Origin of the sequence: Streptomyces sp. NPDC091412, from assembly GCF_044756885.1 — a bacterium.
Classification (GTDB): domain Bacteria; phylum Actinomycetota; class Actinomycetes; order Streptomycetales; family Streptomycetaceae; genus Streptomyces.
Genome location: NZ_JBIVTV010000023.1, coordinates 1 through 57,671, shown reverse-complemented (window position 1 = coordinate 57,671; position 57,671 = coordinate 1). Strand labels below are relative to the sequence as shown.

The 57,671-nt window shown below is 72.8% G+C and carries 41 protein-coding genes; 27 read left to right on the top strand and 14 right to left on the bottom strand.

Going from position 1 to position 57,671, the window contains the following annotated elements:
* Window positions 1–36: 36 nt before the first annotated feature.
* Entirely contained in the window at window positions 37–717 is a 681-nt protein-coding gene (locus ACIQMV_RS34305; RefSeq protein ID WP_402597094.1) for an MOSC domain-containing protein, read from the bottom strand.
* A gap of 81 nt (window positions 718–798) precedes the next feature.
* On the opposite strand from ACIQMV_RS34305, the gene ACIQMV_RS34300 reads away from it, so the two are divergent.
* Window positions 799–1,707: a LysR family transcriptional regulator gene (locus ACIQMV_RS34300; protein ID WP_402597093.1), complete on the top strand. Its 909-nt coding sequence runs from the start codon at window positions 799–801 to the stop codon at window positions 1,705–1,707.
* 94 nt (window positions 1,708–1,801) lie between these two features.
* Here the strand turns inward: ACIQMV_RS34300 and ACIQMV_RS34295 are convergent, their stop codons facing one another.
* A complete protein-coding gene (locus ACIQMV_RS34295; protein WP_141359287.1) occupies window positions 1,802–2,131 on the bottom strand; it encodes a WhiB family transcriptional regulator in 330 nt (109 codons plus the stop codon).
* Window positions 2,132–2,512: 381 nt separating this feature from the next.
* Between ACIQMV_RS34295 and ACIQMV_RS34290 the strand changes: the two genes are divergently transcribed.
* From ACIQMV_RS34290 to ACIQMV_RS34275, 4 genes are all read left to right on the top strand, one after another.
* The gene (locus ACIQMV_RS34290; RefSeq protein ID WP_003948568.1) at window positions 2,513–3,124 is read left to right on the top strand and encodes a response regulator transcription factor; all 612 of its coding nucleotides are present in this window, start codon (window positions 2,513–2,515) and stop codon (window positions 3,122–3,124) included.
* Window positions 3,125–3,639: 515 nt separating this feature from the next.
* Window positions 3,640–4,227, top strand: coding sequence for a sigma-70 family RNA polymerase sigma factor (locus tag ACIQMV_RS34285; protein ID WP_100569800.1), 588 nt, complete (start codon window positions 3,640–3,642; stop codon window positions 4,225–4,227).
* 163 nt (window positions 4,228–4,390) lie between these two features.
* Window positions 4,391–5,899, top strand: coding sequence for an IMP dehydrogenase (guaB, locus tag ACIQMV_RS34280; protein ID WP_141359285.1), 1,509 nt, complete (start codon window positions 4,391–4,393; stop codon window positions 5,897–5,899).
* Between the two features lie 129 nt (window positions 5,900–6,028).
* A complete protein-coding gene (locus ACIQMV_RS34275) occupies window positions 6,029–7,153 on the top strand; it encodes a GuaB3 family IMP dehydrogenase-related protein (protein ID WP_141359283.1) in 1,125 nt (374 codons plus the stop codon).
* Window positions 7,154–7,382: 229 nt separating this feature from the next.
* Here the strand turns inward: ACIQMV_RS34275 and ACIQMV_RS34270 are convergent, their stop codons facing one another.
* Entirely contained in the window at window positions 7,383–8,591 is a 1,209-nt protein-coding gene (locus ACIQMV_RS34270) for a nucleotide sugar dehydrogenase (protein WP_141359281.1), read from the bottom strand.
* Between the two features lie 297 nt (window positions 8,592–8,888).
* On the opposite strand from ACIQMV_RS34270, the gene ACIQMV_RS34265 reads away from it, so the two are divergent.
* The 8 genes from ACIQMV_RS34265 (at window position 8,889) to ACIQMV_RS34230 (ending at window position 25,212) form a co-directional block, all read left to right on the top strand.
* On the top strand, window positions 8,889–10,595 hold the full coding sequence (locus ACIQMV_RS34265; protein WP_402597092.1) for a glycerol-3-phosphate dehydrogenase/oxidase: 1,707 nt from the start codon (window positions 8,889–8,891) through the stop codon (window positions 10,593–10,595).
* Between the two features lie 256 nt (window positions 10,596–10,851).
* Window positions 10,852–12,981, top strand: coding sequence for a serine/threonine-protein kinase (locus ACIQMV_RS34260; RefSeq protein WP_402597091.1), 2,130 nt, complete (start codon window positions 10,852–10,854; stop codon window positions 12,979–12,981).
* Window positions 12,982–13,157: 176 nt separating this feature from the next.
* The gene (locus tag ACIQMV_RS34255) at window positions 13,158–15,911 is read left to right on the top strand and encodes a protein kinase (protein ID WP_402597090.1); all 2,754 of its coding nucleotides are present in this window, start codon (window positions 13,158–13,160) and stop codon (window positions 15,909–15,911) included.
* Window positions 15,912–16,071: 160 nt separating this feature from the next.
* Complete coding sequence (locus ACIQMV_RS34250; protein ID WP_141366343.1) at window positions 16,072–17,694, top strand: serine/threonine-protein kinase; 1,623 nt, start codon at window positions 16,072–16,074, stop codon at window positions 17,692–17,694.
* A gap of 74 nt (window positions 17,695–17,768) precedes the next feature.
* Complete coding sequence (locus ACIQMV_RS34245) at window positions 17,769–19,427, top strand: protein kinase (RefSeq protein WP_402597089.1); 1,659 nt, start codon at window positions 17,769–17,771, stop codon at window positions 19,425–19,427.
* Between the two features lie 69 nt (window positions 19,428–19,496).
* The gene (locus tag ACIQMV_RS34240) at window positions 19,497–21,425 is read left to right on the top strand and encodes a protein kinase (RefSeq protein ID WP_402597088.1); all 1,929 of its coding nucleotides are present in this window, start codon (window positions 19,497–19,499) and stop codon (window positions 21,423–21,425) included.
* Between the two features lie 124 nt (window positions 21,426–21,549).
* Window positions 21,550–23,163, top strand: coding sequence for a succinic semialdehyde dehydrogenase (locus ACIQMV_RS34235; RefSeq protein ID WP_402597087.1), 1,614 nt, complete (start codon window positions 21,550–21,552; stop codon window positions 23,161–23,163).
* A 255-nt stretch (window positions 23,164–23,418) separates the two neighbouring features.
* Window positions 23,419–25,212, top strand: coding sequence for a GMC family oxidoreductase N-terminal domain-containing protein (locus tag ACIQMV_RS34230; protein ID WP_402597086.1), 1,794 nt, complete (start codon window positions 23,419–23,421; stop codon window positions 25,210–25,212).
* A gap of 792 nt (window positions 25,213–26,004) precedes the next feature.
* Here ACIQMV_RS34230 and ACIQMV_RS34225 read toward each other — a convergent pair.
* On the bottom strand, window positions 26,005–26,316 hold the full coding sequence (locus ACIQMV_RS34225; RefSeq protein WP_402597085.1) for a chorismate mutase: 312 nt from the start codon (window positions 26,314–26,316) through the stop codon (window positions 26,005–26,007).
* A gap of 365 nt (window positions 26,317–26,681) precedes the next feature.
* On the opposite strand from ACIQMV_RS34225, the gene guaA reads away from it, so the two are divergent.
* Window positions 26,682–28,262 carry a glutamine-hydrolyzing GMP synthase gene (gene guaA / locus ACIQMV_RS34220; RefSeq protein ID WP_141359265.1) on the top strand — a complete coding sequence of 527 codons (1,581 nt, stop codon included), beginning with the start codon at window positions 26,682–26,684 and terminating at the stop codon, window positions 28,260–28,262.
* A gap of 7 nt (window positions 28,263–28,269) precedes the next feature.
* Here the strand turns inward: guaA and ACIQMV_RS34215 are convergent, their stop codons facing one another.
* Window positions 28,270–28,743 (bottom strand): pyridoxamine 5'-phosphate oxidase family protein, encoded by a 474-nt coding sequence (locus ACIQMV_RS34215; RefSeq protein WP_402597084.1) that lies wholly within the window; start codon window positions 28,741–28,743, stop codon window positions 28,270–28,272.
* 185 nt (window positions 28,744–28,928) lie between these two features.
* On the opposite strand from ACIQMV_RS34215, the gene ACIQMV_RS34210 reads away from it, so the two are divergent.
* The 3 genes from ACIQMV_RS34210 to ACIQMV_RS34200 all read left to right on the top strand — a co-directional run bounded on the left by ACIQMV_RS34210 (window position 28,929) and on the right by ACIQMV_RS34200 (window position 31,979).
* A complete protein-coding gene (locus ACIQMV_RS34210) occupies window positions 28,929–29,729 on the top strand; it encodes a class II aldolase/adducin family protein (protein ID WP_141359260.1) in 801 nt (266 codons plus the stop codon).
* A gap of 193 nt (window positions 29,730–29,922) precedes the next feature.
* Entirely contained in the window at window positions 29,923–31,194 is a 1,272-nt protein-coding gene (locus ACIQMV_RS34205) for a hypothetical protein (protein ID WP_402597083.1), read from the top strand.
* Window positions 31,195–31,451: 257 nt separating this feature from the next.
* Window positions 31,452–31,979 carry a DoxX family membrane protein gene (locus ACIQMV_RS34200; protein ID WP_402597082.1) on the top strand — a complete coding sequence of 176 codons (528 nt, stop codon included), beginning with the start codon at window positions 31,452–31,454 and terminating at the stop codon, window positions 31,977–31,979.
* A gap of 25 nt (window positions 31,980–32,004) precedes the next feature.
* Here ACIQMV_RS34200 and ACIQMV_RS34195 read toward each other — a convergent pair whose 3' ends face one another.
* Together ACIQMV_RS34195 and ACIQMV_RS34190 are read right to left on the bottom strand one after the other, a co-directional pair.
* On the bottom strand, window positions 32,005–32,247 hold the full coding sequence (locus ACIQMV_RS34195; protein ID WP_402597081.1) for a hypothetical protein: 243 nt from the start codon (window positions 32,245–32,247) through the stop codon (window positions 32,005–32,007).
* On the bottom strand, window positions 32,234–33,826 hold the full coding sequence (locus ACIQMV_RS34190; RefSeq protein ID WP_402597080.1) for a PspC domain-containing protein: 1,593 nt from the start codon (window positions 33,824–33,826) through the stop codon (window positions 32,234–32,236). Before ACIQMV_RS34190 ends, ACIQMV_RS34195 begins: the two co-directional genes overlap by 14 nt.
* Before the next feature lie 223 nt (window positions 33,827–34,049).
* Between ACIQMV_RS34190 and ACIQMV_RS34185 the strand changes: the two genes are divergently transcribed.
* Together ACIQMV_RS34185 and ACIQMV_RS34180 are read left to right on the top strand one after the other, a co-directional pair.
* Window positions 34,050–35,339 (top strand): PspC domain-containing protein, encoded by a 1,290-nt coding sequence (locus ACIQMV_RS34185; protein WP_402597079.1) that lies wholly within the window; start codon window positions 34,050–34,052, stop codon window positions 35,337–35,339.
* Window positions 35,339–36,058, top strand: coding sequence for a response regulator transcription factor (locus tag ACIQMV_RS34180; protein ID WP_141359248.1), 720 nt, complete (start codon window positions 35,339–35,341; stop codon window positions 36,056–36,058). The genes ACIQMV_RS34185 and ACIQMV_RS34180 overlap by 1 nt, the downstream gene beginning before the upstream one ends.
* 99 nt (window positions 36,059–36,157) lie before the next feature.
* Here the strand turns inward: ACIQMV_RS34180 and ACIQMV_RS34175 are convergent, their stop codons facing one another.
* Window positions 36,158–37,219 (bottom strand): NlpC/P60 family protein, encoded by a 1,062-nt coding sequence (locus ACIQMV_RS34175; protein ID WP_402597123.1) that lies wholly within the window; start codon window positions 37,217–37,219, stop codon window positions 36,158–36,160.
* 528 nt (window positions 37,220–37,747) lie between these two features.
* On the opposite strand from ACIQMV_RS34175, the gene ACIQMV_RS34170 reads away from it, so the two are divergent.
* Complete coding sequence (locus tag ACIQMV_RS34170) at window positions 37,748–38,101, top strand: hypothetical protein (protein ID WP_225077931.1); 354 nt, start codon at window positions 37,748–37,750, stop codon at window positions 38,099–38,101.
* 3 nt (window positions 38,102–38,104) lie between these two features.
* Here ACIQMV_RS34170 and ACIQMV_RS34165 read toward each other — a convergent pair whose 3' ends face one another.
* A complete protein-coding gene (locus tag ACIQMV_RS34165; protein WP_402597078.1) occupies window positions 38,105–39,070 on the bottom strand; it encodes a tellurite resistance/C4-dicarboxylate transporter family protein in 966 nt (321 codons plus the stop codon).
* 100 nt (window positions 39,071–39,170) lie between these two features.
* Window positions 39,171–40,361 carry a C40 family peptidase gene (locus ACIQMV_RS34160; protein ID WP_402597077.1) on the bottom strand — a complete coding sequence of 397 codons (1,191 nt, stop codon included), beginning with the start codon at window positions 40,359–40,361 and terminating at the stop codon, window positions 39,171–39,173.
* Between the two features lie 260 nt (window positions 40,362–40,621).
* Between ACIQMV_RS34160 and pcrA the strand changes: the two genes are divergently transcribed.
* On the top strand, window positions 40,622–43,102 hold the full coding sequence (gene pcrA / locus ACIQMV_RS34155) for a DNA helicase PcrA (RefSeq protein ID WP_402597076.1): 2,481 nt from the start codon (window positions 40,622–40,624) through the stop codon (window positions 43,100–43,102).
* 9 nt (window positions 43,103–43,111) lie between these two features.
* Here pcrA and ACIQMV_RS34150 read toward each other — a convergent pair whose 3' ends face one another.
* Both ACIQMV_RS34150 and ACIQMV_RS34145 read right to left on the bottom strand, forming a co-directional pair.
* Window positions 43,112–44,563 carry a M23 family metallopeptidase gene (locus ACIQMV_RS34150; RefSeq protein ID WP_402597075.1) on the bottom strand — a complete coding sequence of 484 codons (1,452 nt, stop codon included), beginning with the start codon at window positions 44,561–44,563 and terminating at the stop codon, window positions 43,112–43,114.
* A 191-nt stretch (window positions 44,564–44,754) separates the two neighbouring features.
* Window positions 44,755–45,621: an esterase/lipase family protein gene (locus ACIQMV_RS34145; RefSeq protein ID WP_402597074.1), complete on the bottom strand. Its 867-nt coding sequence runs from the start codon at window positions 45,619–45,621 to the stop codon at window positions 44,755–44,757.
* A gap of 491 nt (window positions 45,622–46,112) precedes the next feature.
* Between ACIQMV_RS34145 and ACIQMV_RS34140 the strand changes: the two genes are divergently transcribed.
* A complete protein-coding gene (locus ACIQMV_RS34140; protein ID WP_141359236.1) occupies window positions 46,113–46,529 on the top strand; it encodes a cobalamin B12-binding domain-containing protein in 417 nt (138 codons plus the stop codon).
* Window positions 46,530–46,633: 104 nt separating this feature from the next.
* On the opposite strand, the gene ACIQMV_RS34135 is transcribed toward ACIQMV_RS34140, so the two are convergent.
* Together ACIQMV_RS34135 and ACIQMV_RS34130 are read right to left on the bottom strand one after the other, a co-directional pair.
* The gene (locus tag ACIQMV_RS34135) at window positions 46,634–48,262 is read right to left on the bottom strand and encodes a DUF5691 domain-containing protein (protein ID WP_402597073.1); all 1,629 of its coding nucleotides are present in this window, start codon (window positions 48,260–48,262) and stop codon (window positions 46,634–46,636) included.
* Between the two features lie 254 nt (window positions 48,263–48,516).
* Complete coding sequence (locus ACIQMV_RS34130; protein WP_402597072.1) at window positions 48,517–49,872, bottom strand: SWIM zinc finger family protein; 1,356 nt, start codon at window positions 49,870–49,872, stop codon at window positions 48,517–48,519.
* Window positions 49,873–50,005: 133 nt separating this feature from the next.
* Between ACIQMV_RS34130 and ACIQMV_RS34125 the strand changes: the two genes are divergently transcribed.
* From ACIQMV_RS34125 to sucC, 5 genes are all read left to right on the top strand, one after another.
* Window positions 50,006–51,157 carry an AAA family ATPase gene (locus tag ACIQMV_RS34125; RefSeq protein ID WP_141359230.1) on the top strand — a complete coding sequence of 384 codons (1,152 nt, stop codon included), beginning with the start codon at window positions 50,006–50,008 and terminating at the stop codon, window positions 51,155–51,157.
* 160 nt (window positions 51,158–51,317) lie between these two features.
* Entirely contained in the window at window positions 51,318–53,708 is a 2,391-nt protein-coding gene (locus ACIQMV_RS34120; protein WP_402597122.1) for a DUF5682 family protein, read from the top strand.
* Window positions 53,705–54,889 carry a VWA domain-containing protein gene (locus ACIQMV_RS34115; protein ID WP_402597071.1) on the top strand — a complete coding sequence of 395 codons (1,185 nt, stop codon included), beginning with the start codon at window positions 53,705–53,707 and terminating at the stop codon, window positions 54,887–54,889. The genes ACIQMV_RS34120 and ACIQMV_RS34115 overlap by 4 nt, the downstream gene beginning before the upstream one ends.
* Before the next feature lie 378 nt (window positions 54,890–55,267).
* Complete coding sequence (locus ACIQMV_RS34110) at window positions 55,268–56,224, top strand: hypothetical protein (protein ID WP_402597070.1); 957 nt, start codon at window positions 55,268–55,270, stop codon at window positions 56,222–56,224.
* 455 nt (window positions 56,225–56,679) lie between these two features.
* Window positions 56,680–57,671: ADP-forming succinate--CoA ligase subunit beta (gene sucC / locus ACIQMV_RS34105; protein ID WP_401775497.1), on the top strand; the 992-nt coding region annotated here is incomplete at its 3' end.

The following is a 57,671-nucleotide window of genomic DNA, read 5'->3' as shown; positions in this document are numbered from 1 at the left end:
TGTCCGTCCAGGTGCCGGCGGGGCGATGACGGCCGGTCAGCCCGCGTATTCGCGCGCGTACTTCCGGGCCGCCGCCAGCGTCTCCGGGCGCAGCGCCGTACCCGCCGCGAGCAGTCGGGGCAGTAGCGGACGCTCGGTCGTCATGGCCCGGAACTCCAGGCCCACGGTCACGTCGTGGTCCGGACGGTGCACGATCTCGACGGGGTCGCCCGCCCGGATCTCACCGGCTTCGAGCACCCGCAGATACGCGCCCGGCGCCGCCCTGCGCGTGAACCGCTTCACCCACCCCTTCTCACCCAGATGGCCCTGGAAGGTGCGACAGGGAATCCGTCCGCTGGTGATCTCCAGGAGCACCGAAGGACCGAACGGCGAGCCGATGCGCCAGCGCTCGCCGATCCGCGCGCCGGTGATGTCCAGGCCCAGCGTGGTGAGGTTCTCGCCGAAGGCGCCGTTGGCCAGCGTCCGGCCCAGCTCGCGCTCCCATGCGTCGAGGTCCTCGCGCGCCACCGCGTACACCGCCTGGTCGTCGCCGCCGTGGTGCCGCGTGTCGCACACCGCGTCCCCGGCCAGCCCGCTCGCGCCGACCCCCTTCGGCCCGGGCGCCGCCACCTGGACCGGCCCCTCCACCGGCCGCTTGCCGATGCCGGTCACGCCTTCCGGCTGGTCGGTGTACGGCACGGCCTCCGGGCGGCCCAGGTTCACTGACAGTAGCTTCATGCGGGCACGGTAGGCGAGGGATGGTCAAAGTGTCGACGCGATAATCCGCCGCTCGCCCAAGTTTCACTTATGCTCGGTGGTGTGATCGAGGCTCGTCATCTCCGTGTGCTGCGCGCCGTGGCAACCACCGGCTCCTTCTCCGCGGCGGGGCGCGAACTGGGCTGCACCCAGCCCGCCGTCAGCCAGCAGATGAAGGCCCTCGAGGCGACCGTCGGCACCCCGCTGCTGATCCGGGCCGGCCGCGAGATGCGCCTGACCCAGGCCGGCGAGGCGCTCGTCCGGCATGCCACGGGCATCCTCGCCGGGCTCACCGCGGCCGAGGAGGAGATCGCCGCCATCGCCGGGCTGCGGGCCGGGCGGGTGCGGCTCGTCTCCTTCCCCAGCGGAAGCTCCACGCTCGTGCCCACCGCGCTCGCCGCGCTGCGCGCCGCGCACCCCGGCACCCGCGTGTCCCTGGAGGAGGCCGAGCCGCCGAGGTCCGTCGAACTGCTGCGCCAGGGCGACTGCGACGTGGCGCTCGCCTTCCGCTACGAGGGGGCCGCGGGCGCGGGGGAGGGCGCCGGGGAGTGGGAGGACCTGGTCGTACGGCCGCTGCTGACCGACCGGCTCGTGGGGCTGGTGCCCGAGCGGCACCGGCTGGCCCGCGCGGGATCCGTCGCCATCGGCGAACTCGCGGGCGAACCGTGGATCGCGGGCTGCCCGCGCTGCCGCGGCCAGCTGGTCCAGGTGTGCGAGGGCGCCGGCTTCACGCCCCGTATCGACTTCGCGACCGACGACTACCCGGCGGTGGTCGGCCTGGTGGGCGCGGGACTGGGGGTCGCGGTCCTGCCCCAGCTCGCGGTCGAGTCGGTACGGCCGAGGGGCGCGCGCACCGTGGAGCTGGAACCGGCGGTGCGGCGGGAGATCGTCGCCCTCACCCTGCCCGACCTGGCACAGGTACCGGCGGTGGCGGCGACGCTGGAGGAACTGGTGCGGGCCGGGGCCCGCTGACACAAGCCGGCACAAGGGGATCGGGTGTCGCGAGGGCACGCGTGGCGCGTGCCCTGCGGCGGCTCAATGCGACCGGATGAGAAGAAACGTTCCTTCAGTTGTCCGAGGCGGGGTCCCCGCTGGTCGACGACGCCGACACCAGCCGGTTCCGTGCCCGCCCCATGAGCTCTTCGCGCTCGTCCTCGGTCAGGCCTCCCCACACTCCGTACGGCTCGCGCACCGCCAGGGCGTGTGCCGCGCACTCCGCACGGACCGGGCACCTCATGCAGACCTCCTTGGCCGAGTTCTCTCGAGCACTCCGAGCCGCCCCGCGCTCACCCTCGGGATGGAAGAAGAGCGAGCTGTCGACCCCGCGGCAGGCAGCCAGCAACTGCCAGTCCCACAGGTCCGCGTTCGGTCCGGGAAGGCGGGAGAAATCTGCCATTACGTGACCCCTTGTAGCCGTTCGTGGCGGATACGGTGCCAACGACCGTACATCTCCGATCTAAGGAGATGAAAATATGACTCATTGCGAATCTAGCTCCAGACACCTAGAAACGGGAAGAAAAGGGGCCAAATGGGGCATAGCTTGTGATGAAAAGTTGAGGGTCTGACGTTCATGTCTGCTCTGTGTCCGTTCCCTCACGTAGAGTGCCGAAGACGGCGTACAGCCCCGTAACTCTTTCGAGTGACCGTCGTTGAGAGTGCGGAGGCGGTTGAGAACACAAGCGCTCGGGCGGGCGTCCGAGACGGTCGACCGCACAGGTGACGATTCCGTACCAGCCTGGAGGCTCAAGGTGACGCGCATCAGCTGCGGAGGACGGCCATGACATCCGTCCTCGTCTGCGACGACTCCCCGCTTGCTCGAGAGGCGCTGCGCCGCGCGGTCGCGACCGTGCCCGGCGTCGAGCGCGTGACGACGGCGGCCAACGGCGAGGAGGTCCTCCGCCGCTGGGGCGCCGACCGCTCGGACCTCATTCTCATGGACGTGCGCATGCCCGGACTGGGAGGCGTCGAGACCGTCCGGCGCCTGCTCTCCGCGGACCCCGGCGCGCGCATCATCATGCTCACCGTCGCCGAGGACCTCGACGGCGTGGCGCTCGCCGTGGCCGCCGGGGCGCGCGGGTACCTGCACAAGGACGCCTCCCGCGCGGAGCTGCGGGCCACGGTGACTCAGGCCCTCGCCGACCCCACCTGGAGGCTGGCGCCGCGTCGGCTGCGCTCGGCCGAGATGGGCGCCGCGCCCACGCTCACCGCGCGGGAGATCCAGGTCCTGGAGGGCATGAGTCACGGCCGCTCGAACGCGGAGATCGGCCGCGAGCTGTTCCTTTCCGAGGACACGGTCAAGACCCACGCCCGCCGGCTGTTCAAGAAGCTCGGCGCCTCGGACCGCGCGCACGCGGTGGCCCTCGGATTCCGCTGGGGCCTGGTCCGCTAGGACCCGGTCGGATCCCGGTCGGATCCCGGTCGGATCCCGGTCGGATCCCGGTCGGATCCCGGTCGGATCCCGGTCGGATCGCCCCGACCCGACGTACCGGCACGCGACGCCACCCCCACGCACGGCAACGAGCGTGGGGGGCGTCCGGTCTGCCGGTCGTGCGGCCGTGCCGCTCGTACGTCTCCACAAGGGCTCCGCGCCCCGGGCTCCCCGGTCCCGGGCGGTCGGGAGGCGGCCGGCGGCCGTCGCGGCCCGGTGAGAGCGTGGGCCCGGACCGCGGATGACGTGCCATACCGCACCGCGGACGCCGGTGGCAAAGCGCCCCGCCGGGTGCCTGCTGCTCGTTTCGCCGCGGATGACGCATCCTTGAGGGTGTGGAGTTCCTCGGGGACGAGTTGGTCGAGCGGAAGGGGAGGGCGCAGGGGATGAGCTTTGCCGCACCTGCTCATAACGCTTCGGTGCACAACCACGAAGGCGGTGCCACGGAACGGACGACGTCAAGGCACCATGGACCGATGCGCGACGACCAGGCGGCACTTGCCCAAGGGGCGATCGGTGCGCTCGTCCACCGCGCCGTCGACGGCGACGAGCAGGCCACGCACGATCTGCTCGCCCGTGTGCATCCGCTGGCGCTGCGCTACTGCCGTACCCGGCTGTCCCGGCTCCCGGGCGACGCCCGGCACTTCGTCGAGGACCTGGCCCAGGAGGTCTGCGTCGCGGTCCTGCTGGCCCTGCCGCGCTACAAGGACACCGGGCGCCCCTTCGAGGCCTTCGTCTTCGCCATCGCCGCCCACAAGGTCGCCGACCTCCAGCGCGCCGCCATGCGGCACCCGGGCTCGACGGCCGTGCCCTCGGACGAGATGCCCGAGCGTCCGGACGACTCCCTCGGCCCCGAGGAGCGCGCCCTGCTCAGCAGCGACGCCGAGTGGGCCAAGAAGCTGCTGGCCAGCCTTCCGGAGAACCAGCGCGAGCTGCTGCTGCTGCGCATCGCGGTGGGGTTGACCGCGGAGGAAACGGGACAGATGTTGGGAATGTCACCAGGCGCGGTCCGGGTGGCCCAGCACCGGGCGCTCAGCCGGCTGCGCGCCCTGGCCGAACAGTAGGCGGCGGTCCCGCCCCGCACGCACGGCTCCGGATGAACACGCACCCGGGCGGTTCCGTACGAACATACGAAGAGCGGAGCCTCCCAGAACCGTGGAATGAGAGAGCCGCGCTTCCCGTTAGCATGGACATCCGCACCGATCAAGGCCATTTGGGGAAGGTGTCATGACTGCCAACGTCGACGGAGTGCCCGAGAAATTCGCGACACTCGGGCTGACCTACGACGACGTGCTGCTGCTGCCGGGCGCGTCGGACATGGCGCCCGACGAGATCGACACCGCCTCGTACGTCTCCAGGAACGTGCGGGTCAACATCCCGCTGCTGTCCGCCGCCATGGACAAGGTGACCGAATCGCGCATGGCGATCGCGATGGCCCGCCAGGGCGGCGTCGGCGTGCTGCACCGCAACCTGTCCATCGAGGACCAGGCCAACCAGGTCGACCTCGTCAAGCGCTCCGAGTCCGGCATGGTGGCCAACCCCATCACCATCCACCCGGAGGCCACGCTCGGCGAGGCCGACGCGCTGTGCGCCAAGTTCCGCATCAGCGGCGTCCCCGTCACCGACCCCGCCGGGAAGCTGCTCGGCATCGTCACCAACCGCGACATGGCCTTCGAGCCGGACCGCTCGCGCCGGGTCAGCGAGGTCATGACGCCGATGCCGCTGGTCACCGGCAAGGTGGGCATCTCCCGCGCGGACGCCATGCAGCTGTTGCGCCGGCACAAGATCGAGAAGCTGCCGCTGGTCGACGACGCGGGCATCATCAAGGGCCTGATCACGGTCAAGGACTTCGTCAAGGCGGAGCAGTACCCCAACGCGGCCAAGGACACCAAGGGACGGCTGCTCGTCGGCGCGGCGGTCGGCGTGGCCGGTGACTCCTTCGAACGCGCCCAGGCCCTGATCGAGGCGGGCGTCGACTTCATCGTCGTGGACACCGCGCACGGGCACTCCCGGCTGGTCGGCGACATGATCTCCAAGATCAAGTCGAACTCGTCCGGCGTCGACGTCATCGGCGGCAACATCGCCACCCGCGACGGCGCCCAGTCCCTCGTCGACGCGGGCGCCGACGGCATCAAGGTCGGTGTGGGCCCGGGCTCCATCTGCACCACCCGCGTGGTCGCCGGCATCGGCGTCCCGCAGGTCACCGCCATCTACGAGGCCTCGCTGGCGGCCAAGGAGGCCGGCATCCCGGTCATCGGCGACGGCGGCCTCCAGTACTCCGGCGACATCGCCAAGGCCCTGGTCGCGGGCGCCGACACGGTGATGCTGGGCTCGCTGCTGGCCGGCTGCGAGGAGTCCCCTGGCGAGCTGCTGTTCATCAACGGCAAGCAGTTCAAGTCGTACCGCGGCATGGGCTCGCTGGGCGCCATGCAGTCCCGCGGCGACCGCAAGTCCTTCTCCAAGGACCGCTACTTCCAGGAGGGCGTCGCCTCCGACGAGCAGCTGATCCCCGAGGGCATCGAGGGCCAGGTGCCCTACCGCGGCCCGCTGTCCTCCGTCGTCCACCAGCTGGTCGGCGGCCTGCGCCAGTCGATGTTCTACGTCGGTGGCAGGACCGTCCCCGAGCTCCAGGCGAACGGCCGGTTCGTGCGGATCACCTCGGCGGGTCTGAAGGAGTCCCACCCGCACGACATCCAGATGACGGTCGAGGCTCCGAACTACAGCAGCAAGAAGTAGCGGCGAGCAGTGACGCACGCGCACGCGTGAGGCGTGCGCAGGGCGGCCCCGGAGCATCCGGGGCCGCCCTTGTCGTGGGTGTCGGCGATACTGGAAGACGCTGCAACGCATCAGGGAAAGGCCACAGACGTGACTGAGATCGAGATCGGGCGCGGCAAGCGCGGCCGCCGGGCGTACGCCTTCGACGACATCGCCGTCGTCCCCAGCCGCCGTACGCGGGACCCGAAGGAGGTCTCCATCGCCTGGCAGATCGACGCCTACCGCTTCGAGCTGCCCTTCCTGGCCGCCCCCATGGACTCGGTCGTCTCCCCGGCCACGGCCATCCACATCGGCGAGCTGGGCGGCCTGGGCGTACTCAACCTCGAGGGCCTGTGGACGCGGTACGAGGACCCGCAGCCGCTGCTCGACGAGATCGCCGAGCTGCCCGCCGAGGCCGCGACCCGCCGCCTTCAGGAGATCTACGCCGCTCCCATCAAGGAGGAGCTGATCGGCGCGCGGATCAAGCAGGTGCGCGACTCGGGCGTGGTCACCGCCGCCGCCCTCTCCCCGCAGCGCACCGCCCAGTTCTCCAAGGCCGTCGTCGACGCGGGCGTGGACATCTTCGTCATCCGCGGCACGACGGTCTCGGCGGAGCACGTGTCGTCCTCGCACGAGCCGCTGAACCTCAAGCAGTTCATCTACGAGCTCGACGTCCCGGTGATCGTCGGCGGCTGCGCCACCTACACCGCGGCCCTGCACCTGATGCGCACCGGCGCGGCCGGTGTCCTGGTCGGCTTCGGCGGCGGCGCCGCGCACACCACGCGCAACGTGCTCGGCATCCAGGTCCCGATGGCCACCGCGGTCGCCGACGTGGCCGCCGCCCGCCGCGACTACATGGACGAGTCCGGCGGCCGGTACGTGCACGTGATCGCGGACGGCGGCGTCGGCTGGTCCGGCGACCTGCCCAAGGCGATCGCCTGCGGCGCCGACTCCGTGATGATGGGCTCCCCGCTGGCCCGCGCCACCGACGCGCCCGGCAAGGGCCACCACTGGGGCATGGAGGCCGTCAACGAGGAGCTGCCGCGCGGCAAGAAGGTCGACCTGGGCACGGTGGGCACGATCGAGGAGGTTCTCACGGGCCCCTCGCACACCCCCGACGGCTCCATGAACTTCTTCGGCGCCCTGCGCCGCGCCATGGCCACGACCGGCTACAGCGAGCTGAAGGAGTTCCAGCGGGTCGAGGTGACGGTGGGGGACTCGCAGCACAAGCGGTAGCCCCACCGCGTCCACGGCCCACGCCAGGGGCCCGGTCACCCGCTCACGCGGGCCCGGGCCCCTTCGCACGTGCCGGGCGTCCGCGCACGTGCCGAGTGTCCGCGCAGGTGGGGGCGCGTATTGCGAGACGGGGGCGCACGGTTTCCCTCGGGGCGAATACGCGGGTAAGGGACCGCTTCCGGCTTCGGCTACCAGCCGCAGAGGCCCGAAGCGGCCGCGCGTGCCCCTTTCACAACCGATGCGCCGCCCCCGTGGGCGCGGCCCCCCGCGTGTCCAGCAGCAGCTGCGCCTTCACCGACAGGCCCTGGAGGTCGTACGTGCGGTGCTGCTGGAGCAGGATCGTCAGGTCGGCGTCGGCCACCGCCTCGTACAGGCCGTCCGCGCGGGGCACGGGCCGGTCACGGACGCTCCACGCGGGCACGTACGGGTCGTGGTAGCTGACCGAGGCGCCGAGGCCCGTCAGCCGGACGGCGATCTCCTCGGCCGGCGTGCCCTGGAGGTCGGCGAGGTCGGCCTTGTACGTGACGCCGAGCAGCAGGACCCGGGCGCCCCGCGCCGACTTGCCGTGCTCGTTCAGCAGGGCGGCGGCGCGCTGGACGACGTAGCGCGGCATGCGGCCGTTGACCTGCTCGGCGAGTTCCACCATGCGCAGCCCGCAGCCCGCGTGGCCGGCCAGGTCCTGCGGGAGGCCGTGGCCGCCGACGCCGGGGCCGGGGCGGAAGGCCTGGAAGCCGTACGGCTTGGTCTCCGCGCAGCGCAGGACGTCCCACAGGTCGACGCCCAGGTCGTGGCAGAGCACGGCCATCTCGTTGACCAGGGCGATGTTGACGTGCCGGTAGTTGGTCTCCAGGAGCTGGACCGTCTCCGCCTCCCTCAACCCTCGTGCGCGCACCACCTTGTCGGTCAACCGCCCGTAGAAGGCCGCGGCCGACTCGGTGCAGGCCGGGGTGAGGCCGCCGATCACCTTGGGCGTGTTGGCCGGGGTGATCCCGCGGTTGCCGGGGTCGACGCGGCTGGGCGAGTAGGCGAGGTGGAAGTCGCGGCCCGCCCGCAGCCCCGAGCCCTTCTCCAGCAGCGGGAGCAGGAACTCCTCCGTCGTCCCGGGGTGCGCGGGCGACTCCAGGATCACGGTGGTGTGCGGGCGCAGCTGCCCGGCGAGCGCGCGGGCGCCGGCCTCCACCTGGCTCAGGTCGATCCCGCCGTCCGCGCCCCGCGGGGTCGGCGCGCAGATCACCGCCGTGCGCACCCGGCCCAGTTCGGCCGGGTTGCTGGCGGGCCGGAAGCCCTCCGCGAGCATCCGGCGCAGTTCGGCGGGGCTGAGGGAGCCCGACTCGTTCCCGGTGCGGTACCCGAGGGTGGGGATGCCGGCGGAGACGGCGGCCTGGGCCAGGGGCAGTCCGAGCGGGCCGAGTCCGATGACGGCGAGATCTGCGGGCATGGCGTGGGCGGTCCTTCCCGGTAACCGAGGTGTGGCGGGCACGCAAGTCCTGTGGGCAAGACGAGCGAGCGCAATGTCAGACTAGGAGTAAATATGACCGTTATGTGGGATTGGCCAGCGTGTTTCTCGGTGGGCCCGCGGAGTTGTCCACAGGCTGGGGGTGACTGGTGGCTGAAGGCGGGCAACCCGGTCAGAATTTGGGCATGGGCAGGAGGCGGGGGGACACGCTAGAGGCATGGGGGAGAACGGGCTTCGCCCGACGGGTGCGGCCGGCGCGACCGACAGCGGGAGGCAGCGGTGAGGACAGCGACACTGGGGCCGGCGCAGCGCGCCGAGGCACTGGCGGGCATGGCCGAGCGGGAGCTGGACATCCTGGTCGTGGGCGGAGGCGTGGTCGGCGCCGGCACCGCTCTGGACGCCGTCACCCGCGGCCTGGCCACCGGCATAGTGGAGGCGCGTGACTGGGCGTCGGGCACGTCGAGCCGCTCCAGCAAGCTGATACACGGCGGACTGCGCTATCTGGAGATGCTCGACTTCGCGCTGGTCCGGGAGGCGCTGAAGGAGCGCGGTCTGCTGCTCGAACGCCTCGCCCCCCACCTGGTCCGCCCGGTGCCGTTCCTCTACCCGCTCCAGCACCAGGGCTGGGAGCGCCTGTACGCCGGGTCCGGCGTCGCCCTGTACGACGCCATGTCGATGGCCCGCGGCCACGGCCGGGGACTCCCGCTGCACCGTCACCTGACCCGCCGTCACGCCCTGCGGGTGGCTCCCTGTCTGCGCAAGGACGCCCTGGTCGGCGCCCTTCAGTACTACGACGCCCAGATGGACGACGCCCGCTTCGTCGCCACCCTGGTGCGCACGGCGGTGTCGTACGGCGCGAAGGCCGCCAACCGCGCCCGGGTCACCGGATTCCTGCGCGAGGGCGAGCGGGTCGTCGGCGCGCGGGTACGGGACGTGGAGGGCGGCGGAGAGTACGAGATCCGCGCCAAGCAGATCGTCAACGCCACCGGGGTGTGGACCGACGACACCCAGGCGATGGTGGGGGAGCGCGGTCAGTTCCACGTCCGGGCCTCCAAGGGCATCCACCTCGTCGTGCCCAAGGACCGCATCAACTCCACCACCGGGCTGATCCTGCGCACCGAGAAGTCCGTGCTCTTCGTGATCCCCTGGGGCCGGCACTGGATCGTGGGCACCACCGACACCGACTGGGACCTCGACAAGGCGCATCCGGCCGCCTCCAGCGCCGACATCGACTACCTCCTGGAGCACGTCAACTCGGTGCTCGCGGTGCCGCTCGGCCGCGACGACGTGCAGGGCGTCTACGCGGGTCTGAGGCCGCTGCTGGCCGGTGAGTCCGACGCCACCAGCAAGTTGTCGCGCGAGCACACCGTGGTCCATCCGGTGCCCGGCCTCGTCGTGATCGCGGGCGGCAAGTACACGACCTACCGGGTGATGGCCAAGGACGCCGTCGACGAGGCGGTGCGCGGCCTCGACATGCGCGTCGCCGACTGCGTCACCGAGGAGATCCCGCTGCTCGGCGCCGAGGGCTACCCGGCCCTGTGGAACGCGCGGGCGCGCATAGCCGCCGAGACCGGCCTCCATGTGGTGCGCGTGGAGCACCTGTTGAGGAGGTTCGGGTCGGCGGCCCGGGAGGTGCTCGCCCTCGTCGCCGAGGACCCGACGCTGGGCGCTCCCCTCAAGGCCGCCGACGACTATCTGCGCGCCGAGATCGTCTACGCCGCCTCCCACGAGGGCGCCCGGCACCTGGACGACGTACTGACCCGGCGTACGCGCATATCCATCGAGACCTTCGACCGGGGCACGCGCAGCGCCCGGGAGGCCGCCGAGCTGATGGCGCCGGTGCTGGGCTGGGACAAGGACCAGATCGAACGCGAGGTCGAGCACTACGACAAGCGGGTGGAGGCCGAGAGGGAGTCGCAGCGCCAGCCCGACGACCTGACCGCCGACGCGGCCCGGCTGGGAGCACCGGACATCGTGCCGTTGTGAACCGGCCGGGGCCCGGCCCGCCGTCCCGCGCGAGACGCACGACACGTGCCGCGAGGATCCGGCGCAGATTATGGCCGGAATGGTCCGAAGGGTCGGCACCCATGGCTGCCCTGTTGTCACGGCCCGTCATGCCCATGCGTGGCACGGCCCGTTCGGCTCCGCCGCCGGGGTGTTTTCAGGGGGCCCCTGGGCGTCGCGTGCTTGTCGGGTGAGAGACAATGGAGGCTCTGTCAGGGCGGGTTGCATGAGGGGACGCATGTCGGACGCGGAGCGGGCGGGCACACCCCGTCAGGACACTCGTCAGGACTCTCTGCAGGACAGGAGTGAGCGTCTTCTCGCCGGGCGCTACCGGCTGGGGAAGGTACTCGGCCGCGGCGGCATGGGCACGGTGTGGCGGGCCGAGGACGAGACCCTGGGCCGGACCGTGGCCGTCAAGGAGCTGCGGTTCCCGTCGAACATCGACGAGGACGAGAAGCGGCGGCTGATCACGCGTACGCTGCGCGAGGCCAAGGCGATCGCGCGCATCCGCGACACCAGCGCGGTGACCGTCTTCGACGTGGTCGACGAGGACGACCGTCCGTGGATCGTCATGGAGCTCGTCGAGGGCAAGTCCCTCGCCGAAGCCATCCGGGAGGACGGGCTGCTGGAGCCGCGGCGGGCGGCCGAGGTCGGGCTCGCGGTCCTCGACGTGCTGCGCTCCGCGCACGGCCAGGGCATCCTGCACCGTGACGTGAAACCGTCCAACGTGCTCATCGCCGACGACGGCCGGGTCGTCCTCACCGACTTCGGCATCGCGCAGGTCGAGGGCGACCCGTCCATCACCTCCACCGGCATGCTCGTCGGCGCCCCCTCCTACATCTCCCCGGAGCGGGCCCGCGGGCACAAGCCCGGACCGGCGGCCGACCTGTGGTCGCTCGGCGGCCTGCTCTACGCGGCGGTGGAGGGCACCCCGCCGTACGACAAGGGCTCGGCGATCGCCACCCTGACCGCGGTGATGACCGAACCGCTGGAGGAGCCCAGGAACGCCGGCCCGCTCAGGGACGTCATCCACGGCCTGCTCAACAAGGACCCGGTCGAGCGGCTCGACGACGCGGGCGCCCGGGCCATGCTCAACGCCGTCGTCAACGCGCCCGAGCAGAAGGACGCCGAGCCGGAGCCGCCCGCGGACGCGACCAAGGTCGTCCCGCTGCCCCCGCAGCCGGACGGGCGTTCCCGCAAAGGCGGTTCGGGACGTTCCGGTCCGGGTTCCGGGAGCAAGCGGGGCGAGGAGGCGGGCGATCGGCTGCGCGGGGCGCTGCGCTCGGTGCGCAAGGGCGCCGTGGCGCCGGGGCCGAACCCCTCGGCGGCAGCCGGGGCCGGTTCCGGCTCGGCATCCGCCGGCACGGGTCCGGCGGGCTCCGGCTCCGCGGCCGGAGCCGGAGCCGGTGCGGAGCCTGCGGCCGGGACGAAGGCCGCGTCCGCCTCGGGCAGTGGCGCCGGTGGTGCGCAGGCGGGGCGGTCCGGTTCGGGGTGGCCCGTGATGGCACCGCCGGACCTGGACCTGCCGCCGCGCCCGGCGCCCAGGGCGTCGCTCACCGACGTGGTGCCGCGGCGGACGCTGGTGATCGTCGCGGTGGTCGTGGTGCTCGCGGTGATCGGCACCGTGCTCGCCTTGACGCTCGGCGGTGACGACAAGGGCGGCGACGACAAGAACGCGGCCGGCCGCACGGTCGCCACCGCCGGTTCGTCCGCGGGCACCTCCACCAAGAAGGACCCGAGCGACGAGGCCGCCACGGGCGGGGACCGGTCCGGCTCCGAGACGGAGGCCGACGGCTCCGGCGGCACACCGGCCACGGACACCGACGCCGGGAAGTCGGGCGAGGGCTCCGGTGCGGGTTCCGATTCCGGTTCTGGTTCCGGTTCCGATGCGGGTTCCGGTTCCGGCGGGGACAGGTCCGGGGACGACGACGGTGCCGCCGTGGCGTCGACGTACAAGGGTGCTCAGGGCTTCTCCATCGGGCTGCCCGAGGGCTGGAAGTACGCGAGCACCGACTCCGCGGGGGTCCGCTTCACCGGCCCCGACGGGCAGCGGCTGCTCGTCGCCTGGACGACCACGCCCAAGGGCGACCCGGTGACCGACTGGACCAACCAGGAGAAGTACATGGTGCGCTCCCAGTACAAGCGGGTGCGCATAGAGAAGGTGGAGTACCGCGGCTGGAACACCGCCGACTGGGAGTTCACCTACGCCGACGGCGGGACCAAGTACCGCACCATAGACCGCGGGTTCGTGGTGAACGACCACCTCGGCCACGCGCTGATGTACAGCGCGAAGGCCGCGACGTGGGACAGCGACCTGCGCAAGAGCACCTGGAAGACGCTGACGGGGACCTTCCAGCCCAAGAAGTAGGGAGCGGATCGGTCCCGCCGTCCGTCGCCGGGGTTCACGGTTCGGCGTGCGAGATCCGGCATCCCGACTTTGCGGGTTGCCTCCGGCACGTATCGTGAGTGGTTGCGGACCGTAAGCATCGGGAACGGGACGCGTGGCGAACGGAATTGACCGACCGTGCGGCCGGGGGAGGCAATGTGGACGACTATGCGGGCCGGGTTCTCGCCGACCGCTACCGCCTGCCGCTGCCTCCGTCCGACGAGTACGAACTGACCGAGACCCGGGCCTTCGACACCTACAGCGGGCAGGAAGTCCTGCTCCGGCAGGTGCCGTTGCCGGAGGTGGTCGAGGCCGAGGTGCTCGACGCCGACGGGCTGCCCGACGGCTTCACCGCGCGCGACGGAGCCTCCCGGCGGGGGCCGGCCCGTACCGGGCGTACGGCGGGCGAGGCCCGTGGCGCCCGTGGGGCGACGCGGCGGCCCACCGATCCGGCGGTGCGGCGGGCGGTCGAGGCCGCGCAGGCCGCGGCGCGGATCCCCGACCATCCTCGGCTCGACCAGGTCTTCGACGTGTTCGCGGAGGGCGGCTCGCTGTGGGTCGTCAGTGAACTGGTGGCCGCGCGGCCGCTGGCCGCACTGCTCGCCGAGAAGCCGCTGACGCCGTACCGGGCGGCCGAGGTCGCCTCCGACATCCTCACGGCGCTGCGCGTGCTGCACGCCCACGGCTGGGTGCACCGCAACATCACCGCCCGCACGGTCCTCGTCTGCGACGACGGCCGCGTGATGCTGACGGGCCTCGCGGTCGGCGCGGCGGAGGAGGCCCTGTGCGGGTACGACCCGGTCCCGGTCCAGGACACCGGGGACACCGGGGACGAGAACGATCCTGACGGCGTGTCCGGCACCCCGGGCGGTTCCACGGACCTCGGCGCCTCGGCCGGTGCGGCCGGCTTCGGCGGATCCACCGAGGTCACGGGCGGCTTCGGCGGTTCCGGGGGCGGCCCGGGCGGTTTCGGGGGCGGCGCCGGCACTCCGTCGGCGGATCCCGAGGCCGCGCGGCGGGCCGCGATCGAGGCGCGAACGGCCGGGCCGCTGCCGCTGCCGGGCCCGGACGCGGGGCCCGGTGCGCCGGGCGCGCCCGCGCTGCGGACGCCTCGGACCGGCGGGGACATCAGGGCGGCGCGGGCCGGGGCGATCGCCGACTACCGCGCCGGCGCGCGGGCGGCAGCCCGGGTGCAGGAGGCACAGCAGAGCGCACGCGCCGAACTTCCCGGCGCCCGCACACCCGTCGAGGGCGAGCCCCGGGCCGCCGGAACCGCCACCCCTCCGGGCCAGATCGCCGACCCCTACGGTGTCCGGGCCCCCGCCCGGAACGGCACCGCCCCGCACCCCGGAGCGAGCAGGGCGCTCCCACCCGCGTCCCCCGACCGGCCCTCCGACGAGCCCGGCCCACACCCGGCCCGCACCACAGGACTGGGAGCCACGCCCGCTCTCGGACCCGGAACCACCCCCGGCCCGGCATCGGACCACGGCGTCGCCGGCCCGGGCCACGGCGGCCCGGTCGCCGGTCACGGCACTTCGGGCGGCGGGTACGTGGTGCCCGCACAAGGCCGGGCCGAGCCCGGCGCGGGCGCGGCGGATGATGCCGGGCGCGTACCGGCCCGTTGGGGCGATCCGGCCGCCGGCGGTCCCGTGCGGCGGGGGCCCGCCACCGCGCTGGCCGCCGAGCGGGCGCGGCAGGCGCGGATGGCCGTGGTCGGTCCGGTGACCGAGCGGTGGGCGCCGGAGCAGGCCGGGCCCGTGCACGAGAACTGGCAGCTGGCCGCGCCCATCGGCCCGGCGACCGACCTGTGGGCACTGGGGGCACTGCTCTTCAGAGCCGTGCAGGGCCACGCGCCCTACCCGGAGGAGTCGACCGCCGAGCTGGTGCAGATGGTGTGCGCCGAGCCGCCCGCGTACGCGGAGGAGTGCGGACCGCTGCGCCCGGTCGTGGAGTCGCTGCTGCGTCAGGACCCCACCGAGCGACTCGACTTCGAGGAGCTGCGCGGCTGGCTGCGCTCGCTGGTGCGCTCCGCGCCCGAGCCGGAGGCCGGCGCGCACGTCATCGCCGCCCCGCCCGCCGATCCCAGCAGGCTGCCCGTCGTACGGCGCCGCGGCGAGCTGGTGCGCAGGCGGCGCGCCGGGCTGCCCGCCCCGCACGGACGGCACAAGCGGCACACGGGTTCGCCGCGGCGCCTGGGCCGCACGCTGCTCCTGCTCATCCTGCTTCTGATGGCCGCCGCCGTCGCCTACGCGATGCTGTTCATGCCGAAGGCAGACCGCGGCGGCGCGGCGGGCGGCGACCGCACCGGAACCGCCGGCGGGGCGAGCCCCGCCCCGGCGCACTCGGGCGACGACGGCGGGAGCGGCGCCCCACAATCCGGCCAGAGCTCCTCCGCGGCGAACAACAGCCCTTCGAAGACCGCCGGTTCGGCCGAGGCGCAGACGACCGCGCCGGACGTCGCCGACGGCTTCACGCTGCGCGAGGATCCGGCCGGTTTCCAGATCGCCGTGGCCAAGGACTGGGCCCGTACGCCCGGCAACGGGCTGGGCCAAGTGATCTATTCCCAGGGCGCGTTCGAGCTGATCGTGGTGCCCGGACGGGACACCGCGGCCGAGTTCGGCGGCGACCCGATGGCGTACCAGCGGGAGAAGGAGGGCGAGTTGCAGGCCTACCGGGACTCCAGCTGGGCCACCTCCTCGGGCCTGCGGACCACCCAGGTCGGCGGACGGACCATGGCCGAGGGGCAGTTCACCTGGACGGACGCGAGCGGGCGGCAGCTGTACGTGCGCAACCTGGCCACCCTGATCGACGGCAAGTACCACGTGGTGCAGGTACGGGGACCCGAGGCCCAGCGGGACCGGGTGACCGCGCTGTACGAGCAGGCTTCGGCGACGTACCGGTACACCGGCTGAAGCGCCGGAACCGCCCGAACCGCCGGAACCGCCCGAACCGCACACTCCGGGGAGCGACAACCGTCACAGTGAGGCTTTCCTGGGACCCCGCCGGTTCCCAGCAGGCGTGCTGGTCCATACGCTGAGCCTGTCAAGACCACTGCGGGGAAACGTGAATCAGATGCAGGGCCTGCTCCTCTCGGGCCGCTACCGGCTCGCCGACGCCATTGGCAGCGGCGGCATGGGCCGGGTGTGGCGCGCGCACGACGAGGTGCTGCACCGGGCAGTCGCCATCAAGGAGTTGACCGCCGCGCTCTACGTCGCCGAGAGCGACCAGGAGGTCCTGCTGGCGCGCACCCGGGCGGAGGCACGCGCGGCGGCACGGATCAACCACTCCGCGGTGGTGACCGTGCACGACGTACTGGAGCACGACGGCCGCCCGTGGATCGTGATGGAGCTGGTCGAGGGCCGCTCGCTGGCGGACGCGCTCAAGGAGCGGGACCGCATGGACCCGGCGGAGGCCGCCCGGATCGGCCTGTGGGTGCTGCGCGCGCTGCGCGCCGCGCACGCCGCCGGAGTGCTGCACCGCGACGTCAAGCCCGGCAACGTCCTCCTCGGCGAGGACGGCCGCGTCCTGCTCACCGACTTCGGCATAGCCCAGATAGAGGGCGACACCACCATCACCCGCACCGGCGAGGTCGTCGGCTCGGTCGACTACCTGGCCCCCGAGCGGGTCCGCGGCCACGACCCGGGGCCGGCCTCCGACCTGTGGGCGCTGGGTGCCACGCTCTACGCGGCGGTGGAGGGCCTGTCGCCGTTCCGCCGCACCTCGCCGTTGAGCACCATGCAGGCGGTCGTCGACGAGGAGCCGCGCGAGCCGCGGCACGCCGGTCCGCTCGCCCCGGTCATCACCGCCCTGCTGCGCAAGGATCCGGCCGAACGGCCGCAGGCGGCGCAGGCCGAGGAGATGCTCGCCGAGGCCGCCGAGGGCCGCAGACCGAGCAGCGCGCAGGCGTACGTGCCCACGCAGGCGACCGTCTTCCTCCCGGAGACCGCCGCGCATCCCGCCGGGGGGTCGTGGCCGCCGGCCGCCACTCCGTATCCGGTGCCCCCGCAGACGGCCGCCGGACCCGTGCAGCAGCACCCCCCGGCCCCGGTACCCAGACGCCGCCTGCGCACCCTGATCCTGATCGTGGCGCTCGCCGCGCTCGTCGGCGGCGGCACCGCCCTGATGCTGCAGAAGTGGGACCAGGACCGGCGGCAGGACTCCGGCACCTCCCAGTCGCCGCCGCCGGATCCCACGCCCTCCCCGAGCACCGACGCCGCGGGCGGACTCCCGGACGGCTGGGTGCGCGTCCACGACCCCTACGGGTTCAGCATCGCCGTGCCCGACAAGAGCTGGCAGCGGCAGGAGTTCGACGAGGCGACCCACCAGGTCGACTACACCCCCGACGGCGGCAAGCACTTCATCCGCGTCGCCGTGGACGACACGCCGGACTTCTCCACCGGCCACGAGCACCAACTCGACCTGGAGGAGCAGCTCCAGAGGCTGGTCGACTACCAGCGGCTGCGCCTGGAGCCGAACACCTACCGCGACCGCCCGGGCTCCCTGTGGGAGTACAGCTGGACGGCCCTGGCGAAGGACATGCCGTTCCCCGGCCCGCGCCACGCCATCGAGGAGACGTACTTCTCCCGCGAGGGCGTCGAATACGCGATCTACATGTCCGCGCCGGAGGAGGACTGGACGCGGACGCGGCAGCAGTTCCAGACCGTGCTCCAGAGCTGGCAGCCGACCGCCGGCTGACTCCGGCCGCGGGCCGCGTCGTTGGCCGGTCGTCGTCCCGGAGGGCGCTCGGCCGATGCGGCATGATGGGGCGTATGGGGATCGAGGGGGACGACTTCCGTGTCATCGCGGGCCGTTACCGCCTGGAGGCGAGGCTCGGACGCGGGGGCATGGGCATCGTCTGGCGGGCGACCGACCAACTCCTCGAACGGCGGGTCGCGGTCAAGGAACTCGCGTTCGACGAGACCCTGTCCGCCGAGGAGGCCGCCCTCCAGCGGGAGCGCACCCTGCGCGAGGCCCGCGCGGTCGCCCAGTTGCGGCACCCGCACATCGTCGTCGTGCACGACGTCGTCGTGGAGAACGAACGCCCGTACATCGTCATGGAGTTGATCGACGGCGGCTCGCTGGCCGACCGGATCGCCGCGCACGGCCCGGTGGACGCCGCCGAGGGCGCACGCATCGGCGTCGCCCTGCTGAGCGCGCTGCGCACGGCGCACGCCGCCGGTGTCCTGCACCGGGACATCAAGCCCGCCAACGTCCTGGTGGAGCCGGGCACCGACCGGATCGTCCTCACCGACTTCGGCATCGCGCGGATGGCCGGCGCGACCACGCTCACCGAGACCGGGTCCTTCGTCGGCTCGCCGGAGTACACCGCGCCGGAGCGGATGTCCGGGGTCAGGACCGGACCGGAGTCCGACCTGTGGTCGCTCGGCGCGCTGCTGTGCACCGCCCTGAGCGGCGAGTCGCCGTTCCGGCGCGATTCGCTGGGCGGCGTCCTGCACGCGGTCGTCTTCGACGACATCCGGCCGCCCGCGCAGGCCGCGCCGATCCTGCCCGTCGTACGCGGGCTGCTGGAGCGCGATCCGGACCGGCGGCTGGCGGCGGCCGAGGCGGAGCGGATGCTGCGCGCCTTCCTGGAGTCGGGCCGCACACCGCAGCTGACGGTCCCCTGCACGCCGACGCAGCGCGGCGTGCGCGTAGCGCCCCACGCGCCCGGGCCGGCGCCGACGGCCGACGCCTCCCCGGCTTCCGCCCGGTACCCCACCCGGAACGTGCTGATCGCCGCGCTGCTGGTGGCCGCCACGGCCGGGGCGGGCGTGTCCGCCGCGGCGCTGCTGATGCGGGGCGGCGACAACAGCGTTGGTACGCCGACGAGTTCGCCCCCGCACACCTCCGACAGCACCCCGGCCGGCACCGCCTCCCCGTCGACCACGCCGGCACCACCGCCGAGCTCGCCGCCCGGTTCGCTCCCCGTACCGGGCTCCACGGTCACCGTCACCCGTGCCGCCCCGCCCGCCGTCGACGGCACCATCGCGCCCTCGGGTTACCACCTGGTCCACGACGCGGCCGGCTTCTCCGTCGCCGTACCGGACGGCTTCACCCGCAAACCGCAGGGCGAGCGGATCTTCTACGTGCCGCCCGGGGAGGCCTTCCGCCTCGGCGTCAAGGTCACCGAACCGGGAGGCGGAGGCCCGCTCGCGGCGATGCGCCACGCCGACGCGGAGGGACCGGACACCAACCCCGGCTACCACGACGGCCGGGTCACCGCCACCACCCACCGCGGACACCCGGCGGCCCTGTGGGAGTTCACCTGGGACGGCTTCAGCGCGGCGGAGGGCCCGCGGCACACCTACGACCTGTGCTGGGAGCAGGACGGGCGGATGTACGACGTGTGGGTGTCGGCTCCGGTCGGCAGGGTGCGCGAGGCCAAGGAGCAGTTCGACGTCGCGGTCGGCAGTTTCCACGCACGGTAGGTCACGGGTCGGTGACCGGATGCGCCCCCTGCTGGAGCCGGCGGAGGCGGTCGCGATATGGATGGACCCATGAGCAACCACGGGGGCGCCCAGCACGGGGCAGACGATCCGACGACTTTCGCCTTGCGACCGCCGGACCCGCAGGCGCGGGTGCCTCACCCGCACAACCCGTACGCCGCGCCCGCACCGGGCGCCGGGGACGGGCAGCCGCACGGCACCGCGGCCGGGCAACCGCAAGCCACCGCGGCCGGCGAACCGCACGGCACCGCGGCCGGGCAACCGCAAGCCACCGCGGCCGGCGAACCGCACGGCACCGCGGCCGGGCAACCGCAAGCCACCGCGGCCGGTCAACCGCACGGCACCGCGGCCGGGCAACCGCAAGCCACCGCGGCCGGTCAACCGCACGGCACCGCGGCCGGGCAACCGCAAGCCACCGCGGCCGGCGAACCGCACGGCACCGCGGCCGGCGAACCGCACGGCACCGCACCCGCGCAGCCGCAGGACCCCGGCGCCGGCCGGCTGATCGGCGGGCGCTACCGGCTGCTCGCCAAGCTCGGGTACGGCGGCATGGGGACCGTGTGGCGGGCCAAGGACGAGACGGTGGACCGCGAGGTCGCCGTCAAGGAGCCCCGCGTCCCCGACCACCTTCCCGAACGCGAGCGTGCCAACGCCTTCGAGCGCATGCGCCGCGAGGCCCGCGCCGCCGCCCGGCTCGACCACCCCGCGGTCGTCAACGTCCACGACGTGGCCGTCGTCGACGGGCAGCCGTGGATCGTGATGGAGCTGGTGCAGGGCCGCTCGCTCGGCGCCGCGCTCCAGGAGGGCACCCTGGACGCCCGTGAGGCGGCCCGGATGGGCCTGGAGGTGCTCGGCGCGCTCGAGGCCGCGCACGCCGCGGGCATCCTGCACCGGGACGTCAAACCGGACAACATCCTGCTCGGCCGGCACGAGAGGATCGTCCTCACCGACTTCGGCATCGCCCAGATCGAGGGCGAGACCAGCCTGACCGACACCGGCGGCTTCGTCGGCTCACCCGAGTACATCGCGCCGGAACGGGTGCTGGGCCGGCGCCCCGGCCCGGCCTCCGACCTGTGGTCGCTCGGCGTGGTCCTGTACGCGACCACCGAGGGCGTCTCCCCGTTCCGCCGCAGCAACACCCCGGCCACCCTCCAGTCGGTCCTCAACGCCACGCCCGCCCCGCCGGCCGCCGCGCGGGGCCCGCTCGCCGAGGCCATCACCGGCCTGCTGCACAAGGACCCGGCGCACCGGCCGCCCGCCTCCCGGGTCCGCGCCCTGCTGGAGGCGGCCGCCGCGCCGCCCGCCCCGGCACCCACGCAGGTGGTGCGGTACGCCGAGGGCGCTCCCGGCGGGCCGCGCGGCCTCCGGTTCGGGCGCGGGGCGTGGCTCGGACTCGGTGCCGCGGTCGTCGCGGCCGCGGTGACGGCGTACGTCCTGATCGCCCGTCCGTTCGCGGGCCCGCTGCCCGAGGGCTGGGCGACCCACCACGAGAAGGACGTCGCGGCGACGATCGCCGTGCCGAAGGACTACCAGCGGCAGGTGCCGGACCGGAAGAACGACAAGAAGCACTGGGTGACCTACAGCGACTGGAGCGGCAGCATCACGGTCGGGCTGCGCCTGCTCAGGAAGTCCGAGGAACCTGAACGCTCCATCAAGGACTCCGCGGCTGCCCAGATGTACGACGACAACGGCACCTACAAGCAGTCCGGCAGCTACGAGTTCGGCATGCCCGAGAACCCGGCGACCCACCCGAAGGATTCGACGTACCACGGCAGGAAGGCCGCCGAGAACACGATCGTCTACACCACCGACGACAGCACGCACCCGATGCCGCGCGAGCTGCGGATGTTCTACTACACGACCGCCGAGGGCGACCTGTACAAGCTCACCGTCGGCTACCCGGGCAAGGGCGACTTCACCGAACGCGGGCGTGAGGTGGCGCGCGCCGCGATCGCCAACCTGGACCTCGATCTCCTGTGACAACGCCCTGATCAGCGTATTCGTTGCCAGTGATCACTGGCGCGCCGTGAGCACTCGGTGAATCCCGTGAATCCCTATTACTGACGGGTACACAAAGCTGCCCGACCGGCATACCCTGCGCGTCATGACGGACGCGCAGGCCCCGGCGAAGACCGGCACCAATCCCCAGGCCCCCGCCCCCGCGGGGGCCCGTACCGCCGCCGACGTGGTGACCCCCGAGCTGGTCGCCCGGCTCACCAAGGGCGTCGCCGGATCCGGGCGGACCGCCAACCACACGCCGTTCACCGGCGACAAGCTCGCCGACCTGCCCGAGTCCACCCCCGAGGACGTGGCCGGCGCCTACGAACGGGCCCGCGCCGCACAGGCGGTGTGGGCCCGGGTCCCGGTACGGCAGCGCGCGGCCGTCCTGCTCCGCTTCCACGACCTGGTGCTCGCCCGCCAGGCCGAGGTCCTGGACCTGATCCAGCTGGAGACCGGCAAGGCCCGCCTGCACGCGCACGAGGAGGTCCAGGCCGTCGCCGTCGCCGCCCGGCACTACGGCCGGCGCGCCGCCGCCTACCTGAAGCCCAAGCGGCACACGGGCGCCATCCCCACCCTCACGCGCGTCACCGAACTGCGCCATCCGCGCGGGGTGGTGGGCCAGATCGCCCCGTGGAACTACCCCCTGGAGCTGTCCGTCGGCGACGCGCTGCCCGCCTTCGTCGCGGGCAACGCGGTGGTGATGAAGCCCGACACCGAGACCTGCCTGACCGCGCTGTGGGCCCGCGACCTGCTCGTCGAGGCGGGGCTGCCCGCCGAGGTGTTCCAGGTCGTCATCGGCGAGGGTCCGGTCGTCGGCCCCGAGGTCGTCAAGCACGCCGACTACGTCTCCTTCACCGGCTCCACCCGCACCGGACGCGAGGTCGCCCGGAGCGCCGCCGCCCGGCTGGTCGGCGTCTCCCTCGAACTCGGCGGCAAAAACGCCATGCTGGTGCTCCAGGACGCCGACATCGAGAAGGCGGCGGCCGGAGCGGTCCGCGCCTGCTTCTCCTCCGCCGGCCAACTGTGCATCTCCATCGAGCGGCTGTACGTCCACGAGGCGGTCGCGGACGCGTTCCTGGAGCGGTTCGCGGCCCGTACGCGGGCGATGCGGCTCGGCACGTCCTTGGCGTACGGCGCCGACATGGGCTCGCTGGTCGGGGAGCGGCAACTGGAGACCGTCACCCGGCATGTGGAGGAGGCCGTCGCCAAGGGCGCCAAGGTGGTGGCCGGGGGCGTCGCCCGCCCCGACATCGGCCCGTACTTCTTCGAGCCCACCATCCTCGACGGCGTCGAGGCCCCGATGGCCGTGTGTACGGAGGAGACCTTCGGCCCGGTCGTCTCCGTCTACCGCTTCACGAGCGACGACGAGGCGATCGAGCGCGCCAACTCCACGCCGTACGGCCTGAACTCGTCCGTCTGGACGAAGGACGCCCGCCGCGGCCGCGAGGTCGCCGCCCGGCTGCGTACCGGCACGGTCAACATCAACGAGGGCTACGCCCCCGCCTACGGCAGTGTCCAGTCACCGATGGGCGGCATGAAGGACTCGGGGCTCGGCCGCCGGCACGGCTCCGAGGGCATCCTCAAGTACACCGAGGCCCAGACCCTTGCCCACCAGCGGCTGCTGCCCATGGCCCCATCGCTCGGCATGGACGACGAGAGGTACGCGGCGTTCATGAGCCGCAGCCTGAGGCTGATGAAGGCGTGCCGTTTCCGCTAGTGCTGTGACCGGAAAGGTTCACCGGCTCGCGACGGCCGGCACGGCACTCCCCCAGCCTTCGGCCGGGGGTACCCCCACGCCGCGTTGTCGCATCACCCGAGTACATCCAGTACGCGGGCAATGCTCCGCCTTGCGAGGCTCCCCCACTGCCCGAAGGGCGTGGGAGGTGCCCCCAGCACCGGACGCCGCGAGCTTCCCGGCACACCTTTCCGGTCACGGCACTAGCCGGCACCCCGTTCCCGACAAGGAGAGCATGTGTCTCAAGACGGCTACGACTACGACGTCATCGTCGTGGGGTCGGGGTTCGGCGGATCGGTCTCCGCGCTCCGCCTGACCGAGAAGGGCTACCGCGTCGGCGTCCTGGAGGCGGGCCGCCGCTTCACCCGCGAGACCCTGCCGAGGAACTCCTGGGACCTGAAGAACTACCTGTGGGCCCCGAAGCTCGGCATGTACGGCATCCAGCGCATCCACCTGCTCGGCAACGTCATGGTGCTGGCCGGCGCGGGCGTCGGCGGCGGCTCCCTGAACTACGCCAACACCCTCTACATACCGCCGAAACCCTTCTTCGACGACCCTCAGTGGCGGGACATCACCGACTGGCAGGACGAGTTGACGCCGTACTACGACCAGGCGCGGCGCATGCTCGGCGTGCGGCTCAACCCGACGACGACCCCCTCCGACGTCCATCTGAAGGCCGCCGCACAGCGGATGGGCGTCGGCGACACCTTCCACATGGCGCCGGTCGGAGTGTTCTTCGGCGACGGCGAGGACGCCGACGGCACGACGACGGCGAAGGCGGGTGAGCGGGTCGCGGACCCCTACTTCGGCGGGGCCGGACCGGACCGCAAGGCCTGCACCGAGTGCGGCGAGTGCATGACGGGCTGCCGGCACGGTGCCAAGAACACCCTGAACGAGAACTACCTGTACCTCGCCGAGAAGGCGGGCGCGGTGGTCCACCCCATGACGACGGTCGTGTCGGTCACGGACGACTCACGCGGCGGCTACGCGGTCGCCACGCTTCCCACCGACAACAAGAAGAAGGGCGCCGGCCGCCTGCTCACCGCGCGCAGGGTGATCCTGGCGGCCGGCACCTACGGCACCCAGACGCTGCTGCACCGCATGAGGGCGAGCGGTCGGCTGACCCATCTGTCCGCGCGGCTGGGCGAGTTGACCCGCACCAACTCCGAGGCTCTGGTGGGCGCCCAGACCGACGACCGGCGCTACCGGAAGGCGACCGGGGAGCCGAAGGCGGACTTCACTCGGGGAGTCGCCATCACGTCCTCCATCCATCCGGACGAGAACACCCACATCGAGCCGGTCCGTTACGGCAAGGGTTCCAACTCGATGGGCGGCCTGTCGATCCTCCAGGTCCCGTACGCCGAGGGCTCGTCCAGAGCGGCGGCCTGGTTGGCCAACGCCGTCCGCCACCCCCTGCTGGTCCTGCGCTCCCTGTCCAACCGCCGCTGGTCGGAGCGGACCATCATCGGCCTGGTGATGCAGTCCCTGGACAACTCCCTGACCACGTACCTGAAGCCGGACGGTGTGGGCAGGGGACTGCTCACGGCCCGCCAGGGGCACGGCGCGCCCAACCCCAAGCAGATCAGGGCCGCCACGGAAAGCGCCACCGCGCTCGCCGCCGAGATCAACGGCTTCGCCGGGTCCAACGTCGGCGAGCTGATGGGCACCCCGCTCACCGCACACTTCCTCGGCGGCTGCCCGATCGGCGCCTCGCGCGAGACCGGCGTCATCGACCCGTACCACCGCCTCTACGGCCACCCCGGCATCTCGGTCGTCGACGGCGCCGCGGTCTCGGCGAACCTGGGGGTGAACCCGTCGCTGACCATCACCGCCCAGGCCGAGCGGGCGATGTCGTACTGGCCCAACAAGGGAGAGACCGACCCGCGCCCGCCGCAGGGTGCGGCCTACGAGCGACTGCGGGCGGTGGAGCCACGGCATCCGGCGGTCCCGGCGGACGCCTTCGGCGCGCTGCGGCTGCCGTTCCTGGGGATGCCGCCGGTGCCGCCGAAGAAGCAGGAACGGCGCCGGTGAACAGGCCTGGAAAGAGAAACCGGTGAACAGGCCTGGAAAGAGAAAAGAGAGAGGACCTGCACCCCCCTCCTGGCACAGGTCCTCCTCCGTCTGCTGATGTGACCCGGGGGGACTGCGAAAGGTTGCGCCCCGGTCGGCAGGATTCTGATGTGTCCTGCGTCACATCCCCGGGGGTCCGTGTCCGCGAGCGCGTATGAGAAGGGCCCCGCGGCCTCGGGCCGCGGGGCCCTTCTCTCGTCGGCACCGACGTCAGGGCAGCGCCGGTGCCCGGGGGAGCGGCGCCGGGGGATTGCGCCGCCTGCCGCTGGCGTGTGCCCTCCGCGCGTCGTGATGCGTCGTCGTGCTCCCCGGCGCACGGGGGGCGCACCGGGTCTCGACCTCTGGCGGTCGGGTGGCGCACCGCGGCGCTGCCGTCCGCGCGGGAGTCCGGAGCCGGGAGCTGTGTGGGCATCGTGTTGGACGAACCTGGCGTCCGCAACCCTTTGATCCGGCCTTGTGTGTTTTTCGTCCCGCCGGCCGGCCCCGGGCGTCCCCGGAGCCGGCCGTTTATCTGGGTGACCGGGCTGCTGTCCCCTGCCGTCCGGTCACTTCCCTGGAGCGAGGTCCCACGACGCGCGGCACGATCCGCACGCCTCATCGCTCCCGAGATCCACGCGTGGTTCTTTCGGGCCCGCCCCTGGCTGGCACGGACACCGGGACAACGAGGCGGGCGGCGCGGCGGTCACGCGCCGTACGGGTGAGAGCGGTGGGACATGAGAGCGGGGGCGGATGAGGAGGGCGGCGGCGAGGGGGTCAGATCCTGCCCCGGCACAGTTCCAGCAAGGTCATCGCCAGGCTTGTGCCCGGCTTGCCCAGGGCGTCCCTGTAATGGCCCAGGATCTCCATCTCACGGGAGAGGTTCACCCGCCGGCCCCCGGAGGCGATCCGGGTCTCCTGGATCACGGCGGAGACGGCCATCCGTTCCTGGATCAGGCCGATGATCCGGTCGTCCAGGGTGTCGATGCGCTCCCGGGCGCCGGTGATCACGTTCGCGGCCTCGTCGGTACGGGCACCGCTCCCGGCGGTGGCTGCCGAGGTCTGGGGCTGTGCTGCGGTGGCGGTCATGGCGGGGGCTCCTCGCTGGTCGGGTGCGGTGCCCCGGATGACAAGGACCACAACGCCAGGCGCCCCGGACCTTGTCGGCCCGGGGCGCCTGGGAAGTCGCTTGTCAGTTGCTCAAGCAGCACGACCATGGCAGCCGGTGGGCCGGGTGCCATAGGTAAACACGAAGGTCGTCTGCGCAAGCATGAAACCAGTATGCCTCGCCCGCCCGTGACGTCCAACACGGTTCACCTGATGAGACGGATGGCTGGACGGGCCCTGGACGGGGCGCCCTGGGCTGCAGTCGTCGAGGCGGCTGGGGAGGTACCCGCGGCCACGTCGGTAGAATCGACAAGCACAAGGCCCCCCCGACCGCCGGAAGGCACCCCGTGTCATCAGCGACCCCCGCTGCCGCCGCCCCCGACACCGTCCTGGTCGTCGACTTCGGCGCGCAGTACGCCCAGCTCATCGCCCGTCGCGTCCGCGAGGCACGGGTCTACAGCGAGATCGTGCCGAGCTCCATGCCGGTTCAGGAGATGCTCGCCAAGAACCCGGCGGCGATCATCCTCTCCGGCGGCCCCTCCTCGGTGTACGAAGAGGGCGCCCCGCGCCTCGACCGCGAGATCTTCGAGTCCGGCGTCCCCGTGTTCGGCATGTGCTACGGCTTCCAGCTGATGGCGCAGGCCCTCGGTGGCACCGTGGACAACACCGGAGCCCGCGAGTACGGCCGTACCGGACTGTCCGTCTCGAAGCCCTCCTCCACCCTCTTCGAGGGCACCCCGGCCGACCAGGACGTGTGGATGTCGCACGGCGACGCCTGCTCCGCCGCCCCCGAGGGCTTCTCGGTCACGGCCTCCACGGACGTCGTCCCGGTCGCCGCGTTCGAGAACGACGAGAAGAAGCTGTACGGCGTCCAGTACCACCCGGAGGTCATGCACTCCACGCACGGCCAGCAGGTCCTGGAGCACTTCCTCTACCGCGGTGCCGGCCTCAAGCCGAACTGGACCACCGGCAACGTGATCGACGAGCAGGTCGCCGCCATCCGCGAGCTGGTCGGCGACAAGCGGGCGATCTGCGGACTGTCCGGGGGCGTGGACTCCGCGGTCGCCGCCGCACTCGTGCAGAAGGCCATCGGCTCCCAGCTGACCTGCGTCTACGTCGACCACGGCCTGATGCGCAAGGGCGAGACCGAGCAGGTCGAGAAGGACTTCGTGGCCGCGACCGGCGTACAGCTGAAGGTCGTGGACGCCGAGGAGCGCTTCCTCACCGCCCTCAAGGGGGTCAACGACCCCGAGGAGAAGCGGAAGATCATCGGCCGCGAGTTCATCCGCGTCTTCGAGCAGGCCCAGGCGGAGATCATCGCGGACGAGGGCCCGGCGGTGGAGTTCCTCGTCCAGGGCACCCTCTACCCGGACGTCGTCGAGTCCGGCGGCGGCACCGGCACCGCGAACATCAAGTCGCACCACAACGTCGGCGGCCTGCCCGAGGACCTCGAGTTCAAGCTGATCGAGCCGCTGCGCCAACTGTTCAAGGACGAGGTCCGCATGGTCGGCCAGGAGCTCGGCCTGCCGGACGAGATCGTCCAGCGCCAGCCCTTCCCGGGCCCCGGCCTCGGCATCCGGATCGTCGGCGAGGTCACCAAGGAGCGCCTGGACCTGCTGCGCGAGGCCGACGCCATCGCCCGCGAGGAGCTGACGGCGGCCGGCCTCGACCGTGACATCTGGCAGTGCCCGGTGGTCCTGCTCGCGGATGTCCGCAGCGTCGGCGTCCAGGGCGACGGCCGCACCTACGGCCACCCGATCGTGCTGCGCCCGGTCTCCAGCGAGGACGCCATGACCGCCGACTGGTCGCGGCTGCCCTACGACGTCCTGTCGAAGATCTCGACCCGCATCACCAACGAGGTCCGGGACGTCAACCGCGTCGTCCTCGACGTGACCTCGAAGCCGCCGGGCACCATCGAGTGGGAGTGAGCCGGTCCTAGGCCCGCCTGAGAGTCCGCACCGGCTCTCCGGGCTTCCAGACCTGGACGACCAGGAACGTGTCGTCCTCGACGAAGGTCCGTACGACCTCCGTCAACTCGGTGCGGAAGAGGTGGAACGGCTGCGGCGGTTCCACCTCTTTCACGTACACGCCCTTCACCTCGGGATCCTCCACCTCGACCGCCCGTCCGGCGATCCGCGCGTCACCGCCGGCCATCGCGGTGTCCGGCCCCGGGTTCGCCTGAAGCGCGAACCTCGGATCCCGGCGCAGATCGAGCGCCTTGAGCGAGCCCGGCATCATGCCGAGCCACAGTTCGCCGTTCAGGAAGCGCACCTCCAGTCCCGTGGTGCGCGGGGAGCCGTCCCCGCGCAGGGTCACCAGGACGTGGTGCGGGAACGCCCTGAACCGCTGCTCGACGGTCGTGGCCAGGTCGGGTTCCGCCGCGGCGAAGGCCGCCCAGTTCGTCGCCATGCCCCGAGTGTGGTGGCGATACCCGACATCCTCTGTCGGGATTCGGCGGCATTCGGCGGCGTTTGGCGGCATTGGGTGGCGGAGCCGGTGCGCTGCCGGGCATCTTCACCGCACCGCGCTCGTATCCTGACCCGTTCGGCGGTAGCTTCCGGCCCGTACGTCGTCGATCCAGCGACGGAGGTCCCATGCACGGTCCCGCCCCCACCCCGCCACCGCCCCTGCCCACCGAGAAACTGCTGTTCGCGATGCCGCCGATGCACGAGTCGGTCGACGACGAGCGCCGGTACCGCAAGGAGCGGCTCGCGGGCGCCCTGCGGATCTTCGGCCGGTCCGGTCTCGAGGACGGCGTCTCCGGCCACATCACCGCGCGCGACCCCGAGTTCAGCGACTGCTTCTGGGTCAATCCCTTCGGGATGCCGTTCCAGCACGTCACCGTGAGCGACCTGGTGCTCGCCAACCAGGACGGGCAGGTGCTCGAGGGCCGCCACCACGTCAACCAGGCCGCGTTCACCGTGCACGCCCAGGTCCACGCCGCCCGCCCGGACGTCGTCGCCGTCGCCCACTGCCACTCGGTGCACGGCCGCGCCCTGGCGGCGCTCGGTGACCTCCTGGACCCGATCACCCAGGAGAGCTGCGCCTTCTACGAGGACCACGCCGTCTACGGCTCCTACACCGGCGTCGCCGTCGACGCGGAGGAGGGCCGCCGGATCGCGGCCGCGCTGGGCTCGCGCAAGGCACTGGTGCTGCGCAACCACGGCCTGCTGACGGTCGGCGACTCGGTGGACGCTGCCGCCTGGTGGTTCCTGGCCATGGAACGCTCCTGTCAGGTGCAGCTGACCGCACGGGCGGCGGGCCGGCCGGTCCTGATCGACCACGAACCGGCGGTCGCGACCCGGGAACAGCTCGGCGGCGACCTGGTGGCGTGGATCAACTACCAGCCCCTGTGGCAGGACATCAGCCGCAGCGAACCCGACCTGCTGACCTGAGGCCTTCGGCACGCTGGACATCTCGCCCATACGGACGTTCCCGCAGCCGGGTCAACCCAGCGTTCCCGGCTTCACCCCCGCTGACCGGACCTGGCGAACGCGGGCGGGGCGGTATAGGGCACAATTCGCCTTCTGCGTAGGGGTGTTGTTGCCGCGGCTGGGCCGCGGGATCCGGGGAAGGCGGGCGTCGGGCGTGGCGGTGCAGGAGGCGAGAGGCGGCGTGGGCGCCCATGGGGGCGGCTGCACCTGCGGGAACTGCCCGCACGGGGCGCGTGCGGGACACCGGCAGGCTGTTGCCGCGTTCCTTCTCAAGCGGGACGAGTTCGCCGCGGGTCAGGGCCTGCCGGCGGCCGTGGCGCACTCGGCGTCGGCCTCCCGGCAGTGGGTCTCGGAGGAGCTGACGCAGTCCGCTGAACTCGTCGCCGAGCGGGGGCGGGCCGAGGGCGAGGCCTGGCTGGCACGGCTGTGGCGCTGGACGGCGTACACGGTGTGGTCGGCGGTCGTACTGCTGCTTCTGGTGCAGGCGTTGACGGCGGTCGGCGCGGGCTGGAGTTCCGCCCGGACCGCGGGACTGCTGGCGGCCGTCCTGGTGGCCGGGGCGCTGACGGCCGCGTCCTGGCTCCACCGGGGGCGTGGCGGGGCGCTCGCTCCGGTCATCGGCGAGGACAACCGGCTGTCCACCTCCCGCGCGGTGGCCGTGGGATGGGTGCTGTTCGTGGCGTACGCGGTGCTGGTGCTGGCGGGCCGGCTCGCCTTGGCCTCGGACCACACCGAGCGCGACGCCCTGATCTCCGGGCTGGACCTGGCCCGGGGCGCCGGTGTGGTCACCGTGCTCGCCGTGGTGTGCGGGATCGCGGTCCTCGTACGGCGGGTGGTCGGACTGCGAGTGCTGGGGCAGCGGCTCCAGAAGGTGCGCGCGGACCGGCCGCGGGCGGCCGACCTGCTGACCGACGACTCGGGACGGGGCGCCTTCACGGACATCCAGTACGTGGTGATCAGCGCCGTCGCGCTGGCGTTCGCGGCGGTGCGACTGGCCCGGCGTCCGGACCAACTGCCCGACCTGCCATGGGGACTGGCGGTGGTGGTGCTGGTGTCGGCGGCGACCTACCTGGCGGGCAAGTACGCCGACGGCGGCCGTCCCGTCGTCCTGTCGGTGGTCCGGGCCCGGGAGGCCGGTGACCTGGACGCGCCGATCCGGACGGGCGACGACATCGAGATCAGGGGCGCCGGGTTCGTCCCGCCGGGTGCGCAGGGAGCCGACCGGCTGGCCCGTATGAGGGTCCGTATCGGCGCGGTCAACGTGCACGTGCCCCTCGTCCCGGTCACGGGCGGCTTCAGCAATCCCACGGACACGGCACTGACCGTTCCCGTCCCGGCGGACGTGGAACCGGGACGGGTCGAGGTGCAGGTGGTGACGGCGGCGGGCGTGGAGACGAACCAGTACACGATCGACGTGATGGAGTAACAGGTGCTGCCGGAGTGCCGGAGTGCCGGAGTGCCGGAGTGCCGGGCGGACGGAACGACGGCGGATGACACCTCCGGCGGATCGGGTGCGGATGGATTTGTGGAGGGCCGTCAGCACCCCGATGCCTTGGGACGCATGAGCCGAAGTCACGCGGAATCCGGAAAAACCTCCCCGCCGGGTTGAGCGGGTCCCGTCCCGCATACGTATGGTCGATTGAGGGGCACACATACGACGGCGGTGAGAGGCGGCTCGCAGCGATGACGCAGGTTCGTACGGACACCCAGCCCATGCATGCCGATCTGATTCCAAGCCGGCGGGACACGGCGGGCCGATTCGCCCTCCTGCCCCTCCGTATCTTCCTGGGCGTCACCTTCCTCTACGCCGGTCTCGACAAGCTCACCTCCAGCGGCTTCATGCAGGACACCGGCCCCGGGTCGATCGGCGAGACGATGCGCGCGGTCCGCGACTCCTCCGCCGTCCCGGCCCTGGTCGACCTGGCCCTGAAGAACCCGGTCGGCTTCGGCTACGGCATCGCCTTCGCCGAACTGGCCGTCGGCCTCGGCACCCTCATCGGTCTGCTGGGCCGCCTGGCCGCGGTCGGCGGCGCGCTGATCTCCCTCAGCCTGTGGCTCACGGTCAGCTGGGCCACCACCCCCTACTACTACGGCAACGACCTCATCTATCTGATGGCCTGGGTGCCCCTGGTCCTCGCCGGCGCCCCGATGCTCTCCGCCGACGCCGTGCTGCGGGTACGGCGACGGCGACGGGCGGGGGAGTACCGATAGCTCGCCACGGGGGAGTGCCGACAGCTCAGCCCGTTCCTCCCCCCGCACTTGTCCCGCCGAGGGTCGCGCGGGCGTCCCGGCGCCTGCGCACGGCCCTGTTCACCACCGCCGCCGCGCCTCCCAGGCACAGGCCGCCGACGACCATCGGGACCAGCAGGAACCACGGGGCCTGCCAGGCACCGGCCGCGTCCCCCGCGTAGACCACGCCCGCGCCGGTGAGGAAGACACCGGACACCAGCTTCCCCGGCTGGAAATCATGGCGCAGCACGGCTCACCTCCGCCTGTCCCACGCCGACCTGGAGCTTGATGTCCAGGGTCCCGGCGTCCTTGCCGCCCGCGGTCGCGGGCAGCGTGATCCTCTGGTGCCGGCCGGGCGCCACGTCCACGTCCTGCGAGGTGTCGCCCGGGAGCCGGATGTCGCCGATCCCCACCTCGATGTTCGCCCGGACGGTCACGCCCGCCGGCACGATCACCCGCAGCCGGCCCACGCCCACCTGAGCCTTCGTCGTCACCGTCGCTCCCTTGCCGAGGCGTATCCGGGTCAGGTCCAAGGTGCCCTCCCCGGTGCCGAGGTGGTATCCGGGCTTGACGCCCGCCGTCGCCGCGGGCTGCCAGGTCTGCTGCCCCCACTGCGTGGTGATGTCCTTCGGAAGCGCGGCGGACGTGCCGAGCAGGGCCGCGGTGACCAGCGCCAGCAGTATCGAGCCGAAGCCCGTCCGGCCCAGGAACGCGCTCACCACCATGCCCAGGCCGAAGACCGCGAGCGCGCAGGCAAGACCGGCCTGGAGGCTGGTGCCCAGAGCGCCGTCGTCCCAGGTCAGGCGGGTGCCGAGGGCGCCTGCGAGCAGGGCCAGCAGGAAGACCCAGCCGCCGATCCCGCGCGGGCCGCGGGGGCGGGGCGGCTCGGTGCGCACCGGACGGGTGTACTCGCCGGCGTGCGCGCCGAGGCCGATGTTGACGGCCGCGGCGACGTCCCGGTCGCGTGAGTCGCGGGGGCCCCACAGATAGCCCGTGCCGCCGACGTGGGTGCCGTCCTTGACGATCGGGTCGCGCCACCAGGAGGGGTAGATCGTGGGCACCGGCGGTGCCTGGGCCTCCGGCGGTGCGTCGGCTGCGGCCTGGGCGGCCAGCGGGTCGGGGCCGGGGGCGCCGCGGTGCTGCGACCAGTACCCGGCGCCGGCGAGGAGCAGGGACAGGACGACGCCGAAGGAGAGCACACTGCCGTTGCCCAGCATGGACAGAAAGACCCCGCAGCCGACCAGCGCGAACAGCACGGCCGCGAGAGCCGGTCCGTCCACCCGGCCGGTGAGGAGCTTGCGCACCTCGTTCTCCTCCTCGTCGTCGTACGGCACGAAGAGCCAGGCGAAGCCGTAGAAGATGAGGCCTATGCCGCCGGTCGCGGCCAGCACGGCCAGCGTGATCCGGAAGATCACCGGATCCATGTCGCACTGCCGCCCCAGACCGGCACAGACGCCGCCGATCACCCTGTGCGCCCGGTCCCGCCGGTACTTCGGCACACCGTCGGTGCCGCCCGCTCCGGTGTCGGTCCCGGCGCGCGCCCCGGCAGCGGTGCCGGCTCCCGCCGTCCCGGTCTCCGGCCCGGCGGCCGGATCCCGGTGTTCGGCCGCCCCCGTCGTGCCCGTCACGCTCTCCCCTCCCATCCCGTCGGCCGAGCCCGGCCGTTCGTCCGCGTGCGGCGCTCCCGGCTGTCCGGGTGCCCGCGGCTGTTCACCCGCACGCGCACCCGCACCCGCGCCGGGCACGGCGTCCCGTGGCCCGGTGCCCGGGGACGGGCCCGGGCCGGAGCCGGGTTCCGGACCCCTCGCGGCGTGCTGGTGATTCGTCATGCGTCCATGGTGACGGGCGTGCGGTCGTGGCGGGAGCCGGGACGACCCTGGGCGAACCCTGATTCGCCCCTGAGCCGTGGCCGGGGACGCGTTCGACAGACCGTGGGGCCGCGACCCGGGGGCTTTTCGAAGAACCCTTTCGACGAGCGGATTCGAAGATCAGGGGAGTCTAGGGGGCGGACCCTGATGCCCCCGCCCCGCAGGGCGTGTGACCATCAGTGGCATGCCGGAAGCCGCAGCAGTGCCCCTCGACGACCCGCGGCCGCCGCGCAAGCTCTACCGCAGCAGCGACGGACGCTGGCTCGGCGGAGTGGCGCGGGGCCTGGCCGGTCATCTCGGGCTGCCCGTGGTCTGGGTGCGGCTCGTCTTCGTCGGCCTGTTCATGGCCGACGGGCTCGGCGCGCTGGTGTACGCGGCCTTCTGGTTCTTCGTGCCCCTCGGGGTCGGCGGCGTCGGCGACCAGAAGCCGCCGTCCCTGGTCACCACCGAGACCTCGCCGGACGGCCGCCGCAGAATCGTCGCCCGCAAACCGGACAAGGGCCAGATCGTCGCCCTGCTCCTCATGGTCGTCGTGGCGATGGTCTTCGTCGGCAGCGTCAATCCGGGCAACGGCGCCAAGGCCTACCTCCTGCCGGCCGTCCTCGTCGCCGCGGGCGTCGCCCTGGTCTGGCGCCAGGCGGACAACGCCCGCCGGGCCCGCTGGGTCGAGGTCGGCCGCCGACGCCGTACGCTCACCCTGGCCCGGGCCGGAGCGGGCGTCCTGCTGGTCACGGCCGGCGTCTCCGCCATCTTCGTGATGCAGGGGTCCGCCGCCCATCTCGGCTCGGTCCTCCAGGCGGCCCTCGCCGTCCTGGTCGGCATAACCCTGCTCGCCGGCCCCTACCTCGTGCGCATGACCCAGGACCTCTCCGAGGAGCGTCTGATGCGCATCCGTGCCCAGGAACGGGCCGAGGTCGCCGCCCACGTCCACGACTCGGTGCTGCACACCCTGACCCTGATCCAGCGCAACGCGGAGAACGCGGGCGAGGTGCGCCGCCTGGCCCGGGCCCAGGAGCGCGACCTGCGTGCCTGGCTCTACAAGCCGGAGGGCAACGGCAAGGACGAGGCCGACGAACCGGCCACCCTCGCCGAGGCGGTCAGGCGCAACGCGGCCGAGGTCGAGGACAAGCACGGCGTCCCCATAGAGGTGGTCGTGGTCGGCGACTGCCCGCTCGACGACCGGATCGGCGCACAGATGCAGGCCGCGCGGGAAGCCATGGTGAACGCCGCCAAGTACGGTGGCGAGGGCGGCGCCGTCCAGGTCTACGCCGAGGTCGAGGCCCGGACGGTCTTCGTGTCCGTCCGGGACCGCGGACCCGGATTCGACCTCGACGCGATACCCGCCGACCGGATGGGCGTCAGAGAATCGATCATCGGCCGTATGGAGCGCAACGGGGGGACGGCCCGGCTGCGGGCCGTGCCGGACGGCGGCACGGAGGTCGAGCTGGAGATGGAGAGGGCGGAGAACACGTGATGAGCGACCCGACCGAGACGAACGGTACCGCGGGAGCGGAGACGACAGGGGCGGGCGGGCGGCACGTGCGCGTGGTCCTCGTCGACGACCACCGCATGTTCCGCACCGGGGTCCAGGCCGAGATCGGCCAGACCGAGCAGACGGGCGTCGAGGTCGTCGGCGAGGCCGCGGACGTCGACCAGGCGGTCACGGTCATCACCGCGACCCGGCCCGAGGTGGTTCTGCTGGACGTCCATCTGCCCGGCGGCGGTGGAGTGGAGGTGCTGCGGCGCTGCGCGGCGCTGACCGCCGACACCGAGCGGCCCGTGCGCTTCCTCGCGCTGTCCGTGTCGGACGCGGCGGAGGACGTGATCGGCGTGATCCGCGGTGGAGCACGCGGCTATGTGACGAAGACGATCACGGGCACCGACCTCGTCGACTCGATCTTCCGGGTCCAGGAGGGCGACGCCGTCTTCTCCCCGCGCCTGGCCGGTTTCGTGCTGGACGCCTTCGCCTCCACCGACGCCCCGCCGGTCGACGAGGACCTCGACCGCCTCACCCAGCGCGAGCGGGAGGTGCTGCGCCTCATCGCCCGCGGCTACGCGTACAAGGAGATCGCCAAGCAGCTCTTCATCTCCGTCAAGACGGTGGAATCCCATGTCTCCGCGGTGCTGAGGAAGCTCCAGCTCTCCAACCGCCACGAGCTGACCCGCTGGGCGACGGCACGCCGGCTGGTGTGACCCACCTGTAGGCACGCCAACGCGATCACGACGTCCAGCAACGGCACGTCACCGCGCGGGCGGTGCCGACCGCCGGTGCGCGTCCCGGTCCGGACTCCCTCACGCCACCCGTGTCGCCCCCGCGAAGGGCATCTGGTCGACCGGGGCCAGGCGGACCGGGGCCGAGGGGTTCGGGGCGTGGATCATCCGGCCGTTGCCGACGTAGAGGCCGACGTGGCTGATGCCGGAGTAGAAGAACACCAGGTCGCCGGGGCGCAGTGCGGAGCGTGGGACACGCCGGCCCGCGCTGATCTGGGCGTAGGTGGTGCGGGGCAGCGAAACCCCGGCGGAGCGGTAGGCGGCCTGGATCAGGCCCGAGCAGTCGAAGGCGTCGGGCCCGGTCGCGCCCCACACGTAGGGGCTGCCGAGCTTCCGGTAGGCGTAGGCGACGGCCGCGGCCGCGCGGGAACCGGGGGCGGTGACCGGGGCCGGGTCGCCGAGTGCGTCCCGGGCGCCGGTGCCGTGGCGGGCCGCGGACCCGGTGTCCCCGCCCGCGCCGATCGCCGTGCGCTGCTGCGGGGACAGCCCCGCCAGCAGCCGCCGGGCCTCGTCCAGTTTCGTGGTGACCGTCTTCTTCTGCCGGCGCAGTTCCGCCCGCCGTGACCGGAACGAGGTCAGCTCGACGCGTGCGTCCCCGCGCAGCCGGCCGATCTCCCGGAGCTGCCGGCGCACATCGGCCACGGCGGCCGTCTGCCGGACGCCCGCGCGCTCGGCGAACTCGGCCCCGTCCAGGTACCGCCGGGGGTCGTCGGACAGCATCAGCCGCACCACGGGGTCGATCCCGCCGTCCCGGTACTGCGCCGCGGCGATCGAGCCCAGTGCGTCGCGGGCGGAGTTCAGCCTCTCCTGCCTGCGGGCGGCCTCGTCGCCCAGTGCCTTCAGCCGCTTCTCGGCCGTGTCCGTCTTCTCCTTCGCACCGTCGTACTTCTCGGTGGCGGTCTCCGCCTCCTGGTAGAGCCTGTCCACCGTGGCCTTGATCTGCTCCGGCGCCGGCCGCGGAGCGGCGTGCACGGTGCCGTCGAAGCCGGTCGCCGTCGCGGCGCCCGCGAGGGCGATCGTGGCGGCCGTACGGACGGTGCCTCCGCCGAGCGAGCGCTGTCGGAGCCTGCGGTGCGCTGCCACGTGGAGCGTCACGTCCCTTCTGCCGGCCGCGGAGGCGGGGTCCTGGTCCGGCGACGGCCCGCACAGGGGGAGCAGCCCGCCGCCGGACGTCTCGGTGGTGGCGTCCGGCCGTCGCCCCTGGCCCGGGCGGCGGTGAAGCCGGTCACCTGGGGGAGGAGCTAAGCCGCTCGGTGAGCGCCGGGTGAGGTCTTGTACGGAAGTGGCGGCAGGGGATCGCCAGGTGACCGTATGCGACCGCGATCCCGTTCCGGGGATGCTGCCTTCACGCGCTGCGATGACCGATGCGCGGATTTCCGGGGCATCCGGGCTGGGCGAGGTGCTATGGGTCGCATATATGCGGCAACCGGCAGGCGTCCGCTTGTGTCCACCTGGTTCCTGTGTCCGCCGGCGTCCGGCGTCGGCGTGCGCGCGCGGGTCCCCTGTCCGCCGGCGTCCGGCGTCCGGCGTCGGCGTGCGCGGGCCGGCGTGCGGTCGCTCGGGACGGGCCGGTGCCGGGAGCGAAAAGGCCGCTGGTTAGGCTCCGGACTCATGGACGTACTCATCCATCTCTTCGTCGGTCTGCACATCGTCGGTATCGCCGCGCTGCTCGGCGGCTTCCTCACCCAGATGAAGGCGATGGGCCGCGGCACGGCCCGGTTCGTGCCGGCGATGCTGCACGGCGCGCTGACGATGCTGGTCACCGGCGTGGTCCTGGTCGGCCTCAACCAGGCCCAGGGGCACCACGTCGACAACATCAAGATCGGCGTGAAGCTGGCGCTGCTGATCGTGATCCTCGGCCTGGTCTACGTCAAGCGGGACGACGAGAAGGTGGACAAGGGCCTGTTCGGCCTGGTGGGCCTGCTCACCACGGCGAACATCTTCATCGCCGTGCTGTGGACGTGACGCTCAGCGCAGCGCCCTGAGCTCCGCGTACGCGTCCAGGACCGCGCCCGCGGCGACGGCCAGCCACGCCGCCGCCGCGACCCACAGCAGCACCTCCCCGAGCCCCCGCGACGGGACGTCCGCGGCGGCCGCGACGGACACGCTCGCCGCCGCCGTCATGCCCATCGGGAAGACGGTCGACCAGCGGCGCACGTCGTAGCGCAGCCGGGGCCGTACCAGCTCCGCGACGACCAGAACGGCGTACCAGCACAGGCCGAGCACGAGGAGCGCCAGGGTCACCGCCCGCAGCACACCGCTGTCGTCGGCGTCCCACAGATACATGCCTCCGCCGCCGACCGCGATCAGCCGGGCGCCGGCCAGAGCCGAGATCGCCAGTGCCCCGCCCGCGATCCAGTGGTCCCCGTGCCCCTCGAGCAGCTGCCGCAGGTCGAAGCAGTACAGCGCGAAGACGTACAGCACGAGCCCGATCCAGAAGAACACCAGCGCGGCGTACGCCGGCCAGGCCACGGTCTGCGCCTTGGCCAGAGTGGCCGCGAGCACGGCCAGGCCCTCGGTCGCCACGCAGCTCAGGAACACCGCCCCGGGCATCGGCCGACGGTAGTTGCGGACCACCAGCACCAGCAGCCCCGGCCACAGTACGAAGGCCAGCGCGAGCAGCGCCTCCGCGAGGGTCCGCCACCCCAGCGCCGTGAAACGGGTCCCGAGCACGGTCGTCGCCGCGACGGCGGTGAGGGCGCCCGGCGTCCCCGCCTCCCGGATCCATCGCGGCCGGTCGCCCAGCAGCCGCAGGACGAAGTCCGCCGCCAGCGTCAGCCAGGCGAAGCAGCCCACCGCGAGGACCACGCGGGACAGCAGTTCGTAGCCCGTCAGATGCAGGGCGACCGACACGATGCCGGTGGCCATCACGGCGGCCCCGGCCGCCGGGGGGCGCTGCGCCAGCCAGGCGCGGAAGGGTGAGGTGCCGGGCATGGCCCGATGCTAAGGAGCTTCGCGCGCCCCAGCGCGGGGCACGCGCGCGGGCGCGTGCAGAAAGCCGGTCCACCGAAAGGCCGGACGGGACGCGCCGCCCTCAGTCCGGCCGCACCACGCGGTGCACCGCCGATGCGCCGTCGTGGTGGACGGACTCCTCGCGGACGCGGCCGCCGGGCCTCGGCGCGTGGATCATCACGCCGTCACCGGCGTAGAGACCGACGTGGTCCGCGTCGCCGAAGAAGGCGAAGAAGACGAGGTCGCCGGGCCGGGCCGCGGAGAGCGGGACCGCCGTACCGGCGTGGGCCTGGTCGCGGGCGGCGCGGGGCAGCGTGACCCCGGCGGCCTTCCAGGCGGCCTGGGTGAGGCCGGAGCAGTCGTACGACCCCGGACCTGCCGCACCCCACACGTACGGCTTGCCGATCTGCTCGCGGGCGAAGGCGAGGGCCTGGTCGGCCCTGGTCGCCTGCGCGGGGCCGGACGCCCGTCCGGGGAACGCGCCGGACGGGACCCCGGGGGCCGCGCCGTCGCCCTGACCAGGGGAGGGGACGGCGTTCGCTGCGGTGTCCGCGTGCGCTGCGGTGTCCGCGTGCGCTGCGTGCACCGTGCTCACCGCGTTCTCCACGTGCTCCGCGGGCTCGGCCGCCTGGGTCCGCCGCGCGGGCTCGGTCGCGCGCAGGGCCTCATGCGCTTGGGGGGCCGACAGCAGCAGTACGCGCGCGTGGGCCAGCTTCCGCTGGACGGCCGCCTTGGCCGCCGCGATGTCGTGCTGCGGCTCGGCCGGCGGCCCGGGGAGGTCAGGGGCCGGGGCAGTGTCCGGGGCCGGGGCCGTGACCATGGTCTCGGGCGCCGGCGGCCGCGCGGTGTGGCCGTCGACCAGGCTCTCGCGGCGTGTGTTCAGCCGGCCGATCAGCTGGGCCTGGTCGAAGTAGCCCTGCGGGGTCTCGGTGAGCAGCAGGGCGGCGGTCTCGGGGGCGGTGTCACCGTTGCGGTACGGGGCCGCAGCGAAGGAACCGAGCATCTCGCGCGCCTTGCCGAGCATGTCGGCGCGCTTGGCGACGTCGTCCAGGAGCGCGGCGACCAGCCCGCGCTGCCTCGCCCCCTTCTTCTGGGCGGTGTCCTTCTGGGCGTCGTTCCGCGCGGTCGACGACCCCGCCCGGCCGTACAGGTAGTCGAGCTTCCTCTCGACCTCCTCCGGGCTCGGCCCGTCGCCGTCCGCCCCGTGCGTGCCGGGTCCGGGCGCACCTGGTCCGGGTGTTGCGGCGGGCCGCGTGCTGCTGTGCGACGCCAAGGGAGGCGACTCCTTCCATCGTCCGCCTGCCGGTTGGCCGTCGGGTTCGGGTGGATAGCGTGGGGGCCGCGTCGTCCGGCGAGTCCCCCGGTGACGATCATGCGGTCAGACCGCACGCTAACCAACTTGTGTGGCTCGTGTGAAGGTTGGTGCGAGGTATGTCCGATACGTTTTCGTGACCTTGGTCTCGGCCTCGCCGAACCGGTCATTTCCCGGGGCGGCCACGGGTTGTCGGTGGGGCGCCCTAGACTCGTAGAGCGATGAGCAGCCTCTTTGACGACAGCTTCCTGGCGGATCTCCAGGCCCCCCGCGGCCATGAGGAAGAGTCCCCGCCGCCGCCCGAGGACGATCACGCTCCGGAGCCGGTTCCGGACGATCTGTTCGGCGGGAAGTTCGACGTGCCCCCGGACCGGGACGCCTACTACCGCGACGGCGCCCACCGGCCGGTCGTGGACCCGGCCGCGCTCCTGGAGGGGCTGAACGACAACCAGCGCGCCGCCGTCGTGCACTCCGGCTCCCCGCTGCTCATCGTGGCCGGCGCCGGCTCCGGCAAGACCCGTGTGCTCACGCACCGGATCGCGTACCTGCTGGCCGAGCGGGGCGCCCACCCCGGCCAGATCCTGGCGATCACCTTCACCAACAAGGCCGCCGGCGAGATGAAGGAGCGCGTCGAGCAGCTCGTCGGACCGCGTGCCAACGCGATGTGGGTGATGACCTTCCACAGCGCGTGCGTGCGCATCCTGCGCCGGGAGAGCAAGAAGCTCGGCTTCACGTCCTCCTTCTCGATCTACGACGCCGCCGACTCCAAGCGCCTGATGGCCCTGGTCTGCCGCGACCTGGACCTCGACCCCAAGCGCTACCCGCCCAAGTCGTTCAGCGCCAAGATCAGCAACCTCAAGAACGAGCTGATCGACGAGGAGGACTTCGCCGCCCGGGCCACTGACGGCTTCGAGAAGACCCTCGCCCAGGCCTACGCCCTCTACCAGTCGCGGCTGCGCGAGGCCAACGCCCTCGACTTCGACGACCTGATCATGACGACGGTCAACCTGCTGCGCGCCTTCCCGGACGTCGCCGAGCACTACCGCCGCCGCTTCCGGCACGTCCTGGTCGACGAGTACCAGGACACCAACCACGCGCAGTACGCCCTGGTACGGGAACTGGTCGGCACCGCCGAGCACCCCGTGGACGTACCGCCCGCCGAGGACGACCTGCGGCCGGCCGAGCTGTGCGTGGTCGGTGACGCCGACCAGTCGATCTACGCCTTCCGCGGCGCGACCATCCGCAACATCCTCCAGTTCGAGGAGGACTACCCGGACGCGACGACGATCCTGCTGGAGCAGAACTACCGCTCCACGCAGACGATCCTGTCCGCCGCCAACGCGGTCATCGAGCGCAACGAGTCCCGCCGCCCCAAGAACCTGTGGACCAACGCCGGCGCGGGCGCCCGCATCACGGGTTACGTCGCCGACACCGAGCACGACGAGGCGCAGTTCGTCGCCGAAGAGATAGACCGCCTCACGGACGCGGGCGAGGCCAAGGCGGGCGACGTCGCCGTCTTCTACCGCACCAACGCCCAGTCCCGTGTCTTCGAAGAGATCTTCATCCGCGTCGGCCTGCCCTACAAGGTCGTCGGCGGCGTTCGCTTCTACGAGCGCAAGGAGGTCCGGGACGTCCTGGCCTACCTGCGGGTCCTGGCCAACCCCGAGGACTCCGTCCCGCTGCGCCGCATCCTCAACGTGCCCAAGCGGGGCATCGGCGAGCGAGCCGAGGCGATGATCGACGCCCTCGCCCAGCGGGAGAGGGTCAGCTTCCCGCAGGCGCTGCGCCGCGTCGACGAGGCGTACGGCATGGCCGCGCGCTCCACGAACGCGGTCAAGCGGTTCAACACGCTGATGGAGGACCTTCGCACGATCGTCGAGTCGGGCGCCGGACCGGCCACGATCCTGGAGGCCGTCCTGGAGCGCACGGGCTACCTGGCCGAGTTGCAGGCCTCCACCGACCCGCAGGACGAGACCCGTATCGAGAACCTCCAGGAACTCGCCGCGGTCGCCCTGGAGTTCGAGCAGGAGCGCGGGGAGGGGGAGCCGGTCGCGCTCTCCGACTTCCTGGAGCAGGTCGCCCTGGTCGCCGACTCCGACCAGATCCCGGACGAGGAGGACGGCGACGGCGTCATCACGCTGATGACCCTGCACACCGCCAAGGGCCTGGAGTTCCCGGTGGTCTTCCTGACCGGCATGGAGGACGGCGTCTTCCCGCACATGCGCGCCCTCGGCCAGACCAAGGAGCTGGAGGAGGAGCGGCGCCTGGCCTACGTGGGCATCACGCGCGCGCGGGAGCGGCTGTACCTGACCCGATCGTCGATGCGCAGCGCCTGGGGCCAGCCGTCGTACAACCCGCCCTCCCGGTTCCTGGAGGAGATCCCGCCGGCGCACGTGGACTGGAAGCGGACGGGCGGTTCGGCCTTCGCGCCCTCCGGTCCGGCCTCCTCGGTGGCGGCCTCGCTGTCCTCGTCCCGGTCCCGCTCGTCGGCGTCCGGCGCCTCGGGCTTCGCCACCCGCCGCACCACGGAGAAGCCGGTGGCGGCGCTCGCCGTCGGAGACCGGGTCACGCACGACCAGTTCGGCCTGGGCTCGGTGGTCGCCGTCGCGGGCACGGGCGACAAGGCCCAGGCGACGATCGACTTCGGCGACGGCAAGCCCAAGCGGCTGCTGCTGCGGTACGCGCCGGTGGAGAAGCTGTAGCGGGAGGGGCTACGTCGGGTCGAGGCCGTGGCTGCGCAGCCACGACAGCGGGTCGATGGGCGCCCCGCCCGCGGGCCTGACCTCGAAGTGCAGGTGCGGGCCGGTGGAGTTGCCGGAGTTGCCGGAGTAGGCGATCGGCTCTCCGGCCTTCACCGTCGTACCGGAGGGGACCCGGTAGCTGGAGAGGTGGCAGTACCACGTCTCCGTGCCGTCCATCGCGGTCACGATCATCATGTTGCCGTAGGCGCTGTTCCACTGCGTGCGGACCGTGCCGTCGGTCGCTGCCAGCACCGTCGTCCCGTACGAGACGGGGAAGTCGATGCCGGTGTGCACGGACATCCAGTTCACGCCGGCCTGGCCGAAGTAGGCGCTGAGGCCCCTCTCGAAGACCGGGACGGCGAACTTGGGGCGCAGTCGCTCTTTGCGGGCCGCCTCCTCCGCCGCTTTCTTCCTCTCGGCCTCCTGCTGCGCTTTGAGGTCGATGCGCTCCTGGTACCGGCTGGCCCGGTCGGCGAAGTCGTTCGCCCCCGCGGACAGGCCCTGCAACTGGGTGTCCAGCTTGTTGTTGGCGGTGGACGCCTTGACGGGGTGCGCGTCGGGCGTGGCCGCCGCGCTCTCCTTGCCGTCCTCGGTCAGACCGCCCACGGAGGCGGCGGCGATCCCGGCGACCCCCATCACGCAGACCGAGGGCACCGCCACCGTGAGCAGTGCGGAGCGCTTGGCCGGGGGGCGGCGCCGGGAGCGGCCCGCTGCGCGGGAGGCCGCTCGCGAGGCCGGGGCCGAGGCGGGGGTGATTTCTTCCTCGTCGTCGAGCAGCGGCGGGGCCGGGTCCGGCTCGACCGCGGCGACCGGTTCCTCTTCCGCCAAGTCGTCCTGCGGCTCGTGCGGTTCGGGTCCCTCGAAGTTCTCGCCGACCGTGGTGCCGCCGTCGCCGTTCCACTGCGTGGCGTCGTACGCGCCGGTGTCGAAGACCTGCGTGCCCCAGCCCCACTGCTGGGTGGCGTCGGCGGCGGCCGTCTGGTCCGGCTGGAGCCAGGTCTGCGCGTCCCACTGGCCGCTGGTGTCGACCGGCGTGGACTGCGGTGGAACGGAGGCCAGTTGCTGCTGGTAGCCGGTCGCCCAGGCGGTGGTGTCGTACGCGCCGGTGTCGTAGGCGGCGTGGTGCTGCGCCGCGTACGGGTCGTAGTTCGGACTCTGGTGGCCGTTCGCGGACCAGCCGGTGGTGTCGTACGAACCCGTGGTGTGCGTCTCGCCGGTCGCGAGACCGGCGTGGAGCGGGTCGGCGGTGTAGTCCGCCGTGGTGTACGTGCCGGTGTGGTAACCGGTGGCGTTGTAGTCGCTGTACGTGGTGAAGTCGCCGTACGCAGCTTCCTGCCCGTCATACGACGCGTAGGGCGTCGAGGCGGCATCGGAGGCCGGAGCCGGGGCGGCCATGGTCCCCGACGGGTGACGGTCGTTCACCAACTTCTCTTTCGCCTCGACAACAGGGGCTGGCAGAGCAGTGCGGCGACTGTACCCGGCGGTATGAGGGCGCGACAATCTTCCACAGGTTTCCCCGAGGCGGGAAACGGGCATTCAGCCGTGTTTCGCCGGGGTGTGGAGACGGCTTTAACTTTGTGTTCGAGTCGCGTTCGATCTCGAGGGGCCGACCGTCAGGCGACGGTCACTCCGCCGGCGCGGTCGGCGGTCGGGTCTCCGGGGCGCGCGGTGTCGAGGATCTGCCGTATCCCGGTCGCCACGGCGGGGTGGAGCGGCAGGGCGAGATGTCCGATTCCGCTGACCTGGATGTTCTCCACCTTCAGGTCGGGGTGCTCGATGCAGGCCGACTCCAGCGGGTCCATCAGGTGGTCGAGGTCGCTCCAGAAGCTGACGAAGTGCGTACGGCAGCCCGGCGCGGGGCGCGACAGTTCCTCGATCAGTTCGGAACCGGGGCGCATCTGCCGCACGATCGGATGGGCGTTGGCCAGCGGCGCGACCCGGGTGCCGGAGTGCGGAGTGCCGAGGGTGACGAGGGTGCGGACCCGCAGATCACCACCGAGTCGCTGCACGTAGTAACGGGCGATCAGTCCGCCGAGGCTGTGCCCGACGACGTCGATCTGCCTGCTGCCGGTGCGCTCGCAGATCTCCTCGATGTGCCGGCCGAGCAGTTCGGCCGCGGTGCGGATGTCGCAGGTCAGCGGTGAGTAGTTCAGGGACTCCACGCGCTGCCTGCCGTGCTGGGCGAGGCTGCGGCGCAGCAGGACGAACACCGAGCGGTTGTCGATGAACCCGTGCAGCAGCACGACCGGTGGCTTGGCCGCGGTCGGCAACTGGGCGGTGCCGTCGGGCGCCGGGATCGCGCGGGAGGCGCCGCGGCGCTCCTGGACGATGCCCGAGGGATAGAGCAGGAGATGTCCCGCGAGGATCGCGAGTTCCAGAGCGGTCGCCTTGAGCAGAGCCAGTGAGAGCCCCGCGAGTCTGCACGGCAGCAGGCACCGGCAGAGCGGGAGAATGGGGTCCGCGACCCTGGTGACCTTCATGGCCGACCTCCTGTCGGCACGCGGGAGGACGGCCCTGTCCCCCGTGTGCCCTCGTGAGCAGTCGCGGCGGGGGCGGTCGGCCGGGCAGGCTTCGCGCCGCCGTGCCCCACCGGCCCCGGGTGCCCTTCGTGCCCTCGCCGATACGGCGCACCACCGCGGCGCGCGGTCTGCGGCGCGGTGGTGCGACGACCTCGTTGCGGCTCCCGTCGTGCTTGCTCCCGCAGTGGTCCGCGCGCCGCGGCAAAGGCGTGCGGTGCGTGGGCCGCGCGGACGGGGAACGACGCGCGGCCTGCGGGTCCCCCCTGCCCGGTGAACTCGGGGGAGTGTCCCACCATGTGATTTCCCCCTCCCTCTGCGCCGTGAAACTGCCGGTTGCGGGATGCTGGAGATAACGTTCGTTCACTTCCCCGGACGGTGTGGTGCGGGGCGTCCGTGCCACATGTGAGGTACTTGTCGGTACGGATGGATGTAGTCGCTTCATGGAGGCAGTGATGGGTGTGGCAGCCGGTCCGATCCGCGTGGTGGTGGCCAAGCCGGGGCTCGACGGCCACGATCGGGGCGCCAAGGTGATCGCGCGGGCCCTGCGCGACGCCGGTATGGAGGTCATCTACACCGGGCTCCACCAGACCCCGGAGCAGATCGTGGACACGGCGATCCAGGAGGACGCCGACGCGATCGGCCTGTCCATCCTCTCGGGCGCGCACAACACGCTGTTCGCCGCGGTGATCGAACTGCTCAGGGAGCGCGACGCGGAGGACATCGTCGTCTTCGGCGGCGGCATCATCCCGGAGGCGGACATCCCCCCGCTCAAGGAGAAGGGTGTCGCGGAGATCTTCACCCCGGGCGCGACCACCCAGTCGATCGTCGACTGGGTCAGGGCGAACGTCCGCCAGCCCGCCGAGGCATAGGGGCGCCGGCGGCTCCCGCGGGATCTCCCGGCGCCGGCCGGGTGCGAGCGGCCCGTCCTGGGGGCACGGCCCCCAGGCAGACCCGCCTTCACCCGGGGCGGGACTCAGCCGGTCCGGGCCGCCTCCAGTTCCCCGGCCATGGCGGAGCGCAGCCGCAGGGTCGTGACCAGTCGCTGGAAGGCCTCCGCCCAGTACCCTCCGGCTCCCGGCGACGCGTCCTCCGCCTCGTCCGGAACCGCCAGCAGTCCGTCGAGCCGACTCGCCTCCGCGGGATCCAGGCACCGCTCGGCAAGCCCCATCACTCCACTGAAACTCCATGGGTAACTCCCTGCGTCCCGCGCGATGTTGAGCGCGTCGACCACCGCCCGCCCGAGCGGTGCCGCCCACGGCACCGCGCACACCCCGAGCAGCTGAAACGCCTCGGGCAGTCCGTGTGCCGCGATGAATCCGGCCACCCAGTCGGCCCGTTCGGCGGCGTCCAGCGTGCCGAGCAGCTTGGCGCGCTCGGCCAAAGACACCGCGCCGGGGCCACCGGCGTCGGGGGCCGCGGGCGGCCCGAGCAGCGCCCGCGCCCATTGTGCGTCCCGCTGCCTCACCGCCGCCCGGCACCAGGCGGCGTGCAGTTCGCCCTGCCATCCGTCCGCGACCGGCAGGGCCACGATCTCCCGCGGCGTGCGTCCGCCCAGCCGTCCGGGCCAGGTCCCGAGCGGCGCCGCCTCCACCAACTGGCCCAGCCACCAAGATCGTTCGCCCCGTCCTGCCGGAGCCTTGGGGGCGATCCCGTCGCGTTCCATGGCCGAGTCGCACTCGTGCGGCGCCTCGACGACGAGCGTGGGTGTCCCGCGGGTGTGGTCGACGGCCACGCAGGAGCGGGCCCGGGCCGCCATCCGTGCGGCGAGCGCCGATCCGGGCAGTGCCGAGAGCAACTCCGCGGCCGTGGACCGTACGTTGCGGCTGCGGTCGGACAGGGCCTGCTCCAGGAACTCCTCGTCGTCCGGGCCGAGACCCGTCCGCAGAGAGTCGACGAACATCAGCCGGTCCTCGGCCCGCTCGGTGGGCCAGGAGCCGGCGAGCAGTTCGCGTGCGGCGGCGGGCGAGTGCGCACGTATCGACGCCAGCAGCGCGACCCGCTCGGCGAACAGACCCTCCTCCCACAGCTCGCGGACACGGTCGGCGTCCCCGGAGCCGCTGCGGGCGGCGCCGGCGCCCGGGGCCGCCCGCAGGGCGAACCGCCAGTCCGGGTTCAGCCCCGCCAGCCACAGGGCGCGTGGGCCGCCGAAGCCCAGTGCGGCCGGACGCAGGTCCGTACGGGCCCTCGCGGCGTCCAGCAGGGCGGGTAGTGCCTCCGGGGGCGGGGCGTACCCGTGGGCGTTCGCCGCCGCGAGCCACTGGGGCAGCAGTTCCATCAGGTCCGGTGCCGTTCCCCGGCGGCCGGCCGCCGTACCGGGCCGGTCGGCCAGCAGCATGGCGAGCCTGCGGGCCGCGGCCGCGGGCAGCGGCGGACGCGGATCCTCCGGTGCGGGCTCCGGGCGCCGGGCCGCGGGCGCGGGGCGCAGTCCCGCACGCCGCCGTACGGTCTGCACGGCTGCCGCGTCGAGCAGCGCCACCGGCGCGGTCCGTCCGGGTGTGCCGCCCGGGGGTGTGCGCCGGTCCGTGCCGAGCAGGGCGGTGGTGACCAACTCCTCCCAGGCGCCCGTGGCGGGCGCCTCCGGCGGGGTGGAGGTCCTGATCATGAGCTTCCTTTCCGTAGCCGGCTGCCCGGGAGTGGTTGAAGGGTCACATGGACCGGGTTTCCCCTGGGGTGGAACAAATGCGTGGTGCAGAAGAGAAAAGGTATTCAGATGAGATACTCTCTGCCATTTTGCGCCTTTTGGGTGAGAGGTTCCCGCTGTGCCGATGGGGCCCCGCATATCGCGGTGACGTCACTCCTTTGCCGGACATCCCGAGTCCGCTGCCAGGGCTGATGTGACGGATGGTTGATTCGACATCAGCACAGAGTCACCATTTCCTCCTCGTTCCGCGACCATGCGGTCAACGGAGTGAAGCCCCGGTGGCCGCACTCGCCGAAGACCGTGACCGGCGCGCCGCCCGACAGGGCGACCAGCCGCCACAGGCCCGGATGCGTACGGGCCACGCGAGTGACGGGCAGCGCGGAGTCGGAGGCGGCGTCGGCCAGCTGCCAGGACTCGCCGTCCGGGACCGGTACGACCTCCCGCAGCGTCACCGGAACCGACTCCAGCCACGGGTCGTCCCGCAGCGCCGCGCCGTAGCGGGCGGCCGCCTGCGCCGTCGTCACCCCGCGCGGGCGGATCCGGACGGGCGCCGGGGGCGCGAACCGCTCGCCCAGGGCCGCGCGCGGCTGTCCCGCGCCCGGATAGGAGGACACCTCCGCCTCCAGGGCCAGGCCCACCGGCAGCGCGAGCTCCGGGGCGCGGCCCGCCGCGCCGTAGGAGAGCAGCAGAGCCGTACGGCCCGAGTCCGCGCCGTGCAGCCATATCCTGCGTGTGGTCAGCTTCGCGTCCGCGGTGTCGTACTGGGCGAGGACGAGCCAGCGGTCCCGCACCGGAGGTCCGTCCGCTGAGACGGGCAGACCCACCCGGGAACGGACCGTCGCCGACATCCCTTCCGGCAGCCGCTCGCGGCGCAGCCAGCCCTGGCCCAGCAGATGCAGCAGCGCGCACTCCTCCAGCAGCCGCACCGGCCAGCCCGGCCCCGACGACGGCACGGCCCCCAGCTCCCGCACCCGTCCCGCCAGTCCGGGAGCCTGCGCGTCGACCATGCGGGCCGCCGTCTCCTCCCACAGCCCGTACCCCGCCTGCTCGGCCGGGGCCAGACCGCCGCGCAGCAGGTCGGCCAGGCGCTGCTCCAGCTCCGTCACCCCCGCGGTGATTCGCTCGGCCCGGCGCTCCGCCCGGCGCAGCGCCGCCCGCGGATCAGCGGCACCGGAGGCCGGACCCGCTGTCCCCTCCGAACGCTTCCGCCCCGTCCGCTCCCCGCGGGCCGCCGTCCACTGCTCGGCCCAGTCGGGCGCCTGCCCGGACGGCACCGCGCCGTCGTCGCTCGCCCACAGCAGCAGCAGTCCGAGCGCGTGCTTGCACGGGAACTTGCGGCTCGGACAACTGCACTTGTACGCCGGCCCGGCACCGCCCGCGACGTCGACGACCGTCTGATACGGCCGGCTGCCACTGCCCTTGCACAGTCCCCACACCGCCCCCTCGTCGGAACACCCCGTCTCGGACCACGGCCCGGCCGCGCCGAGTTTGCTTCCCGCTTTGCGCGACGCGGCGTCAGGCGCCAGTGCCAGCACCTGGTCCGCGCTCCAGCGCACCCCCTGCTGAGTCATGCCATCGAAGGTAGGACCTGCCACTGACAATCGACCGGGCAAGCACATTTGCGCAGGTCAGAACGCGTTGTCAGTGCCGTGGTGCACGGTTGGTGACAGATCCGAACCGGCCGAGCTGGAGGGGGCCTCAGCCATGTCTGTGTCCGTCGAACCGACACCCGTCGAACCGCGCCAGAACCACTCCGCGCCCGCGAACACGCCGGAGGCGCAGGCGCTGCGCCCGCACGCCGAGCACGCCTTCGCGGCCGAGCTGGCGGCGCTCGCCGCACACGACGACCGTCCGCGCCCGGCCCGCTGGAAGCTGTCGCCGTGGGCCGTCGCGACCTACCTCCTCGGCGGCACGCTGCCGGACGGCACGGTGATCACACCGAAGTACGTGGGCCCCCGCCGCATCGTCGAGGTCGCGGTCACCACCCTCGCCACCGACCGCGCCCTGCTCCTGCTCGGCGTGCCGGGCACGGCGAAGACCTGGGTGTCCGAGCACCTGGCCGCCGCGGTCAGCGGCGACTCGACGCTTCTGGTGCAGGGCACGGCCGGCACCCCGGAGGAAGCGATCCGCTACGGCTGGAACTACGCGCAGCTGCTGGCGCACGGCCCGAGCCGCGACGCCCTCGTGCCCAGCCCGGTCATGCGGGCCATGGCGCAGGGCATGACCGCCCGGGTCGAGGAGCTGACCCGCATCCCGGCCGACGTGCAGGACACGCTGATCACGATCCTGTCCGAGAAGACCCTGCCGATACCGGAACTGGGCGAGGAGGTGCAGGCGGTCCGCGGCTTCAACCTGATCGCCACCGCCAACGACCGCGACCGCGGGGTCAACGACCTGTCCAGCGCCCTGCGCCGCCGGTTCAACACGGTGGTCCTGCCGCTGCCGGAGAGCCCCGAGGCCGAGGTCGAGATCGTGGCGCGTCGGGTCGACCAGATCGGCCGCTCCCTCGACCTGCCGGGCGTCCCGGACGGGGCCGACGAGATCCGCCGTGTCGTGACCGTCTTCCGCGAGCTGCGCGACGGCGTCACCACCGACGGCCGTACGAAGCTGAAGTCGCCCAGCGGCACCCTGTCCACCGCCGAGGCGATCTCGGTGGTCACCGGCGGCCTCGCGCTGGCGGCCCACTTCGGCGACGGCGTGCTGCGGGCCGGTGACGTGGCCGCCGGCATCCTCGGCGCCGTCGTCCGTGATCCGGCGGCAGACCGCGTCGTCTGGCAGGAGTACCTGGAGACGGTCGTCCGCGAGCGCGACGGCTGGAAGGACTTCTACCGGTCCTGCCGGGAGGTGAGCGCGTGAGCCGCGTCGGACGGCCGGCCGACGGCGGACGCCTGCCGGCCGGCACGGCGCGGGCCCGCGCCGACGACGAGCCCAGCTGGACCGCGGGGCGAGGACGAGGGAGGACGAGGAGGGGGACGACGTGAGGGGAGCCGAGGGATCCGGGAGCCGGCGGCCCGGCATGGGGCCGCTGCTGCTCGGGGTCCGGCACCACGGGCCCGGATCCGCCCGCGCGGTGCGGGCCGCGCTGGAGGCGGCGCGACCGCGGGCGGTACTGATCGAGGGCCCACCGGAGGCGGACGCGCTGATCCCGCTCGCCGCCGACCAGGACATGCGGCCGCCCGTCGCGCTCCTGGCCCACGCCGTGGACGAGCCCGGCCGCTCGGCGTTCTGGCCGCTGGCCGGTTTCTCGCCCGAGTGGGTCGCCGTCCGCTGGGCCCTGGAGCACGACGTCGCGGCCCGCTTCATCGACCTGCCGGCCACGCACACGCTCGCGTGGGGCCTCGCGGGGGGCAGGGAAGACGCCGGCACGCCCCCGGACGGCGGCGCCGACACGGAGGGCTCCGCGGTGGAGGGGACCGCGGAGCCCTCGGCGGGGGCGTGCCCGCCCGAGGCCGCGGTGCGCGTCGACCCGCTCGCCGCGCTCGCCGAGGCCGGCGGGTACGACGACCCCGAGCGCTGGTGGGAGGACGTGGTCGAACACCGGGGCGCCGGCGAGGGCGACGCGTTCGCCCCGTTCCTGGTGCTGGAGGAGGCCATGGGCGTACTGCGGGAGGCGTACGGCAGCGGGGAGGAGCACCGGGATCTTGTGCGCGAGGCCCACATGCGCCTCCAAGTGCGCGCCGCACAGCGCGAGTTCGGGGACGGCGTCGCCGTGGTGTGCGGGGCCTGGCACGTGCCCGCGCTGCGGCGGAAGGCGACCGTCGCCGCCGACCGCGCCCTGCTCAAGGGGCTGCCCAAGGTCACGGCGGACATGACCTGGGTGCCGTGGACCCACCGCCGGCTGTCCCGGGCCTCCGGCTACGGCGCGGGCATCGACTCGCCCGGCTGGTACGCCCACCTGTTCGACGTGCCGGACCGGCCCGTCGAGCGGTGGCTGACCAAGGTGGCGGGACTGCTCCGGGAGGAGGACCGGATCGTCTCCTCCGCGCACGTCATCGAGGCGGTGCGGCTGGCGGGGACGCTCGCCGCGATGCGCGGCCGCCCGCTGCCCGGCCTGAGCGAGACGACGGACGCGGTGCGCGCGGTGATGTGCGACGGCTCCGACGTGCCGCTGGCACTGGTGCACGACCGGCTCGTGGTCGGCGACGTGCTGGGCGCGGTGCCGGAGGCGGCGCCCGCGGTGCCGTTGCAGCGCGACCTGGCCCGGCTTCAACGGCGGTTGCGGCTCAAACCCGAGGCGCTGGAGCGGGAGCTGGAGCTCGACCTGCGCAAGGAGACCGATGCCGGGCGCAGCCGGCTGTTGCACCGGCTGCGGCTGCTGGGCGTGGGCTGGGGCGAGCCCACGGCCTCGCGGGGCAGCACCGGTACGTTCCGGGAGACCTGGCGGCTGCGCTGGGAGCCCGAGCTGTCGGTGCGCGTCGCCGAGGCCGGGGTGTGGGGGACGACCGTGCTCGCCGCCGCGACCGCCACGGCGGAGGCGGACGCCGTGGCCGCGCGGGCCCTCGCCGACGTCACCGCGCTCGCGGAGCACTGCCTGCTCGCCGAACTGCCCGAAGCGCTGCCCGTGGTCATGCGCGTGCTCGCCGACCGGGCGGCGCTCGACGCGGACGTCGGGCACCTCGCCCAGGCGCTGCCGGCCCTGGTCCGCTCCCTGCGCTACGGAGACGTGCGCGGCACGGACACCGAGGCGCTCGCCGGGGTGGCTGCCGGCCTGGCCGAGCGGATCTTCGTCGGCCTGCCCCCGGCCTGCGTCGCACTGGACGCGGACGCGGCCGAGGAGATGCGGCGGCACGTGGACGCGGTGCACGGCGCGGTGGCCCTGCTCGGCGACACCCCCAAGGCCGGGCACGGCGAGCTGCGCGCCCGCTGGCACACCGTGCTCCGGACCCTTTCCGGACGGGACACGGTCCCCGGGGTGCTGCGGGGACGCGCGGTGCGGCTGCTGCTGGACGACGGGGAGGTCGAGCAGGAGCAGGCGGCGCGGCTCATGGGCCTCGCGCTGTCGCCGGGCACGCCGCCGGCCGACGCGGCCGCCTGGATCGAGGGCTTCGTCGGCGGTGGCGGCGGGATGCTGCTGGTGCACGACGAGCGGCTGCTCGGGCTGGTCGACGCCTGGCTGACCGGCGTGCCGGCGCAGGCGTTCACGGACGTACTGCCGCTGCTGCGGCGCACGTTCTCGGCATACGAGCCGGGGGTGCGCAGAACGCTCGGCGAGCTGGTCGGGCGCGGGCCGGGGCGGGGCGGCGGTGGGGCCGGGGGCTCGACGGGCGGTGTGCCCGGGTTCGCCGAGCAACTCGACCAGGAGCGCGCGGACGCCGTACTGCCCCTGCTGCGGCTGCTGTTGGGGCTGGACGACCCCGGTCCCGGCAGGGAGAAGCCGGGCAACGAGCTTGCGGGGGTGGCGGGATGACCGGGGGAGAGGGGTACGACGTGACGGACGCGGTCCAGGAGCGGCTGCGGCGCTGGCGGCTCGTGCTCGGCGGCGGCCCGGCCGACGGCACCGGATGCGCGCTGTCGGGACGGGATACGGGGATGGACGCGGCGCTCGCCGCGCTCTACGGGAAGGGGGACAAGCCGCCGACGGGACGGACGGGACGCGACCGTTCGGCGGGACTGGGAGGCTCGGCGCCCTCGGTGGCGCGGTGGCTCGGGGACATTCGGACGTACTTCCCCTCCTCCGTGGTGCAGGTCATGCAGCGGGACGCCATCGACCGGCTCGGGCTGGCCAGGCTGCTGCTGGAGCCGGAGATGCTGGAGGCGGTGGAGGCGGACGTCCACCTCGTCGGCACCCTGCTCTCGCTCAACAAGGCGATGCCGGAGACGACCAGGGAGACGGCCCGGGCCGTGGTGCGCAAGGTCGTCGAGGACCTGGAGAAGCGGCTGGCCACCCGCACCCGGGCCACGCTCACCGGCGCCCTCGACCGCAGCGCGCGTGTCAGCCGGCCGCGCCACCACGACATCGACTGGAACCGGACGATCGCGGCCAACCTCAAGAACTACCTGCCGGAGTACCGGACGGTCGTGCCGGAGCGGCTGATCGGCTACGGCCGGGCGTCGCAGTCCGTGAAGAAGGAGGTCGTTCTCTGCGTCGACCAGTCGGGGTCGATGGCGGCGTCCGTCGTGTACGCCTCCGTGTTCGGGGCGGTGCTGGCGTCCATGCGGTCCGTCAGTACGCGGCTGGTCGTCTTCGACACGGCGGTCGTCGACCTCACCGACCAGCTCGACGATCCGGTGGACGTGCTCTTCGGCACCCAGCTCGGTGGCGGCACGGACATCAACCGGGCGCTGGCGTACTGCCAGTCGCGGATCACCCGGCCCGCGGAGACGGTGGTCGTGCTGATCAGCGACCTGTACGAGGGAGGCATACGCGACGAGATGCTGAAGCGGGTCGCCGCGATGAAGGCGTCCGGAGTGCAGTTCGTGACGCTGCTCGCGCTCTCCGACGAGGGCGCGCCCGCCTACGACCGGGAGCACGCGGCGGCTCTCGCGGCGCTCGGGGCACCGGCGTTCGCCTGCACGCCCGACCTGTTCCCGGAGGTGATGGCGGCGGCGATCGAGAAGCGGCCGCTTCCGATACCCGACGCCGTGTGACATTGGCCGCCCAGCGGTGGGAGAGGGCTTGCGCACCCTTGGGAACCCCGTGCGAGGATCGACGCTCCAACACTCTTGTCGCCGTACGGGAAGAACCGCCCCCTCTTGTCCTGGCCAGCAGCGCCGCCCGGTGCCGTCCTACGCGCGACGCGTACGGCGGCCGGACGGCGTGTACTGCAACTGGGGCTGCTGGTAGGGACGTTGGTTGCCCTCGGGTTCCTGTGCGGGCAACAGGCACGGGCGGCGGAGGGCGGACCGACGGCACCCTTGTCCGAGCCGGTGGCCGCTTCGGTTCCGGGGTCCGCGTCTTCACCCTCGCCCGCGTCTTCGTCCTCGCCCTCGCCCGCGTCTTCGCCCTCGTCCGGCGGCCTCGCGGCCGTGACCGACCGGGTCGCGAAGCCCGTCGTCGAGCCGATCACCGCGCCCGTCGAGAAGCCCCTCGTCGCTCCGATCACCGAGCCCGTCGAGAAGCCGGGTGTCCGGCTGGTCGCCGAGCCGGTCGTCCAGTCCGTCGCCGCGCCCGCCGTGCGGCCGGTCGCCGAGCCGGTGGTCGGGCCCGTCGTGAAGCTGGGCGTCCGGTCGGTTGTCGGGCCTGTCGCCGAGCCGGTCGTGCGGCCGGGCGTCGACTCCGTTGCCCAGCCGGTTGTCGAGCGCGTCATGAGGCCGGTCGTCCAGCCGGTCGTCGAGCGTGTCGTGAAGCCCGTCGTCGAGCCTGTGGTGACGGTGGTCGTCGAGGCCGTCGTCCGGCCGGTCGTGAAGCCGGTTGGGGATGTGGTCGGTGCCGAGGTGGGTGGGGCGGTCGACGTGCGGCCCGAGGTGCCGGCGCTGCCCGTCGTGCCCGACCTCCCGGCGTCGTTGCCGTTGCAGCCGCAGACGGGGCCCGTTGCCTCGGCTCCGCGAGCCCAGCCGCAGCAGCGTTCGGGCGGCGCGAACCTGACCACGTCCGGTGGACACAGCGGCACTCCCAAGGCCCGTACGGCGCAAGGCGTCACCGCGTTCACCGCGTCCTCCGCTGCCGCCCACGGCCCGCGATACACCGGTGCGACCTCCGGGACCGGCGGCGCCGCCGTGCACGTCCGGCCCCACCGCGCGCCCCGTGCCGGTCTCGTCGCCCCCCTCGCTGCGATCCCCGCGCACCAGGGCCCCGTTGGTGGTCCGGACGGCGTGCTCGGAGATCACGCGGCGGCCGACTCCGGCACCTCGCGGCACGGGGACGCGCACGCCGTCACGGTGCCCGAGCGGGCCCCGTCGCGGCTGGTGCCCGGTGCCGCCGCCCGGGCCGCCGCACTCGGCGCCCGGGACCGGCACCAGGCCGTCCCCGTCTTCCCCGGCTAACCGGACAGGTCCACCGCTCCGTCGTCACGGAGAGCCCACCCGACTCCGCGGGCCCGGTGGACCCGGACGGCTGAAGCCGTCGGTCCGTCCGGCCGTTCCGCCCCGGGATCTCGCGGAAAGGGCGGCTGGTCCCCATTGGGGTGGGGATCAACCGTCCGGAGCCCCTTCGGGGCTGTACGAGGGGGCCTCACCCGGTCAACCCCAGCCTGGTGAGGCCCCCGCTTCAGCGGCACGCCGTGCCAGATAGCGCGGCATCATGTGACAGGTATCACCGCTCAGGTGTGACCCTCGATTTAGGGCACTCCCGTAAGCGGGGATAACCTGCGAGACGGACATGCCGCGCGCTCGGACACCGTGTGCGCCTTCCCTGTGACCCAGAGCGGACGTCACGTTGCCCTTCGCGGCACGCCCACGCATCCAACGAACCGCGAGATCACTGATAGGGACGGAAGCGCGTGGACCTGTTCGAGTACCAGGCGAGGGACCTCTTCGCCAAGCACGGTGTACCGGTGCTGGCCGGTGAAGTCATCGACACGCCTGAGGCGGCGCGCGAGATCACCGAGCGGCTGGGCGGCAAGTCGGTCGTCAAGGCTCAGGTGAAGGTCGGTGGCCGCGGCAAGGCCGGTGGTGTCAAGCTGGCCGCCACCCCGGACGAGGCCGTCGCCCGCGCGACGGACATCCTCGGCATGGACATCAAGGGCCACACGGTCCACAAGGTCATGCTCGCGGAGACCGCTCCGGAGATCCTCGAGGAGTACTACGTCTCCTTCCTCCTCGACCGCGCCAACCGCACCTTCCTCTCCATCGCCTCGGTCGAGGGCGGCATGGAGATCGAAGAGGTCGCGGCCACCCGCCCCGAGGCCGTCGCCAAGATCGCGATCGACGCCATCGACGGCGTGGACCGGGCCAAGGCCGAGGAGATCGTCGCCGCGGCCAAGTTCCCGGCCGAGGTCGCCGACAAGGTCGCCGACGTCCTCGTCAGCCTCTGGGAGGTCTTCATCAAGGAGGACGCCCTCCTGGTGGAGGTCAACCCTCTCGCCAAGGTCGCCTCCGGTGACGTCATCGCCCTCGACGGCAAGGTGTCGCTGGACGACAACGCGGAGTTCCGTCACCCCGAGTTCGAGGAGCTCCACGACAAGGCCGCCGCCAACCCGCTGGAGGCGGCTGCCAAGGAGAAGAACCTCAACTACGTCAAGCTCGACGGTGAGGTCGGCATCATCGGCAACGGCGCGGGTCTGGTCATGTCGACCCTGGACGTCGTCGCGTACGCCGGTGAGGCCCACAAGGGCGTCAAGCCCGCCAACTTCCTCGACATCGGTGGCGGCGCCTCCGCCGAGGTGATGGCGAACGGCCTGGAGATCATCCTGGGCGACCCGGACGTGAAGTCCGTGTTCGTCAACGTCTTCGGCGGCATCACCGCGTGCGACGCGGTCGCCAACGGCATCGT

What these genes read in the sequence shown, in the direction of transcription:
- ACIQMV_RS34140 (WP_141359236.1), top strand. Translation starts at nt 46,113, where the DNA reads ATGGGTGTGGCAGCCGGTCCGATCCGCGTGGTGGTGGCCAAGCCGGGG.
- ACIQMV_RS34270 (WP_141359281.1), bottom strand. Translation starts at nt 8,591, where the DNA reads ATGCCCGCAGATCTCGCCGTCATCGGACTCGGCCCGCTCGGACTGCCC.
- ACIQMV_RS34295 (WP_141359287.1), bottom strand. Translation starts at nt 2,131, where the DNA reads ATGGCAGATTTCTCCCGCCTTCCCGGACCGAACGCGGACCTGTGGGAC.
- ACIQMV_RS34170 (WP_225077931.1), top strand. Translation starts at nt 37,748, where the DNA reads ATGGACGTACTCATCCATCTCTTCGTCGGTCTGCACATCGTCGGTATC.
- ACIQMV_RS34185 (WP_402597079.1), top strand. Translation starts at nt 34,050, where the DNA reads ATGCCGGAAGCCGCAGCAGTGCCCCTCGACGACCCGCGGCCGCCGCGC.
- ACIQMV_RS34130 (WP_402597072.1), bottom strand. Translation starts at nt 49,872, where the DNA reads ATGACTCAGCAGGGGGTGCGCTGGAGCGCGGACCAGGTGCTGGCACTG.
- ACIQMV_RS34180 (WP_141359248.1), top strand. Translation starts at nt 35,339, where the DNA reads ATGAGCGACCCGACCGAGACGAACGGTACCGCGGGAGCGGAGACGACA.
- ACIQMV_RS34240 (WP_402597088.1), top strand. Translation starts at nt 19,497, where the DNA reads ATGAGCAACCACGGGGGCGCCCAGCACGGGGCAGACGATCCGACGACT.
- ACIQMV_RS34305 (WP_402597094.1), bottom strand. Translation starts at nt 717, where the DNA reads ATGAAGCTACTGTCAGTGAACCTGGGCCGCCCGGAGGCCGTGCCGTAC.
- ACIQMV_RS34215 (WP_402597084.1), bottom strand. Translation starts at nt 28,743, where the DNA reads ATGGCGACGAACTGGGCGGCCTTCGCCGCGGCGGAACCCGACCTGGCC.
- ACIQMV_RS34250 (WP_141366343.1), top strand. Translation starts at nt 16,072, where the DNA reads ATGCAGGGCCTGCTCCTCTCGGGCCGCTACCGGCTCGCCGACGCCATT.
- ACIQMV_RS34145 (WP_402597074.1), bottom strand. Translation starts at nt 45,621, where the DNA reads ATGAAGGTCACCAGGGTCGCGGACCCCATTCTCCCGCTCTGCCGGTGC.
- ACIQMV_RS34260 (WP_402597091.1), top strand. Translation starts at nt 10,852, where the DNA reads ATGTCGGACGCGGAGCGGGCGGGCACACCCCGTCAGGACACTCGTCAG.
- ACIQMV_RS34125 (WP_141359230.1), top strand. Translation starts at nt 50,006, where the DNA reads ATGTCTGTGTCCGTCGAACCGACACCCGTCGAACCGCGCCAGAACCAC.
- ACIQMV_RS34235 (WP_402597087.1), top strand. Translation starts at nt 21,550, where the DNA reads ATGACGGACGCGCAGGCCCCGGCGAAGACCGGCACCAATCCCCAGGCC.
- pcrA (WP_402597076.1), top strand. Translation starts at nt 40,622, where the DNA reads ATGAGCAGCCTCTTTGACGACAGCTTCCTGGCGGATCTCCAGGCCCCC.
- ACIQMV_RS34120 (WP_402597122.1), top strand. Translation starts at nt 51,318, where the DNA reads ATGGGGCCGCTGCTGCTCGGGGTCCGGCACCACGGGCCCGGATCCGCC.
- ACIQMV_RS34210 (WP_141359260.1), top strand. Translation starts at nt 28,929, where the DNA reads ATGCACGGTCCCGCCCCCACCCCGCCACCGCCCCTGCCCACCGAGAAA.
- ACIQMV_RS34135 (WP_402597073.1), bottom strand. Translation starts at nt 48,262, where the DNA reads ATGATCAGGACCTCCACCCCGCCGGAGGCGCCCGCCACGGGCGCCTGG.
- ACIQMV_RS34290 (WP_003948568.1), top strand. Translation starts at nt 2,513, where the DNA reads ATGACATCCGTCCTCGTCTGCGACGACTCCCCGCTTGCTCGAGAGGCG.
- ACIQMV_RS34225 (WP_402597085.1), bottom strand. Translation starts at nt 26,316, where the DNA reads ATGACCGCCACCGCAGCACAGCCCCAGACCTCGGCAGCCACCGCCGGG.
- ACIQMV_RS34165 (WP_402597078.1), bottom strand. Translation starts at nt 39,070, where the DNA reads ATGCCCGGCACCTCACCCTTCCGCGCCTGGCTGGCGCAGCGCCCCCCG.
- ACIQMV_RS34245 (WP_402597089.1), top strand. Translation starts at nt 17,769, where the DNA reads ATGGGGATCGAGGGGGACGACTTCCGTGTCATCGCGGGCCGTTACCGC.
- ACIQMV_RS34190 (WP_402597080.1), bottom strand. Translation starts at nt 33,826, where the DNA reads ATGACGAATCACCAGCACGCCGCGAGGGGTCCGGAACCCGGCTCCGGC.
- ACIQMV_RS34200 (WP_402597082.1), top strand. Translation starts at nt 31,452, where the DNA reads ATGACGCAGGTTCGTACGGACACCCAGCCCATGCATGCCGATCTGATT.
- ACIQMV_RS34115 (WP_402597071.1), top strand. Translation starts at nt 53,705, where the DNA reads ATGACCGGGGGAGAGGGGTACGACGTGACGGACGCGGTCCAGGAGCGG.
- guaB (WP_141359285.1), top strand. Translation starts at nt 4,391, where the DNA reads ATGACTGCCAACGTCGACGGAGTGCCCGAGAAATTCGCGACACTCGGG.
- ACIQMV_RS34285 (WP_100569800.1), top strand. Translation starts at nt 3,640, where the DNA reads ATGCGCGACGACCAGGCGGCACTTGCCCAAGGGGCGATCGGTGCGCTC.